Raw genomic sequence first — 48,424 nt, forward strand, 5'->3', positions numbered from 1 at the left:
TCCTTTGCAGCCTTAGTACCGCTGCGTGATTATCCGAGCGGAAGCGTCCCCTGCAAGGTTCCTTGCAGGGCAGCTGGCCGCACGGGGAAGCAGGGCCGGGGGACGCCAAACTTTTTATCTGCCCCCCGATTCGTTCCCGGCCTTGTATCCCGTGAACGGATATGTTACAATTTGTAAAACGTTTTACAGGAAAGCCGGGCGGGGAGGGATAACATGCGGAACAAAATCAAACAACTATCCGATAAGGTTAAGCAGTATCTTCCTCCGGGAAAAACCTTAGATAATCTGCCGTTGTCCCGGAAGCTGATGCTTCTGTATATCTGCTGCGTCCTGCTGCCTTTGATCCTTACGGACAGCATTATTTTTTCCCTGGTAATTAAGGCGGAGCAAAGTTCCAGCCAGCATGAGATGGAGAACATCGCAGAGGCCATTCATTATACTTTAATCAACAGGATGGATAACGCAGCCAATCTTTCCCTGAATATATACAGTAATAAATACATTAATGAGTTTATGGAGGCGGAATATGCTTCCCCCCTTGCTTATTTTGAAAGCTATCGGGATTTTCTGAAGGATTCCCTCTATGAAGCAAGCGTCGGCACCAGTAATTACAATATCACCATGTATGCCGATAATCCGGGAATCATAAACGGCGGCAGCTTCTGGAAGCTGGACAGCGTCAGGGACAAGCAGTGGTATCAGGATTTCACAGCCTCCGGCAATGACATCCTGGCTTATCCCTATTATGAAAACACTTTCACCTCCACCCAGCGGAAAATTTCCATTATCCGCCGGATGGATTATTATCATAAGGGAAGCGGGCCTAATCTTGTGAAAATGGACATGGATTACAGCGGTATGTCGCAGAGCATCCTCCGTGCCAAGTATCGCTTTCTTGTATATATCTGTGATAACAACACGATTCTTTTTTCCAATGACGGACACGGCGGCATGGGTAAGCCTTATGAGACATTTCAGCCATCCATGTATAAACAGGTGGGGTATTCCAGGGACATGAATGTTTACGGAAGGGTCTGGAATATTTACATAATGAAAGAGGAACTGAATGCACTCGCAATCATCCGCAGCAATTCGGGACTGCTGCTTTTTCTGGTTTTTGTTAACCTGCTGCTTCCCGCACTTTTGATGATGGGTATCAACCGCTCCTTCACTTCCCGCCTGAGAGAACTGGGAACCGCTTTTGAAAAAGGGGATGTGGATGAGCTGACCGAGCTTCCCGCAGTCCGGGGGAAGGACGAGATCGGTGTGCTTATGGCCAGCTATAATCATATGGCCGGACGCATAAATGATCTGATCCAGACCGTCTACAAGGACAGGCTGAAGGAGCAGGAAATGGATATTGCAAGGCAGAATGCGGAGCTTCTGGCTCTGCACAGCCAGATTAATCCCCATTTTCTCTTCAATGCCCTGGAAAGCATCCGGATGCACAGCCTGATCAAAAAAGAAGAGGAAACCGCCGGGATGGTGGAGCGTCTGGCCCTGATGGAGCGGCAATATGTTGACTGGGGCACAGACAGCATAAGCATCCGGAAGGAGCTGCAGTTCGTGGAAGCCTATCTGGAGCTGCAGAAATACAGGTTCGGTGACAGGCTGTCCTACAAAATCGAAGCCGAAGAAGACTGCCTTTGCTGCTATGTGCCCAAACTGACCCTGGTAACCTTCGTTGAGAACGCCTGTGTGCACGGGCTGGAAAATAAAACGGCCCCCGGCTGGATTTTCGTCAGGTGCAGCAGCCGGGACGGCTTCCTTTCTATGGAAATCGAAGATACCGGACACGGGATGAGCGCCGTTCTGCTTGCTGATCTTCAGCAGAAAATGGAAAATGCAAGCATGCAGCTTCTGAAGGAAAAGAGCAGTGTCGGAATCCTCAATGCCTGTCTCCGTCTGCGCATGGCAACGGAAAATACGGTAAAATTCCAGTTGGAAAGCGAGGAAGCTTCCGGAACCATTGTGACAATCATTATTCCGGAAGAGAAACTGCGGACCGGCACCTGAAAACAGAGGCGTTTAAAAATACAGCACCGGCAGAGGGGGAATCCCCCTGCCTGAATGGCTGTAAAAGGGAGGGAACATATATGCTTCAGGTTTTATTGGTAGATGACGAACCTTTCATTCTGCAGGGTCTTTCCATGCTGATTGATTGGGAAAAAGAGGGCTTTGTAATCGCAGGCACCGCTGCAAACGGCCGGGAAGCCCTCGCATTTCTGGAAAAAACAAAGGTGGATCTGATTATAGCAGATATCAAAATGCCGTCAATGACAGGCATAGAGCTTCTGGAAAAAATAAGGACGCAGCATATATCCGATGCCTATTTTATTATTCTCAGCGGGTACAGTGATTTTGAATACGCCAGAAAAGCAATTCAGTACAGCTGTATGGATTATATCCTGAAGCCGGTGCGCCAGACGGAACTGCAGCATGTGCTGGACAAGGTAAAGGCCGACAGCACAAAGTCCCGGCAGCGCCGGGAGGAAGTGGCTTTACAGGAAAAAGCCTACTTTGCCAGAAATCTTATCGCCCTGATCTGCGGGAAATATGATCAGCTGAATCTGGAGCAGGTAAAAAGTAAAATGCGCACGGAAGGCGGTATCCGCTATATTGACATTGAAATCGACGATCGAGGGGAGGAAGAAACGGGGCGGCTTCCTTTGCATACGGCGGAAGATAAAAGACAGCTGCAGCGCCTTGTATACCAGTACTGTCTTGACCTTCTGGATGAGGACGGCTGGCACTGTATTTTTGATGTATCAAGCAATGAAAAGGATTATGATATCGGCCTCATATACTGTGATTATATGGCCCGGGAAGCAGGCATGGATGAACAGGAATATCTGGATCATTTCCTGGAAAGCATCCAGCGTACGACAAAATACCCCGTAGTCATGTTTGTGGGCAACAAGGTGGAGGACATCAGCCTTTTGTCGGAATCGTACCGGACAGCCAACATTGCCCGCTCCTTCCAGAATTTCCATGTGGAAGGCATGGGGCAGCGTATTTCCTGGTACGAAGAACAGGAACACGCAGAGGAAAGGACTTTGCTGTGTAAATCCAGTCTGGACGAGCTGATCCAGGCGGTGGAACAGAATGACAAAGAACGTATCCCTGCGCTTGTGGAGCAGCTATACGAGGATATCAACCGGAACAGCCTGGATGCCAAACTGGTCAGCCTGAATATAGATTATCTTCTGTTTCAGCTTGTACACATGGCGCAGGCCCAGGATACCAACGTAAACCAGGAGGAAATTCTGGAATTTATCAACGGGAACGCCTTTGATTCCGGCACGATGCGTGGCAGCCGTATGCATCTGAAACGTTTTGCCGAGGAATATGCGGATTATCTCTCCCAGCTTCGCGGCAAAAATATCCGGGGAAGCGTCATGGGCGACGTGGAACAGTATATCAAGGAGCATTATGCGGAAAATCTGACCCTGAAGGATCTGGGGCAGAAATATTTTATCAACAGCGCCTACCTGGGACAGCTGTTCCGGAAAACCTGCGGCGTATCCTTCAAGGACTATCTGAACAATTACAGGATTGATATGGCGGCCTCCCTTCTTCTTCATACGGATTTGAAAAATTATGAAATCATGGAAAAGGTGGGGTATCATGACCTGGATTATTTCATCAATAAATTTATCGCCTTAAAAGGCTGCACGCCCTCCAGATTCCGCAGGAAGAGCCGGGAGTAAATCCCCCGTAGAAGCATCGGAATATCCGGCCGTCAAGGCTGTGACAGGGCTGTTCTTTTAAAAAATCCGGACAAATTACCGTTCTTTTGTGCAACTATAATTTGCCCGGGTTTTTTATGCATTTTATCCGGTTGTTCTTTTGTTCATTTGGTATAGAATTAATATATAAGCAGTTACCCGGGTATACATATTAACAACTGCAATACGCAACAGGAATTAAAAATAACAGGAGGATTATATATGAAGAAGAATCAACTGACAGCGCTCCTTTTAACTGCTGCCCTGTCCGTTTCCCTTTTGGCAGGCTGCGGGAACAGCGCGGATACCGGCACATCACCCGCTGGTACCGCTTCCGGGACCGAAGGATCTGCGGCAGATGACGGGACCGTAAAGGAATTTACCGCATTTTTTGCAGTACCGGGCACGGAAATCAATGATGATAATGAAATACAGGCTGAAATAGCAAAAATCACCGGTGCCAGGGTAAAAGAAACCTGGCTGACAGGCCAGACCGCTCAGGAAGCCGTGGGAACCATGATTGCCGGCGGCGAATATCCCGATTTCATAGACGGCAGCGACGGACAGATTCAGCTGTACGAAGCGGGCGCCCTGGTTGCCCTGGATGATTACCTGGACAAATACCCCAATATCAAGAATTTCTATTCCGATGCAGAATGGGATAAGGTACGCCAGGATGACGGCAAAATTTACTGGATTCCCCAGTTCGGCAATATCTGGGAAAAGGACATGAGCGCCGTACACAGTGATGAGGCCTTCTGGATCCAGACCCGCGTTCTTAAATGGGCGGAATATCCTGAAATCAAAACCATGGATCAGTACTTTGACCTGATTGAACGTTACAATGAAGCCAATCCCACCATGGAGGACGGCACTGACAACATCCCCTATACCATCCTCTGTGATGACTGGAGATACTTCTGTCTGGAAAATGCACCGCAGTTCCTTGATGGCCATCCCAATGACGGCTCCGTTATCGTGGATACGGAAACCCTGAAAATTGTGGACTACAACACCACTCCCACTGCAAAAAGATATTTCCAGAAGCTGAACGAAGAATTCCAGAAGGGCATTGTGGATCCGGAATCCTTCACACAGACCTATGATGAATATATCGCCAAACTTTCCACCGGCCGCGTGCTGGGAATGATTGACCAGTGGTGGAATTTCGCTTATAGCGTCAACGATTCCTTGAAGCAGCAGGGTCTTGACAAACAGGGCTGTGACTATGTTCCGCTGCCCATCACAATCTCGGAAGATATCAAAAACATGTGGCATACCTCTGACGGCGCCCTGAATGTATCCAACGGACTTGGCATTACCACAAGCTGCAAGGATGTGGAAGGTGCACTGCAGTTCATCAATGACCTTTTAAGCCCTGAAGTGCTTACCCTGCGCAACTGGGGTATGGAAGGCGTGGATTATAATGCGGACGAAAACGGCCTGTTTTCCAAAACAGAAGAAATGCGTGTCAACGCGTCCGATCCCGCTTACAAAGCGTCCCACTTATGTACGTATTCCTACTTCCCCAACTACAGCGGCATGAGCCAGGACGGCATTAACGCCGCCACCCCTGCCGAACAGCCCCAGGAGTTCCTGGACGGCTTACAGGAGGATGTAAGAGAATGTCTGCAAGCATACGGCTGCTCTACTTATGTGGAAATGCTTGGAACCAATACCCCTCCCGGCCCCTGGTATCCTATGTACTCCTACAGCAATACCATGACCACCTCCACTCCCGGCGGCACAGCCTGGACGAAGATGGGCGAAATCAAGCACGAATATCTCCCCAAGGTAGTTATGGCTTCCGATTTTGAAAGCGCATGGGAAGAATACCTGAAGGTTTACTCCGACTGCAAGCCGGAAGATTTCCTTTCAGAAATGCAGACCGAGCTGGACAGAAGAATCCAGCTGGCAAAGGATAACGGAGAATATTAATTATCAGGCAACTGCCTGCAGGCAGCGGCGGTTACGTCAAGTGATTGCAGCTGCCTGCTGCATGTAAAGGAGTAAAGAGGTGTAAAAATGGCAGCAAAGGGAACAAGAAAAAACAAAAATAAAACACAGATTACATGGAAAGAAATAAGACGGCAAAAGGTCCTGATTTTCTGGGGTGCCGTTTTTGTAATATATGGCTTCATCTTCTGCTACCTGCCTCTGGGCGGCTGGCTGATGGCTTTTCAGAATTATAAACCAAAGGACGGTCTTCTGCATTCCCAGTTTGTAGGACTTGCAAAGTTCCAGCAGCTGTTTTCAGATGCCACCTTCCTGCGGGTTATCCGGAACACCCTGGCCATGGGAATCATTAACCTGGTCTTTACCTTTGTTATGGCAATTGCCTTTGCCATTTTACTGAACGAGGTCAAATCCCGTTCCGGCAAAAAGGTGGTGCAGACAATCTCTTATCTGCCCCATTTCCTCTCCTGGATCATCGTTACGGGCATTCTCCACGATGCCCTTTCAGGAACCGGCATTATTAATGAACTGCTGTTAAAATTCAATATTCTGGATCAGCCGCTGAACTTCTTTGCCTATCCCAAATATTTCTGGTGGATCGTTGCTTTTGCCAATGTCTGGAAGGAAACCGGCTGGAACGCTATTATCTATTTATCCGCCATTACCGCCATCGACCCTTCGCTTTATGAAGCAGCATCCATTGACGGCGCCGGACGCTGGGCCAAAATCAGGCACATCACCTTCCCCGGAATCAAGCCGACCATCATGATACTGCTTCTGATGAATGTGGGAAATGTGCTCAATGCCGGATTTGAAGTACAGTACCTGCTGGGCAACGGCCTGGTGCAAAGTGTATCCCAGACCATTGATATCTATGTACTCAAATGGGGCATCAGCCAGGGTGACTACGCGATTGGTACCGCCGCCGGCATTTTCAAAAGCGTGGTCAGCATCATACTGATTGTAGTTGCAAACCAGATGGCGAAGCATACCGGCGAAGAGCGGCTGTTCTAAGGAGGTGAACGGAAAATGGCAAAACAAAAAGAAATAGAATCCAAAAGTGTAAACTATAATACTTCGGTATCCGATAAGATTTTTACCATAATCAATACCCTGTTCCTGATCGCCTTTGTAGTCATCACCCTGTATCCGGTGCTGAACACCCTGGCAATCTCCTTAAACGACGGTATCGATTCCCTGCGCGGCGGCATTTATCTGATCCCCAGGAAATGGACCCTGCAGAATTACAAAACGGTAATCCATAAAAACAACCTGATAAACGGCGCCGTTGTTTCCGTGGCCCGTACCATTATCGGTACGCTGACGGCTCTGGCCGCCAACGCTCTCCTGGCTTTTATCGTCAGCCGGAAACGCTTCCTCTTCAAAAGCCAGCTTTCCCTGTTCTGGGTGGTTACTATGTATGTGAACGGCGGCCTGATCCCCGTGTTCCTTCTTTATAAAGGTCTGGGCCTGACCAACAGCTTCTGGGTATATATCGTGCCCGGTATGCTCAGCGCTTTCAACATGCTTGTCATCCGTACCTATATGACAGGAATTCCCGACAGCCTGGAGGAATCCGCCCAGCTGGACGGCGCGGGTTATATGACGATATTCCTTAAAATTGTTTCACCGCTGTGCAAACCGGTATACGCCACGGTTGCGCTGTTTGTGGCGGTAGGCCAGTGGAATTCCTGGTTCGACGCCATGCTGTACAACAGAATGAGTGACCAGTACACCACCCTTCAATACGAGCTGATGAAGCTGCTCTCTTCGGTAACCAACCAGGGGGCAAGTGCTGAATCCATGAAAAACGCCACAGCGGCAAGCGCCGTAACCCCTACCTCGGTACGTGCGGCGGCCACCATATTAACCATGCTTCCTATCGTCTGCCTGTATCCCTTTTTACAAAGATACTTTATTACAGGGCTTACAATCGGGGGCGTGAAGGAGTAAAATAATTATATTAACTCCGAGGAACAGCATTTCGCTACATAAATCAAAGAAAAAGAGTAACTGTGAGGGTACTGAACAGTTACGAGAAAGAAAGGAAAGAGGAAGGGATAATTATGTCAGGCGCATTTGAAACAGGAATTTACAGAAATGTATTTGCAGAATACGGGCTGCCGGAAGAAGAAATCGGAAAAAGGGTTACGGCCGCTTTCCAGACCATGTTCTATGGCAGTGAGGAAGAGCGGATTTACCACGAAGCCGGTACGGATATGGGTTATCTTACCGATACCGGAAATAATGACGTCCGCACCGAGGGCATGTCCTACGGTATGATGATGTGTGTCCAGCTGGATAAAAAAGAGGAATTCGACCGGATTTGGAAATGGTCGAAAACATATATGTATATGGATGCTGAGGCTTTAACAAATGAGCCTCACGGCAGCCGGCAAAACGAAGGGTATTTTGCCTGGTCCTGCGCCCTGGACGGAACCAAAAACGCCTGGGGACCTGCTCCTGACGGCGAGGAATTTTTTGCCATGGCACTCTTCTTCGCTTCCCACCGCTGGGGCGACGGGGAAGGGATTTTCAATTACTCCGCCCAGGCGCGCCGCCTTCTGCATGACTGCATCCACAAGGGCGAGCAGCCGGACACCGGAAAGCCCATGTGGGATCCGCAGAACCATCTGATTAAATTCATTACGGAATGTGATTTTTCCGATCCTTCCTACCATCTGCCCCATTTTTATGAGCTGTTCGCGTTGTGGGCGGACGAAGAGGATCGGGCGTTCTGGAAACAGGCAGCAACAGCAAGCCGGGAGTATCTGAAGAAGGCCTGCCATCCGGTAACCGGGCTATGTGCCGAGTACGCGGAATATGATGGAACCCCTGTAAAAAGCCAGCCGGGACAGAGCGACCGTCATGACTGGTATTACAGTGACGCGTACCGTACCATTGCCAATATCGGCCTGGATTACCTGTGGTTCGCCTGTGACCCCTGGGAAAAGGAAAATGCGGACAGGCTCCAGACCTTTTATTATGAGTCCGCACGGGATAACCAGGACGGTGTATTTCTCATAGACGGCACGCCGGCGGATAAAAAGGCGCTTCACCCTGTCGCCGTCATCGCAACCAACGCCCAGGCTTCCCTGGCTTCGGACGGGAAGTATGCGAAAGACTGCGTTATGAAGCTCTGGAATACGCCTCTGCGCACAGGAAACAGACGGTATTATGACAATTGTCTGTATCTGTTCGCACTGCTGGCACTGAGCGGGAAATACAGGATCTGGTAACAGAGGCCCTTCCGTGCATAGTCAAATCTGCCGTCCTGGCAATTTTTATCTGTCAGGGCGGCAGTCAGCCTTTGTTTCTTTCACGTGGCCGAATTCACCTGCCAGCTCAAAGCCTTTTTTAGCCGCCACCACGGCAATCACCTCGTTAATCACGGCGGCAGCGGCAATGGTTCCCTGAATGATGCCCGCATTTTCCGGCGCTGCCGCGGAAAGCACGGATACGGCTATCCCTGTAAATACCAGGGATACGCCGGAATGGGGTAACAGGGTAAGCCCCAGATACTTCCTTACGGTATCCGGCGATTTCGTTATCCTGCCGCCAAGCCTTGCGCCGAAATATTTCCCGCACGCTCTGGCGGCAATATAAACCGCAGTATATACGCCCGCCCCCAGAATCAGATGATAGTCCAAAGGGGCTCCCAGATTCAGGATAACAAGCACCATGGAAAGGCTGAGGATCGGATTGAAAGCTTCCATGATCTGTGCCAGGCGTTCCTGGGAGACCATGTTGGAAAACACGGCGGAAAACGCCATGCCCATCAGCATAAAATTCAGGATCGGTTTCGGCATCAGGAAGGTGTTGCACAAATACCCCGCCGCTGCCGTTGCCCCGATCAGGCAGATGAGAAGGATCAGAGTGACCGGTTCCGGCCGTTCCCTGCGAAGAAGAAAGCCGGCCGGAACTCCCACCGCTGCGCCGATTACCAGAGGAAGCACCACCACCACTGCGATCATATAAACAGGCAGCTTTTGCTCAGACACGTTTCCTGCCACAATCGCTATGGTGGTAAAGAATACCACTACCCCCACCATATCATCCAGGGCGGCCATAGGAATCAGGGTTCTGGTCACCGGCCCGTCGGTTCTGAATTCCTTTACGATGGAAAGGGCAGGTGCCGGAGCTGTAGCCAGCGCAATTCCACCAAATACAAAAGCCAGATATACCGATATGCCGTTTAGGGAAAACAGCACGGCAAATACGGCGGAAACCAGAAGGAAGGTTCCCAGCGACTGGGTCAGCGTGGTTATTATAATAGCCTTCCCGGATTTCCGGATACGGCTCCAGACCAGCTCCGTGCCGATCATCAGGCCGACGGCGCATTCCAGCACATGGATGGTATTCTGATACCACAGGGCGTCAAGGATCCCGCTGTCCATCCATTTCAGGCCATGAGGCCCCAGCAGCATGCCCGCAAGCAGCCAGCCCAGGATTGAGGGCAGCTTCAGCCGTGAAACCAGCTTCCCTATCAGCAGGGCGGCCGCAACCACAGCTGTTATTTTCACCAACGAAAGCATCATTCTCTTTTCCCCCTTTCTGCAATACCATAAAGCATATAGTCCAGGAAGCCGGAGAGCTTGGTCTCATGTGCCCTGACGATATCGGAAAAAGGCAGGCCATTGCAGGCCGGACTGCTGAAATAACCGTTAAACATCGTCTGCATCAGTGTAAAATATTCCATCGCCTCCTCTTCGGTCACATCCTTGCGCAGATTCAGCCCGGAAAGCAGCTGTCGGTACAGCATCCGGTTCCATTCATCAAATTCCCTTCTGCATTCCCCTATCTGTTCAGACAGCGCTGCAGGCGGCTGTAAAAGAGCCTCAAAAAACAGGCGGGCCTCCTTTTCCTTTTCCTGAAAGAAAAGCAGCCGGGCTTCCATATATTCCTGCGGCCCCATATCGCTGCCCTTTTCCTTCAGATATTTCAGGAGATCCGAAAAGCTTCGTTTTACGCAGGCAAGATAAAGAGCGTCTTTATTTTCATAATTGTGGTAAAGCAGCCCTTTCGGGATCCCTGCTGCGCATATATTGTTCAAAGCGGCGGCAGCATACCCTTTTTCCCCGAATTCCTCCATCGCGGCCGTCAGGATCCGTTCCTTTGTCAGCTCGGTTTTTTCTTCTTTTTTCATTTCATCCTCCTATTACGGACTGTTCAGTCTATAATAATGTAAACAGACCAGGCAGTCAATCATCAAAGGACACTTTATAATTATTTTATAATTTTGCTCCTATAGGCCGGACCGGCAGCCCCATCTTCTCCCGGTACCGAAAAAGGCGCTCTGACGAGCGCCCATGAATCCGGTATTCCTATTTCCTATCCCTGCTTTCCAGTATCCGTATATAGTGGTTGGCTTCACGGAGTACATGATCCGCAAGCAACGGCAGAATAATCGATGCAATTTTACATTCCAGTATTCCTTCCGTCCCGGCGGCTTTAAACTTTCTGTATTTCAAGGTCTCTTCCAATGATTTCTCCGTCAGCTCCCCGGTTGCCCTGCAATCCTGTTTCTTTGCCATCTCAAGCAATTTCTTATACTGCATCGCAAAATCATCCGCGGTCCCGATCAATTTCTCTTCACAAGGATCCAGCAGTCCGCGGATAAACAGCGCATGCTCCATCATAATACAATTCCAGAATTCTTCTTTTTCCCGGATGCAGTCACAACTAATCTCTCCGTCCGCTTTCAAATCCTCCAGAATCGAACAGTAAAGCTTCGCTTCCCGGATAATATGTTCCAGCAAAAGAGGATAATTCGCGGTAAACAGATTCCCCGCCCTGACTTCCTCGAGGATATTTTCTTTAAAATCAATGAAACCGCATAACAGCCATATCGCCTTTTTGTTAATACGCTCCACTATCCTTACTGTTTTTTCGTCTTCCTCCATGCCGCATCCCGGCCGCAGTTTCCCCTCCAAAGCCGTCAGGCCGCAGTTAATGGGGATACCGGTCAGATGCTGCGTTACCTTTTCTGCAGGAATCGTAAATTCCGTCACCAGTTCCCGGGATTTTAAAACCATACGGTCAACCCTCCCATCACTGATTTCCAGCACCTGTTTAAGGATTTCCCCGAACTCTTCCTGGTAATACTCCGCCCTCTTTATCCATTCCTTATTCTTGCACGGGAAGCCTGCCTGAAGAAATATAGCATGTTCTTTCATGATTCTTGCAAAGAAAAGATGGGTTTCCAGTGCTATTTCCACAAAATCTTTCATATTTACCGTATCCTTATATTTTGGACTTTTTACATAATATGACAATATTTATAAAAGGTTAACGCAAACTTCGCCGTTGCCGAATGGCCTTCCGCCGGCTGTCTGCACGGCGTTTCCTGCCGTCATTCCATAAAAAATACCCCGCCTTTCGGCAGGGTATTTTTTATACTTGCTCCATCAGAATTTATAGTTGTCGTAATTACCGTACTCCCGCCAGATATCCAGCATCATCTCGTACCGTTCCAGGGCCATTCCGGTGTATACACAGTTGGAGGTGGCAAACACATAGCCCTTTCCGGCCTCCATTCCCTGACGCAGGGCGCGCAGCACATCCTGCCGGCATTCCTCGTCCGTTCCGGTCTGGAGCAGGCCGCAGTTCACATTTCCGATCAGGGCGATGTTGTCGCCCACGATCCTGCGGACCTCCGTCAGATCCACGCCGCCCTGGGGATCCAGGGAATGGATGGCATCCGGCTTACAGTCGGCCATCTGTTTTACTATAGGCATGATATTACCGTCGGTATGTTTTATTGTATAATATCCCAGCTTCCGGTACTCCGCAATCACTTCTTTCAGATAAGGGATAATCAGCTCATCAAACTGCTCCGTGTTGAAAAAGGGGTTTACATTAAAGCAGTAATCCGAGCACAGGGCGAAGCCGTCCAGAAGATGGCCCCGTTCATGCAGCCTGGCGGCAAATTCCACGCTGGCATCCAGTCTTTTTTTACTTTCTTCATTCAGGACTTCCGGCTCTTCATACATCTGTGCGGCAAAATCCATCATGGAATCGCCGTCCGGGATAGCCCAGGTGGGATCCCCATGCATCATAATATAATATTCATCCCCTGTTTTTTCCCGGATTGTCTCCAGAAGCCATTGGGTGCTGTCCAAATCGCCGGGGTTAGGATGGATGAAAATGGCGCTGTGTCCGAAACGCCTGGCCGTATCGATATAGATATCCGCCATATCTTTTATATGCAGTCCTCTTTCCGTGCTGCTCATCTGATTCCACTGTTCGTAAAAACGATGGGAAGGATGCACCTTGCCGAAGGCTTCCATCGTCAGAAAAAAGACCAGTTCAAAGGTGGGCACCTGTCCTCCGATCTTCTCGCACTTCAGCGTGCGGATAAAACGTTCTCTGTTTGTCATATATTCTTTCCTCCTAGTTTTGTGAAGCAAAGCTTTTATGCCTGCTTCTCTTTATTCCTTATTTTTCATGCTTTCTGCACCCATAGGTGCAGGTTTCTTCATAAAGAGCCTCCAGGCTCTCTTTTTTCCAGTCCGGTGTGGTACCGTTTCCCATCGTAAGCATAAACCTCCCTTGCCCCCGGGAAAAGGTGTCGATGAGATGGCGTACTTCTTTACGTACCTCTTCCGGCGTGCCGAAGGGAATGGCCTGCTGGACATCAAAGCCGGCCAGAATGCAAATCCGATCCCCATAGGTATCCGCTATTTTCATTTCGTCCATTGTCCCCTTCTGGATAGGGTGGATCACATCCAGCCCGATTTCTATGAAATCCTCCAGGAACAGCTCCACATTGCCGCAGGTATGAAGCCAGAAATGCATGCCCAGTTCATGGGCCTTATCGCACAGCCGCTTGTAATAGGGTTTGAAGAACTCCCTGAAAATTTCCAGAGAAAAGAACGGGCTGTTCTGTGTCCCGATATCATCGGAAGCAAAAAAACCGTCCGCGTCCAGTTCTTCCTTTGCCCTCTCCATAGCCCTTACATAAAAGTCCGTCAGTTTTCCGAACAGCCTGTGGACTTCCTCCGGATACAGGTAAAAATCCGTGAGGGCGTTTTCCATCCCCCGCAGGGACCATAACCGTTCAAAATACAGATACCACCACCGGGCCAGCAGATATCGTTTTCCATCCTTATGAAACTCCGGTATCAGCCCCGGATAGTCCGGCGAAGGGAACCTTTCGAAAAATTCCTCCGCATCCTCCCAGTCCTCAATGACCACATCCGCATCCAGGCCCACGCCCTCGCGGTGTTTTCCCCCTGCCGCCGCCCACCGGTAATCTCCGTCCTTATCCGGGGCATCATACATATCCGGGAATTGCAGAAAAACCTCCTGCACATCCCTGGGGTACTTCTCCAGCAAAGCTTCCACCTGCGCCGTTTCCTTTTCCATAACGGACGGATAAATCCACAGGTCATACAATACCGGGATCCGAATACATCCCCGGCCCTCAATCACTTCCCTCACCTGTCTGGCTGTCAGATTCTCTATCATAGATTCCTTTTCCCCGCTTACTTCCGGTTCCAGGCCCGGAATACCGCTTCTACATTTTCCGGCTTCGCACCCGGTCCGAATTCACACTGGGCGATACAGCCTCCGTCTGCCCAGAGACTCTCTTTCACCGCTTTTACCGCCTCTTCCACCTGTGCGGGTGTTCCTTCCGGCAGGATATGCTGCCTGTCGATTTCTCCCCAGAAGGTAATCCGCCCCCGGTATTGCGCCAGTTTATCAATTCCCATACAGAAAATCTGGGAATTCAGGGCATCCAGGCCGAGCGCAATCATGGAAGGATAAATATCCAGGATGCAGCCGTCGGAATGCATAAATGTCTTTTTCCCATACTTCTTCGCTATGGCGATATAATCCCGGTACATGGGCTTGAAATAGGCTTCCCACAGTTTGGGAGAGATCAGCAGGCTTTTCTGGCTCCCCCAGTCATCCATAAAATTCAGGGCATCCACCTCCGTCTGCGCCCATTTTTCCAGAAGGGCACAGTAAAAACGGTGCATCCTTTCCATAAAATCGAGCATCCCCTGAGGCGGATCCATCAGATCCATATACAGCTCCTGTGTGGAACGCAGAAACTGCAGCTGCTCAAACGGCCTGGGACAGCAGCCTGCAATCACAAACCGGTCCGTCTCCCGGCAGAAACGGTTTACCGCATCCGTATCAAAGGTGAGCAGTTCCTCCGGAATATGTACCTTTCCCGCATCCGACCAGTCCTCCTCACGAATCACCGGCTCCTTGACCTCTCCGATCACTCCTTCATGGATATTGGTGAAGCGACAGCCCCATTCATCCACATACTCGCCCACCGCATAAGGATCCCCCATAACCGGCGGCTGCTTATCCAGAATAACCGGCGGCCCTGCAAAATCATCCGGATACAGCGCCCGGATCCGTTCCAGCTCCTTTCCGTAATTTTTCTCCGCCCAGGGCAGAACCCACAGCTGCCTGGGCACGATCCCTGTTTCATTACGGAATTCCAGTGTGGCTTTAACCAGTTCCCTTGGTGTCATAATCCTCTCCTATCCCTTTCTTTTCCGGCTCACATCGCTTTTCCGGCCCCGATTCCCTGACAAAGCCTGCGCATGCCGGAAGGAGATATCCCCGTTACCTTCCCATATACACGGTTCATTGCCTGAGGCCCGTTAAAGCCGCAGCGTATGGAGATCTCCGTTATGCTTTTCCTTCCCTCCGCCAGCAGGCGGTTGGCCTCCGATACCCGGATAAAATCCAGATACTCCTTAAAATTCCGTCCTGTCGTTTTCTTGAAATACCGGGAAGTATACGAATAATTCATATGCAGGCTGTCCGCCACCTCCCGAAGGCTGATATCCTGATCATAGTTTTCTTCCATAAAATGCAGGATCCTCTCCATGTCGCAAGGGCCTTCCTGCTGCCATCCGCCCCGGTACGGTTCCAGGATTTTCTCCCGCTGCAGATATCCCATAAGCAGGAAAATCTCCCCCTTTATCATCAGCTCATACCCATCCTGTTTTTCTTCCATTTCCCGTGCAATCCCGCAAAATAACGTATCCAGATATTCCCGCTGTACCTGTGTCAGCTCCGGCACCACCTCCCGCTTACTTAAAAAAGAATATAAATACCTGCCATACTTTTCCGCGCCTCCGTCTTTTTTCCCGCCGCTTCCCCGCTCAAACAAAGAAGGCATAAACTTTAAAACAAGTATCCGGATCCGCTGTCCCCTTCTGCCTCTGGTGGCATGAATATCCCCTCCGAGGATCACTGTCAGATCTCCTTCTTTTGTCATATATCGTTTCCCATTGACTATCTGCTCCGCCTTCCCCTCCAGAACAAACTGAAACTCCAGGCAATCATGCCAATGCTCCTGCACGTTCAAATCTCCTCCCGGCGCATCCTGTACGAAAACCTCCACCGGTACCTCCATGCCTTCATGCAGCTCTTTCTCAAAATCAGCCATAGGAATCTCTCCTTCTCAATACACCTTTTATCCTCAAACTATATCTTTTTTTCTCTCCTGACACTGGTAAAAATTTAAGAATTTTGGTAATTTTATATTCCCTGTCCATTCCTGTTCCGCTTCTCTGTCCGCATGTAAAAAAGAAGGAACAATCCGGCAAAAAAGCTATCGCCTTTCCCTTCCCATTCTGCTATGGTAAAGCCAGATAAAGACAGGAGGTAATTCGTATGAACTTTCAACCGGACTACAGACATATCGTGGATGCAGCCTATAACAGGGAAGCGGCCCGCCTTCCCCTGTACGAGCACATCGTTTCCGCCGATAAAATCGGGGAGATCACCGGAAGGGATTTTTCCGCACTCTATGACGGCAGCGAGGCGGATATCAGGGAATATTTCCATCATTACTGCCGGTTCTTCCGGGACTACGGCTATGACGTGATCCCGTTTGAATGCTGCATCGGGCAGGTTCTGCCCGGCGGCGGCGCCCTGGGGAACTGCCGCATCCCCCCGGCAATCCGCACACGGGCGGACTTTGACGCCTATCCCTGGGAAGATATCCCGGCCCTGTACTTTAAAAACAACAGCCGGTATTTTAAAGCCCTGGCCCAGGCCTTGCCGGAAGGCATGAAAGCGGTGGGCGGCGTGGGGAACGGCGTTTTTGAGATTGTCCAGGATCTTACCGGCTACCAGAATCTGTGTTATATTTCCGCCGACGATGAAGAACTCTATGCACAGCTTTTCCAAAAAGCCGGGCAGGTGAGCCGTCTTATCTGGGCGCGTTTCCTGGAGGAATTCGGGGATGCCTTCTGCCTGCTGCGCTTTGGGGATGATCTGGGGTATAAAAGCAATACCCTGCTGTCCGGGGAGGATATCCGCACCCACATTCTCCCGCAGTACCGGCCGGTTATTCAACAGGTCCACGCTAAGGGCAAGCCCTTCCTGCTGCATTCCTGCGGCTGTATTTTCAGCGTGATGGAAGATTTGATAGCCTGCGGCATCAACGCCAAGCATTCCAATGAAGATCAGATCGCGCCTTTTCCCTATTGGGTGGAATCCTACGGGGATCGTATCGGTAATTTCGGCGGCATCGATCTGGATGTGGTCTGCAGCGCTTCCCGGGAGGAAATGAAGGAATATATCGACGATGTTATCCGTGTCTGCAGCGGCCACGGCGGCTTTGCTTTCGGGAGCGGCAATTCCATTCCGGATTATGTTCCTGCCGAAGGCTATATAAATATGATTGAAATCGTACGGGAAATCCGGGGCGACTACCGGCCCTGAGTTGATTTCCCTCTTCCGCCCGGGCGGAGCATGCGCACACGTCCCGGGCGGTTTCTTATGGAACAACAGATATTGAACAACGGATAACCCGCGCAGCGTGCCATCCGTTGTTTCTCATGGACGCGAAAAAAGCGTTGTGCATTTTTCCTGCGGCTTAAGGCATATTCTTTGCATGATGGAAAAATAAGTATGTTTTACCCGTTCCCTCTGCCTGATGTCATCGCTGAGAACCGTCACCACAGCCGTATAGGCCGTGGGATTCACCAGTTCCAGGCGGACGGCCTTTTCCCCTGCTTCCAGGATCCGGCACCGGATATGATCACAGCAGCGTACCAGCCCGCAGGAAAAATCAATATATATGCCGGGAACCTCCGCATAGGTCAGCAGGCAGGCCACCTCCGGCCAGTTGGAGCCGTCCAGAAAGCCGCCCACCGTTTCTTTCCCTTCCCAGTCGCTGGTCTGCACCCGCTCATTCATATACCCCTCCGGCAGATCCGTACCCGCCAGCGTATGGACGGGCCGATCCGGCAGCGACACAAACTGCTGCAGGCTGTGGGATATCTCCGCCAGCCAGTCCAGGTACCGGGCCTGCCCCGTAAACCGGTACAGCTTCAGGAGGCTGTTCCCGGACAGCGTGCAGATCCCCGGTGCGGAATGCTTGTTCTGGGCATTGGCAAACACCGTTCCCAGGGTATGTACCTTCCTGGCAGCCGCCGCACTTTCCTCCGGAAAAACAAAATCATAGCTGACCACCCAGGTAACTGCAATTTCAAATGCCGCTTCGGCACAGGCCAGCCAGGTTTCTTCTCCCGTCGTTTCATACAGCTGCACAAAGCCCTCCAACATGCCGAAGGCCGACTCACTGTCCGGGGCCTGGCAGATTTCTCCCGGACCGCCGTTGAGGATTCCCTTTTCCACATAATTTACGGCATAGTATTCTCCCAGCGCCAGGGCGGTATCCAGATATTCCTTTTTGCCGAAAATCTCCCATGCCAGGGCCAGCGCTCCCACGGCGATTGCCGGCCCTGCGGAATTGCCAATTATCATCTCTTCCGTTTCTATGTTAATAAACTGGCCTATCTGACCGTATCTGTCAAACAGCCGTACAAAAGCATCCGCCTGGGCCGCAATCTTTTCCTTGTCTTTTGGCCGCAAAAGCCCTTTTCCGTCCAAAATCAAAAGTTCCTTTAAAAGAAAATACAGCAGATCCGCATCCTTCCTCACCAGAAGCGTACTTCCCGGCCGATCCAGCACAAAAGCATCCCCATAGCATATGCCGTCTGCATAGATGCCGCTTATCCATCCCTTCTCATTTTGCAGATGATCCAGGATAAACCGGAAAGTTGCAAGCCCTTTGGAAAATCCTTCTTCTTCCCGAAGGAACAAAAACGGCAGATTGCTGATGCCGCCTCCCACCCAGCCGGCCTGCCAGTGCTGCTGGATTACGGATCGATCCGTGCCCACGGTGAAATAGCCTTCTCCGTTTTCCCCCTCTTCCAGGAAATTATCCCGCAGATATTTTTCCCTCACTGCCCGAAAGCCCTCCGAAAAAGGCACGACATTCTCCCTGCTTCCTGTTTCCCTGCAAAAACGGAGGCTGTTGAAGCAGCGGAAATAAGCCGTTAAAGTGTCTGCGGCAAACACATGTACCTGAAAATCCAGCTCCGCCTCCTCCCCTGCCAAAAAGAGCCTTCCCTCATCCTCCGATTTCCGCCCGGAATCCGGGAAAAAGCCGGATCCGTCCTCTTTTTCTCCAAAGAAATATACCGTTTCTTCCCGCACACCGGGCGTCTGGAAGGTAAAACTGCAGGTTCTTTGTTCCGGATCCTCCCGGATGGAAAAGCCGGTATAACGGTCTGCCGCCCGGTGCTTTCCGAATAACAGGAAGCCTTCCTTTTTCAGCCTGTTATAAAACCCGATGGCCGGTACGGACATATCGCCGGACAAAAGCTGTATCCGTGACTTTTCATTGCCCATGGAAAGATGGGGGATATCCGTAATGACAGGAGGGGCGCCAAATATCTCCCCGGGGCCTGCCCGGTGGAAAGGCGGGTAAGGCAGAGGTCTGCTGTCAAACCGGTTCCCGTCATAGACAGCTGCCGGGGCGAATACGTAATTCTGCCTGTTCCAGTCCTCCTCCACCCATTCCAGACCTATGGAAACCGGCCTGGGGCAATCCTCGTCAAAACGGCAGGAAAGGGTTCCTTCCAGGCCCCCCTTCCCGGCTTTCCATTCCAGGCTTCCCTTACAATTTCCCCCACGGAACGCAAAAACACTGTTTTTCCCAGGCTGTATGCCCCTTCTCTCCAAAGTGACGGCACAGCTGCCCTCGTAAGTCCTATATACAATATTACATATCATAATTGTCTGCTCCTTTGTTTTCCCTCCACGATAGATAAAAGGAAAAAAGAATAGCTGCATTTCCTTTCAGACGTTTCGAAAAACTTCCTCTTCCGAGGATTCTTTTGCCGCCAGGCAGACACGCACACTTGAAATTCCCGCTTCCAGCGGGGCAACGGATCTTTGCACGTTTCCCCGGATCAGATCCAGGAAATTTCCGCACAATGCGCTGTCACCGCCGCCATGGCCTGCCGGAGGCGTATTCACTTTGACAGTAGTCACCTGATCACTCATATGATCATAAAGCGTAATTACATCCGAGACAAAATCAAATTCCACCGTTCCTTTATAGCCATAAAGTCTGGCCCCTCTGCGCGCCGCGCCCTTCCTGGCAAAGAAATTCTGGGAATAGACGGCGTGCATACCGGACGCATACCGCAGTATCAGGCTGCCGCTGTCTTCGTTTCCCGTATCCACGGCAAAGGAACAGTAGTCACTGCGCGGTATGTCATTTCTGGTTTTTTCAATATGATAGGTGCTGTCCATGCAGCTTTCCCATCTGTCACATTCGCTGCAGCGCAGCCCTGCCGGCATATCCCCCTTGTAAATCTGCTTGGATTTCATGGCACAGACCCGCAGCGGTTTCTCCCCGGTAAGGTAATTAATGACATCGATATCGTGTGTGGCCTTCTGCAGAAACAGTCCGTGGGAAACAGACTCATCCCGGTACCAGTCATGGAAATAAACGAAACCGTAGGATACATCGTTGAAGGCCTGCACCTGCTCCACCTTTCCGATGGCACCGGAATCTATGATTTTCCTGACTTCCTGTACAATCCGGGTAACCCGCAGGGGGAAGGAAACCACTACAGGGGCCTTCGCCTCATCCGCCAGCCGTTCCAGGAGCGCTACCTCTTTTCTGCTGACCGCTACCGGCTTTTCCAGAAACAGCGGTATCCCCCGCTCAAGGACAAGCTGTGCAAAATGCGTATGGGTGTTACAATTCGTCCCCACCAGCACACCATCCAGTTCCTCTGCATCCAGCATTTCTTCCGCCGTCCGGTAAAACCTGATGCTCTCCGGGTCTATGGGACACTTGCGCAGCATCCCGTCAATCTTATCAATTTCCATGGCATGGAGGAATTCTTTACTGCCTTTTTTGGTCATAAGCGCCTTTACCCGTTCCGGGTTTTGGTCCGCCACCGCACAAAGACATGCCTCTCCCGGAAGCGTCAGCAATTCATCCATCAGCATATCCGCCCGCACGCCGTAACCTATCACTCCTAAACGTATCATTTTTATACCTCCTGCCTATCGCGGATTCATCCGCGATACAGCATCCATACCTTCCTTTGTTTCTCTCCGGGAACCGGCAGGCCGGGGATACGGTTTACGTTTCCCCGGCCCGCAGCGGTTCTTATTTCCGCAGAATGTATGACTAAACATGCGGATGGCTCTCAGAGCGTCCGCTGTTGATTTTTAGTTGGCCGCTTTCCAGGCATCCAGCTGTTTCTGTTTTTCAGCAATAATATCCTTCACTCCTGCCGTCTCCAGCCGCTGCAGGAATTCCGGAAGAGCCTTTGCGGGATCCACGGAACCGGAGCTGAGGGCGGGAACCATCTCTGTGGTTATGGATGCACAATTGGCAAGCTGTGTCTTTACAGGCGTGGGATCAAAGGTGAATCCGGTTACCGGTGAGATTTCGGCCTCCTTATCCGCAGCAAATACTACGGACTGGGATTCCTTCTGCTTTTCACCGGCTTCGTTGCGGTTATAAAGGGCCCTGGTGAAATCCGGGCTGTAGGACTGGCCGATCTGCCATTCATTGTAGTTAAAGTTATATTTCCCATCCTGCAGGGCGAAGACGCCTTCTTCGTCATAGATATAATCCACGCCTTCTTCCCCCTGGGTGATGAGCAGATACAGTTCATCATTGGTGTTCAGAAGTTCAACCAGCTCCAGGGCCTTTTCGATATTAGGGGACTGGGCGTTGATTGCCACAGCTGCGGTGGAGCCTGCTGCTGCGGGGATTACGGTCCTGGTGGTGGAAACGGTATAAGAGGGCGCGTTTTCCACCGTACACATGGACATATGCTCCGCATCCTCGTTTCCTTCAAAATCAATGCTGTCCGGCCAGCCATAGGTCACTTCGGCAACGAATTTGGCCGCTTTTCTGTCCGGGGAGGTATCCTTTACGGTAGCGCCGTCTTTTCTCACATAGCCCTTTTCGTACCATTCCCGCATGATTTCACAATACCGGGCGAATTCTTCTGTCTCAAACTGGTTGATAACCGTGTCGGGATCTTCAAAACGTACCCAGCCGGGAGTGGTCATGTCGCCTACATTTTCCATATCCCACATCAGCGGCTCGTTGGCAAAAAGGCTGTAACCGGAGGAGGTTTCAAAGCCGATCATATCCGGATGGGCCTCCAGGGCTTCTCCCAGGAAGGGTCCCATCATTTCCAGGACTTCCAGGGTCGGTTTTCCCTTCACCGCTTTCCAGTCAAACCCCAGCTCATCCACGATATCGCTGCGGAATTTAAAACCTTTTCTGGAAGCAACGCCCCACTGCTGGTAATTTACCAGCCCATATATCCGTCCGTTCACCTTAACCCCGTCCCAAAGTCCCTCGGGAATCCTGGCATAGGTTTCCGGCGCATATACCGGTATCAGGTCGGTAAGATCCGCATAAGCGCCTTTTGCCGCATTTTCAAAGAAATTAATCCCGCCCCAGCTGGCGGTAAAGCACAGATCCCAGGCATCGCCGGAATTAATCATGAGGTTCATTTTGTCCGCATAGGTCGCCCCGTCCACCAGAATCAGGTTCAGGTGCGCATTGATTTCTTCCTCTATGATTGCATTGGCTTTTTCCATAATCCGTTCCTGGTCAATCACCGGGCCGTTGCTCATATAAAAACTAAGCTCCACCACCTCAGCGTCGTCCTTTTTCTCCGCGGCCGGAGTCTCCCCGGTCTCTGCCGTTGATTTTTCCGCAGCCTGCTCAGAGGCGGGCGCTTCCGGCGCTGCGGTTTCCTTGCTCCCGCAGCCTGCAAGTGTACCCAGCACCATGGCTCCTGCAAGCAGGATCGCCGTCATTCTTTTCTTTCTCATGTTTCTTCCTCCTATAATTTTATAATAACATATGGCACCGCTTCCGGTTCCATTTGTTTCCCGGTAACCGTTCAGAGACTGCCGTTATTCCTTGACAGCCCCGATGGTAAGCCCTTTTTCAAAATACTTTTGAAGCAGGGGATACAGCAGGATGATTGGCCCTATGGCAAGCACGCAGGTTGCCATCCGCGCACCCTCGCTCGGCAGTGTGCCAAGCGACTGTTCAATGGATCGGGATGCCTGGGCATTGGACTGTAAATACCCGATGTTATTCATCAGCGACTGCAGAAGGTACTGCAGCGTATGCAGCTTCGGCGTCTCGATATACAGGGAACAGGTCATCCAGTCATTCCAGTAGGCAATCGCCACAAACAGGCCGATAGCCGCCAGGGAAGGCGTGGATAAGGGCAGGACAATGGTAAAAAAAGTACGGATTTCACCGGAACCGTCAATCCTTGCGGATTCGATCAGGGAATTCGGTATCGTCCGGAAAAAGTTCTTCATAATCAGAACATTCACCGCGGAAACCAGGCTTGCAAGTATCAGTACCCATATGGTGTTTTTCAGGTGCAGGAAACGGGTCATCAGCATATAATAAGGAACCAGTCCGCCGTTAAACAGCACGGGGATGTAGACAAACAGGGATATTTTTTCCCGTGCCGTCACTTCTTCCCTCGTAAGGGAGTAGGCAAGCATGGAGGTCACCAGAAGATGAAGCCCTGTTCCCAGGACCGTAACTGCAATGGTCACCACATAGGCCTGTAAGACCGATCCCGCCCCGCTGAACACATATTTGTACGCGTCCGTGCTGAATACCCTGGGAATAAAATGATAGCCGTCCACCATCAGCGATGTTTCGTCTGTGAAGGAAATCCCCACTACCAGCAGAAGAGGGATCACACAAATCAGACACAGCAGGATAAAAACCAGGTGGAGCAAGAGCCTGGAAGGCCCGAATTTTTTTCTGTTGCTCATAAAGTATCTCCTTCCTCAGAACAGCGCGCTGTCCGGATCGATTTTTTTGATGACCATATTTGACAGCAGCACCAGCGCAAAGCCTATGGCGGACTGATAAAGGCCCACGGCCGCGGACATACCGTAATCATTGATTTTCTTAAGGGAACGGAACACATAGGTGTCAATAACATCCGTCGCCTTATACAAGGCCCCCGCATCATTGGGCAGGGTATAAAAAGCATTCCAGTCGCCCAGGCCGCCGTTGAACAGCTTTCCTACCCATAATAAGGAAAGGACAATCACCGTGGGACGGATCAGAGGCAGCGTCACATATTTGACCTGCTGCCATTTGGATGCACCGTCCAACTGGGCCGCCTCATAATAATCCGTATTGATTCCCGCTATGGCCGCCACATAGAGGACAGAGTAATAGCCCACATTTTTCCACAGGTAGGCCAGCGGCATAATCACCCGCCAATAGGCCGGTTCACTGTACCAGTAAATCTCCTCTCCCCCCAGACCGGTTATGGCATGGTTCACGATCCCCCTGTCCACACTGAGCAGACCGAATAATATGTACTGGATCACCACCCAGGAAAGGAAGGTGGGCAGAAGGATGGCCCCTTTATAGGTTGCCGCCAGATATTTATTTCCCACCTCATTCAGAAGAACGGCAAGTGCCACGGCGCATACTGTGACCAGCACGGCCTCCAGCATATTATAGACAAGCGTGTTTACCGTAACCGTGCGGGCTGTCTCCGATTTAAAGAAAAACTCGAAATTTTTAAACAGCGGATCCACCCATTTGCTTCCGAACAGACCGTCTACGGGGCTGTAATCCTTAAATGCGAGTATTACACCCGGCATGGGCAGATAAAATAGCAACCCTATGAAAAACAACCCCGGCGCCATCATCAGATAAAACGGCAGCTGTCTTTTCAGGGAACGTCTTCCGGCGCCTTTTTTCTTTTTCCTGTTCACTCCCATGTATCCTCCTCCTTTTTTTATAGGAAAGGTATCTTCCGGGAACTCTCCCGGCGTCTTTCCCGTCTGTCATCATTATGGGCAGCCCGCCCGGTTTTCTCAACAAACAAAAATGACACCCGTCCTTATTTTTAACACTTCCGCTCTCTGATTTTTAACAATTTCTATAAAATCTGAGAAAAGGAGCCGGGAATGATTGAAGATTTTTCCAAAAATTTATATAATGGTTGTAGAAAAATCCGATAGAAAGGCGAGGGGATTATGAAGAAAAAACAACGGATGCCGCGCTCAGTGAGCCATCCTGATGTTCACAAAGAAGAGCGGCAGCTTTCCGCCCCGGTAAAGGATAAAAGTTTTTTTCGAACGCTTCTTTTTTCACTGCTCGGCCTGTCCGTCAGCATTACGCTTCTGCTCACCCTGTTTCTTACCGCCAATTATTTCAGGACCTCCCTGTCCATCACCACCGCATTTAACAGGAACCTGCTTTCCCAGACCAATTACACCATCACCCAGATGGACGACAACGCACAGCGCCTGACACAGGCCCTGTACGGGGACAAGGATATTATTTCCTTTTTAAATATGAAGGAACACGATTCCATGATTCCTATCCTCGCCAGCCGCACACTGGACAAGCAGCTTATGACTCTGCCTTTTGTAGACAGCATTTATCTGTACAACGCCTCCCTGGATTTGTTTTTTTCCTCCAAGAGCGGGGAACAGCTGCACAGCGGAGAATTTAAAGACGAACAGATAGCCGCACTCATCACGGATCCGGCTTTTGCTGCTTCCTATTCGGGAATCCCCATTCCCGGTACGATAAGCGGCACCTCCCATGTGGCAAAAACCCTTTCCTACCTTGTATTTGACAGCACGCAAGAAGAAAACGGGCTTAAGAATGCCATTATTATTAATGTAAACCCATCCTTACTCACGGACTCCATGCAGACCATGAACCAGTTTGAGGACGGGATGCATATGGATTTTGTGATTATGGATAAAGACGGCAGCGTCATAAGCACGGCGCTGAGCCCACAGCTGGAACAAAATTCCCAGCTGTATGAACAGCTTTACGCGCATCTGCATGACCGCTCCAAAGAGACAGGGACAAAAGGCTCCTTTTTAACCATCGGGGATATCCGGTATTTCCAGTCCGTCACCGCAGGAAATAAGTACCAATGGTATCTGATGAGCCTGATCCCTGCCAGTGTGATTTTCAAGGATATCCTCACCTCTTCCCTTGCCGGGGCCGGCATTATGCTCGGGGTACTTCTGCTGGGAAGCCTTATCTGTCTTTCCTTTGCCAGAAGGCTGAATTCCCCCATCCAGGCCATCACCCACATGATAAAGGGCGAACCGGTGGAGAAGCTGCCGTCCGCCCTGGAAGGGACCCAGGAATTCCGTCTCATCCTCGATACGTATAAAGATATGAAAAAACAAAACCGGCAGTTTGAGCAGATAAAGCGGGAAACCGCCTATTCCATCCGCCAGGACTGTCTGAATAACCTGCTCACCGGAAACAATACGGATTCCATGGAACGCATCTCCCATAAGCTCCAGGGGCTGAACCTGAGCCGCCTGCTCACCGATACCCTCTGTATGGCAGTGCTGAAAATCGACAGCTATGACCGCTTTCTTGCCGAAAATAACCCGAAGGAGCTGTGGGTGCTGCGTTTTGCCATCGTAAATATCACGGAGGAGATAGCCTCCGGCTATTTCCCCTGCCAGGTATTCAGCCGCGACAATGATAAATTCGTGGTGCTGATTTCCTGCGAAGAGGGTTCCGTATACCGGATTTTCCAGAATTCGGTGGATAAAATGCTGCTGGATGTGCAGGAAAATGTAAAACGCTGCATGGATTTATCCCTTTCTGCGGCTTACAGCACCTTTTTCAAAGGGATCGAGCATTTTCCCAGCATGTATCATAACATGAAGGATTCCCTGCTCCTGAAAATGAAATACGGACATGGATGTATCATCTCTCCCTATATGGTGGATGAACTGGAGACCGGAAGCTTCCAGTTTCCTTCCCAGAAAGCAGATCAGCTCTCCTGGTCCATCGCCGGCGCCAAGACGGAACAGGCCCTGGAGCTGTACCGGCAGATAACGGAACAGCTTTTTACCTATGACTATAATGAAATCATATCCGGAAGCATCCATCTGGCCTATACGGTATATACGGAAATTCTGCAGAAGTTTCCCGGGCTGAAGGAGGAAGGGACCTCCCTTCTGCGAAGGTTTCTGGCAGCCCTGCAGGATTCGGAAATTTCCGGGGACATCGTCAGTCACATGGAAGCGTTTATCAGGGATATGTGCGGGGAAACCCGGGCGGCAAAAGAGGATACTTCCAGGCAGAATACCAATCAGATCACACAGAACGTCTGCCGGATTATTGACCGGGATTATTCCGATCCCGCCTTGTGCTTAAGCTCCATAGCAGAGGAAATCGGATTATCCCCCAATTATATCGGTCAGATTTTTAAAACCTCCATGCAGAAATCCGTAGCCCAGTACATCCTGGATTTGCGGATGGATACGCTTTCGTACTATTTGGAACATACCAGCCTGTCTCTTTCCCGGATCCTGGAAAAGGTGGGGATTGAAAAGAATAATTATTTTTATACTCAGTTTAAAAAACATTTCGGGATGTCTCTTGGGGATTACCGGAAGAATAAAAATCAGATGGGACAGGAAAAGGATATGACAGAATGAACCAGGCCGCACGGGAACATCCCGTGCGGCCTGATGGCCGGACTACTTTATCGATGACAGGTCACGCACCTGCTGTACCTGTGCGCACATCAGCAGGAAAGCGCCTACCCCATGAAGATCATTCACCGACACGGGACGTTCACAATAATGCTTATAATCTCCCACGCCCGTACCGATACAAACGCTGCCTACCAGCAGATCCTCTCCCTCCCACTGCAGGGAATCAATCACACCTTCAAAGCCTCTTCTGGCCGGAGTCAGGTATCCTTTGTCCAAAATCCCTTTCCGTACCGCCTTGCACAGCGCCGCCGTGAAAAGACAGCTGCAGGAGGTTTCCGGCCAGTTGCCTTCTTCTCCCTCTTTATCCACTACCTGATACCATAAGCCGCTTTCCGACTGATACCGGCACACTGCCTCCATGAGGTTTCGTACCAGTTCGCAGAGGCTGTCATATCCGGGATCGCTTTCTTCCATAAAATCCAGATCATCCAATATGGCTACCGGTACCCAGCCTATGGACCGGCCCCAGAATTCCGGGGATCGGCCGGTCACCGGATCGGCCCAGCCCTCCCTTCCGGCGCTGTCCCATGCATGATAGAACAGGCCGGTCTTATCATCCCTGGTTTTTTCCTGCATCAGAAGAGCCTGCTGTACTACTATTTCCCGGTATTCGGGTTTATTAAAGCGTCTGGCATATTCCGCACAGACAGGTCCTGCCATATACAGCCCGTCCAGCCACATCTGTTCCGCAAATTCCTTCTTATGCCAGAAACCGCCCTCCTTGTTCCTGGGAAAACCCTTAACGATAGGAAGCAGGGTGTCCAGAGCCTTACGGTAACGCGGATCCCCTGTTCGGTCCATAAGCGGATACAGAAGAATTCCCGGCTGGATATCATCCAGCTGGCCCGGATCAAAGGTATGGATATCCCCGTTTTCATCTAAAATGGAATCCACCCAGTCCTTTATGTAAGTAAAATAGGCTTCCTCCCCGCATAGGCGGTATGTCTGGTACACGCCGGACAGAAATACACCCTGATGATAATGAAAATGGCCTTTGGGCGGCAGATCCTCCGCCCTGAACTTTCGCATCATGGTATCACAGGATTGCTTTGCATACGCAACTGGTTCTTTGTAACTGCTCATGATTCCTCTCCTTTTTGCTTTATTAAAATAAGAAACCGGTGACCATACCTTAGTAATTCATTGCTTCTTGAAAAAGAATAGCACATTCTTCATTCAAAAACTTCCTGAAATCACGCGCTTTCTGATAGATATCGACCTTATGCAAACGGTCACCTGCATTCCGCTTTGTTTCCCGCAGACCGCACCTCAGGGCCGTTGCTGCGCATGAATTCCACCATGGCATCCGCCGTCATGGGTTTCGCATAATAATAACCCTGGATCTGATCCACGCCGAATTCCTCCACCCGCTTTCTTTGTTCCTCGGTTTCCACGCCCTCCGCAACCACCTTCATCCCCAGCTGCTGAAAGGTATGGGAAAGATTCTTTACCGCCAGTGCCGACTTTTCATTATCCATGGAAACCCACACCAGGCTCTTATCCAGTTTGACGGTACCGAAAGGGATATTAATTACCGTTGCAATATTGGAGTACCCCGTACCGAAATCGTCCAGTCCCATCTTAATTCCATGCTGCAGCATGTGGAGGGCAAACTCCGTAACGGCCTTTGTGCTTTCCGCCAGCGTGCTTTCCGTGAATTCGATTTTAACGGCGGACATGGGGGTATGGTTCCTTCGGATGATCTCCAGCACACGTTCCTCCAGATCCTGCTGGGAAAACTGCATGGCTGAGAAATTCACATGGACGGATTCTATAGGAATGTTTTGTTCCGTCAGACGGTTGATGAACCGGCAGACCTTGTCCAGTACCACATAAGTGATATCCACAATAAGCCCCGTTTCCTCCGCGACGGGGATGAATTCATCGGGATATATGGGCCCTATCGGTGAATGCGGGATCCGCATCAGGGACTCCGCATGGGCAAAGTACCCTTTTTTCACCCCATAAATAGGCTGGTAATACATTTCAAAGCTCTGCTTCTCCAGCTGCTCCTTCAGGATATGGATGACCTGGCTGCGCCGCTCCAGCTTATCCAGCATGTCCTTGTCACAATAGCAAAGGGAACCGCATTTCCCGGCTTTAGCCTGGGATACCGCATATTCAATGGCATTTATCGTTTTTTCCAGCGTTTCTTCTTCCCCGTTATGGTTGATAGCCCCCATAGCTGCGGACATCCGGAAGCAATAATCCCCTATCTGCCAGGGTTGGGTCATACGGTTTTGTATTTCGTCCACACACCGCCTGATCCGCCCCTCATCGGGCTGCGGATATAGCAGGGCGAATTCATCACCGCTGAAGCGGTACACATTTCCCTGCGGTCCGATCCCACACAGGAACCGGCATACTTCCTTCAGGAATTCATCCCCCTTCTGCTGCCCGCATGTATTATTTACCTGACGGAAATCCCGCAGGGATACCACAATGAGGACAAATTTACGGGAAGGTGCCTTTTTTATCATGATTTTGAGCATATTCAGAAGCTCCTGCCGGTTGGGCACACCGGTCAGATAATCCAGGGAAATCTGCTTGTTCTGCAGATGCAGATAGATGATCAGAAGGGCACATGTCGCCGCAGAGCCGGACAGAATGACCTCCGGATACATCTCCTGTACGATAATGACCAGAACAGCCAGAATAGGGAAAGCGGCAAGAATATGATATATATTACGGTCAATTTTCTTATGATTCGCAAGGGTGAGCACGATACTGGCCAGACAATAGGCATAAAAAATAAGATAGGTAACCGAAACCAGGCTTCCCCTCGTATACCCTTCCCTGCTGTTAATATCAAACAGCAGCTTGTTAAAAGGATTGGCCAGAACCATAACCGCATAAAGCGCGCCGGGAATCATCCCCACCGCCATAATTTTCTTCACCTGTAAACTTTCCGTATAAATAACGGAAACGGCATAGAGAAAATAGGCCAGCCCCATAAGCGGAGTCAGGATATAATACACCGTGGTCACCGTCCAGGTCAGCCCCATCGGCACCCGCCGGTACTGATGAATCAGGATCGTAGACAGGATATTCGTCAGCATAGCGCTGAAGGTGACCAGCAGGCACCACTGGAAGATCCTGTTTTTTAAGGTTGGCAGATGGCTTCCTTTCCGGGCATATACCCATATAATCCCCATCATTACCAATGAAATCGCTTCCGCCGCAATATTCCATTCCATTCTTATCCCCCGCCAGTCCTCTCCCTTTATATTTTATATTAAGAACTATCTGTTACGCATTTATGCATGGCATACCGTTTTTACAGTTCATGTAACATTATACCTAATTACCGGCGAATCCACAATGGGAACCTACAGAAAAGAAGGGACGGCTGAACGGTTACTAAAAGAAACTGCTGCAAAAGCAGAAGGTTCTCCGCGTTTGCAGCAGTCAGTTTTAGCACCCTGTCATGGAATCAACAATTCTATTTAATGGAATTTCCCTGCATCAAAGGCAGCCTGTTTCTCATCCAGGATTTCCTGATAACCGGCATCCAGATACTGCTGGCTCATCTCTTCATACATGGATTCGAATTCTTCGTCTGTCGCAGCCTTGGTTACCAGCTGTACATAGGATTCCTTCCACAGTTCGGCCAGGTCGGAGGAATATTCTGACAGCGTTTCAACCGGTACGGTAAAGCAGGTATCCGGTGTGAAATACTCATCATATTTCTCGTTATAGGCCAGGATATCTTCGATCAGGTATTCATATCCTACAGGCGCATTGGAGAAGATAATGGATTTTCTCCATTCTTCTTCGGTTTCATACTGCTTGTTGGCATTTACCAGACACCAGTAGTCGCCGTTATCGTTGTTGGACAGCTTCTCTTCTCCGGTATAACCGGTGGGAGCTTTGATTCCGTCTTCCGTTACTTCGTAATTCTTTCCTTCAAACCCGTTCTGAAGGGCATCGATTACATCGGGCTGGCTCATCCATTCGATATACATCCATGCTGCGATCCGTTCTTCATCGGTCGCATCTGCGTTGATGCCGTAAATCATACCGAAAGGCCAGTATTCACGTCCCTGGGGAGCTTCTCCGTCAGGAGATTTGGCTGCGGGATCCAGGATTGCAAGTTCTGCATCCGGGTTCTGTGCCAATAAGGGATCGATTACGTTTTCCTGTGTTCCTGCATTGATATAGCAGGCGTAGGTAGCTGCTTTTCCAGCCACAAAGTTAGATTTGGACTGGTTTCCGTCCGTATCCAGGTAGAAGTCGGGGTCAATTAATCCGTTCTGGTATTCATAGTTCAGGTTCTTCAGATATGCCTTGGTAGGTTCCCAGGTAAAGGATGCTACGGCCAGATCGGAATTCAGAGCCCTTCCTTCCTCGTCATTGGGCCATCCTCTGAAGTTGTAATCAAAGTTAAAGGATTTGGCAAGCAGAGGTTCGGAAGCAAAGCCATAGCCGGCTTCCTTGAATTTCATCAGCATATCGTTATACTCGGTAAGGTTTTCAGGCATTTCAATTCCCAGTTCATCCATCCAATCTTTTCTTACCAAGGTACCGAAGTTGGAGGATACCAGCTCGGTCCGGTTGCCCATAACTACCATCAGCTTATCATCAATTACGCCGTAATCTTTGATGGTTTCCCCCATGGTTCCCCAGAAGGAGGGGGCATAGTATGCGATTTCATCCGCATTCAGCTCCTGATAGGCGCCCTGGGCATAGTATGCCAGGATGTTGGGATAGTCATAGTGGAAAATGAAGGTAGGGGCGCTTCCTGCGGACAGAAGCTGTGTAAAATCCTGCACCTCTGTGGAACGTCCAATGGAAACAAATTCAACGTTTACATTATATTTGTCGCCGAAGTTTTCCTGAATCCATTTGGTCCAATAGTTATCCGTGGGATTCCAGCCTTCCCAGCCTCTTTCATATACAGGCACCTGTAAAGTTACCTGCTCCGGGAATCCGCCGGAATAATCGGTAAAATCTGCGGCTGCTGCTTCTGAGCCCGCTTCTGTGCCTGCCTCGGAAGCAGCTTCCGTCTTTGCCTCCGACTGGGGTTCTGAGGATGCTGTGGTGGTTTCGCTGGATCCGCACCCTGCAAGAGTGCCCAGCGCCATTGCTGATATAAGACCTGCAGCAAGGACTTTTTGTAACGCTTTTTTCATGTTGGTTCCTCCTTGAATGATTTATAATCGTCCGCATATGCGGGTACTGCCATGACAAGTTACGTAAATACCGTCAGCCCTTTACGGCGCCGATCATGGTGCCCTGTACAAAATATTTCTGTACGAAAGGATACACACAGATAATCGGGATGGTTGCAAATACGATACAGGCTGCCTTTATGATTTCCGGATCCGTTATGGTTGACATCGCCGTATCGTTGACGGATCCCTGGATGCTCTCTGTTGCGGCCACTATCAGATAATACAGCTTCAGCTGCAGAGGCCTTAAGGATACGTTCTGTTTTATGTAGAACATGGCATCGCTGTAGGTATTCCAGCGCCCCACCGCGTAAAACAGGGTCAGGGTCGCCATAATAGGCTTGGAAAGCGGAAGGACAATCTTTCCCAGAATCGTGTAATGATTGGCCCCGTCTATGACGGCCGATTCAATCAGGCTGTCCGGGATGCCGGATTCCAGGGAATTTTTCATGATGACCATATTATAGGCGCTGAACGCCAGGGGCAGGACAAGGGAGGACATCCGTTCCAACATACCCAGCTTGTTTATCAGTATGTAATCCGGAATCATGCCGCCTGCAAAATACATGGTAAAGATGAATAAAAGGTTGATGAGCTTTCTGCCGCGCAACTCCTTCCTGGACAGCGGATAGGCTGCACATATGGTAATAACCATTCCGAGGGCGGTAAACAGGATAGTCATCAATACCGTTACGCCGAAGGATATGATAAAGGAGCTGTCATTAAAAATCTTGATATAAGCTTCCGGGGTAAACCCTTTGGGAAGCAGGAACACTTTTTTTGCAATAACAAAGCTTTCAGAGCTGAAGGACTTCGCTATTACATGGATATAGGGAAGCACACAGCTTAAACTGATAATGGTTACAAATGCATATATCAGGATGTCTGCCGCCAGATTCCGGCCTGTGGATTTTTTCCTGCCGGCCTTACGTATTTTTGCTTGTTCCGCCATTGTTCACTCCTCCTTATACCAGACCGGTTTCGCCGAGACGCTTTGCAACGAAATCGGCGCCAAGCACCAGAATCAATCCGATTATGGACTGGAAAAGGCCCAGGGCCGTTGACTGGCTGAATTTCATATCCTGGATACCCCATTGGTATACGAGAACCGGTATGGTTGTGGTATACTCGGTTGCCGCATAATTCATCAGCGCCATAATACGTTCAAAGGAACCTCCCATAATCTTGCCCAACTGCATGATTAACAGGATAACAATCGTGCTTCGGATACAGGGTAGTGTTACGCTCCACATCTGCTGCCACCGGTTTGCCCCGTCCACACGGGCCGCTTCATACAGCTCCGGGCTGACCGAGGTGATGGATGCCAGATATATAATGGTTCCCCATCCCATGGACTGCCATGCCCCGATAACAATATAGGTTATCAGCCAGCTGGTATCCTCCTGCAGGAAGTTCACCGCGTTTCCTCCCAGATTCTGAATCAGCGCGTTCACAACGCCGGTATTCACGGACAGCAGCTGATAAGCGAGGCCGCCGATGATTACCCAGGAGAGAAAGTGAGGCAGGTATAATAAGGTCTGCGTCACTTTTTTAAATTTGATGCTTCTGATCTCATTCAGCAGCAGGGCCAGGATAATCGGCATCGGAAAGCTGACCAGCAAATCCAGCACATTTAACAGCAATGTGTTTCTTAATGATTTCATGAAGTTCCTGTGGCCGAATACTTTGGCAAAGATTTCAAAGCCGACCCATTCCCCTCCGAAAAATCCATCCTTAATCTTCCAGTCCTTAAAAGCAATCTGGAGCCAGCTCATAGGAACATATTTGAACAGGAAGCAAAATGCAAGTGGTATCAGTAATAAGGAATATAACTGCCAATCTCTCTTGAAACAGGAAGCAAAGCTCCTCTGTTGTTTTTTCGCCTGCTTTACTGCAAGCTTGTTATCAGCTGTCACAGCTGATTTTTTACTACTCATAAAATTTCCCCTTCCTTCCGCCATGACGTTTTCCGTTTTCTTGCTTCCCAGTATAGCTTTCGCTCGATATTTTGTAAATTATCATTTTTGATAGGCAGAATCATTTTTGAGTGTGTATGCAAACCCTTGAAAACAGGGAGTTTTTTTGTAATCATTTTTTTGTATCTATAAAAATACACGCAGCTCACTCCTGAATTTACATTTAATTCTGCTATAAAAAGTGGCATTTCCGAAAGTAAAAATCAAAATTGATGCGTCATTTTGTATAGAAATCAATAAAAAAGCCCTTCTTTCGCTATCGTTTTGACGAAAGAAGGGCTTTATGCTATTATTTCCATCTACTTTTTGCCAAGGTCCCTTACCCCGTTAGGTGTTGTTCCCTCATATTTCTTGAAAAAACGGTTCAGGCTTTGTACATTATGGTAGCCGACCATCCCGGCAATATCGGGTATTTTAAGGTCCGTTGTCAGTAAAAGCTTCTTGGCTTCCCGTATCCGCAGGCGGTTCACATAGTCCACCATGCTGATATCCCCGCCTTCCTTGACTACCCGGCGCATATAGGAATAGCTGATCCCTATGTTCTCCGCCGCTTCTTCATAGTCAATATCCTCCTTATAATGCTCCTCCAGATATGCGATGATGCGGTCATACAGCTTCACATCCTCTTTTTCCTCCGTCACTTCCCCCAGGTATTCCTGAATCCGGCGGATAAACTCCTTCATGAAAAGCTCGATTTCTTCAATGGTATCCATTTCCGCTATAGCTGTGTAGGCCTGCCTTCCGTTACCCAGGAATTTGGATATCTGGATTTTCTCCTCCATCAGGGCTTTGATAATGGCCCCTATCATCTGCTGATAGATAAGCACCACATTATCATAGGAAATATCCTCTATGGCAACGATTTGTTCCCTTACCAGCTCCAGTTCTTCATAAACGGCATCCATTTTCTGCAGCTTCAGATAGTTGATTATCTTATTTTCGCTGTCATAGGGATAAAAATACCGTTTGCTTTCGTTCATCCGGGGATTCCAGAAGATAATCTGGTTTTTTCCGGCTATAATGCGGTGCTTTACCGCCGCCGTCGCTTCGGCCATCCCTTCATTCAAATCATCGATGTCCGCATGTACGGCGCTTATCCCGATTGTCAGGCTATAATCAAAGATCTGTCTTGTCTGCTGCTTGACCAGATCGATTTTATCCCTGATATAAGCCGCCGTTTTCTTCTGATCATAGGCTTTTATGTTCAGGATAACCGCACAGGTAGTGGAGCGGAAGCGGATAGCTTTGGCCACGTACCCCTCCTGGCTGAGACAGTCGGTGAACAGGTCCTCTATCTGAAGGAAGTAAAACATCCGCTCATCCGAATTGTATTTCCGCAGCATTTCGCTGCCGCCGTCCACACTGGCAAGCAGCACCATAAAATGCTCATACGGGAAGCTCTTGGCCAGGTTTTCCTTTTTCTCACGGGATTCCAGCGTTCCCGTCAGCATTTCCCGGAGATGAAGCCGCTGGGCATCTGAATTTTTCTTCTCCAGAATTTCATGGATCTGGCTTTCCTCCGACTTCATTTTCTTGAAAACTTCATTTAAATAGTATACTTCATTTTTGGAGGGGGCTTTTTCCGTCATTCCTTCTGTCATATTTTCTTTCACATTGTTAAAAAGCATACGGAAGGGCTTGAAAATCCAATAGGATATGAGGAGGACCAGAATCATTTCCACGGCAATGGCGAGCATAATGATGAGCATGGCGGTAGAAGAAACCGTCTTTACCTGCCGCATGATATCGTCCATGCTGTAGTTTACCACGTAGATCCAGTTATTGAAGCTTGATTTCTTATAGGCACACAGGTAGCGTACCCCTGCCTCCTCGTAGTCAAAATAACCTGTTTTTTGTTTGGATCCGGTAATGTTGTCGATAATCACCTGGTTCTCTTCCCCGGCGAGGAAACGGTCATTATCCGGATGGCATATTATATTTTTGTCTTCATCGAGAATATAGCAGGTTCCGGATGCCTGGTTGGTGGGATTGATGAATTCGCTTAATCTGGAATTATAGACGTTGCAGACAATATAGCCTCCCTTGGCCGTTATCAGGGGACTGATGGAATAAACATAGGAAAGGACCGGAATGCTGTTCCGGCTTGCTTTTTCATATTCCGCCCCTCCGTCATGGGAAGTATCCAGCTCTCTTGCGATCCATTTCCCCCGGATCCCGTTCTCATTGATATCTTCCTCTTCCATCCAATCCATGGATACATAATTTTCCAAACGGCAGATATTCTTGTCGGAGGAAATCACATAATCGCTGCCCTTCCCCATATAAAAACAGGAGTGTACCATTTTCTCCGTACCAAAAACGCGGCTCAGATAGGACTGGGCGTCCCAGGCTGTCCTGACCATCTCAAAATCAATATTCAGCTCCTGGTACGAAGTGACCTGTCCCAGGTTTCTGTAAGCCGTGCTGTTGGCAAACTGGATCACATTTCTTGTATAGCTGCTTAGTATAAGCTCCGTGGCATTGCTGACGGATTCCAGATTATCCAGCTTGGACACCGCAATATTTTCCTCCGCATATTTGGCCACATCCTGCATGGCATAATAGGCGATTAAGGAAGTCGGAATGATCAGCACACAAAAAATCATAAGAAATATCTGCCAGAAAAAAGAAAATCGCCTCATGCTTCCCCCTGTAATCGGTTCTTCTTCTCGTGTTATCTTTTTACAGAAATCCCGCTGCTTTCCTCCAGGATTTCCTCCCTGTCCACATATGCCTCAAGAGAGGGATCGATTTCATAGCGGCCCTCTACGGCAAGGCCTTTTACATAGCGGGCATAAAGCCAGGGAATCCGGTGCTCGTACACATCCCTTACGGAAGGCTGTTCGTCAAACACGCCCGGGTTATGCCCGCCCTGTTTTTTCCAGGTGATCCGGCTGTCGCTAATCCGGATATCTTCTATGACCGCATCCTCCTCCCCCGCTATGAACAGCGCGGATTCCGCATAAAGCCTGATGTGGTCGAAGGTTATCCCTCTGATCTTTCCCGGATACTTCTTTTCCCCTTTTCGATAGGAGGCAGAAAGGAACAGAGGTTCTCCCTTGCCCCACCACCTGGGGGCAAAGGTCCGGTTCACGCCGTCTGCATATCTTCTGGTATTCCCCGTAATATGATGAACCTGGATATCCTCCACCGTGCCGCCGTCGCGCACCCAGATCCCCACCGCCCGGGAACAGTCCCGCACAATGCAGTCAGCAAATATCACATTCCGGATATCCCCATAGGTTTCCGTCCCGATTTTAAGCGCCGAATCCCGGGAATGGAGAATGCAGTCTGTTATGACCACATTTTCACAGCTGCCGTATTTTTCCCATACCGGCCTGGTCGCCTTTAAAACAATGGAATCATCCCCGCTTTCGATCAGGCAGTTACGGATGATCACATTCCGGCAGCCGTCCGGGTCAATGCCGTCGTTATTCGGCCCTCTGTCATTATTCAGGATACGGATGCCGTCCACAAGCACATTTTTACAGCCCGCCATATGTAAGGTCCAGAAACAGGCATCATAAAACGTGATCCCTTTGACCTGTAATCCGTCCACATCCTCCAGATAGGAGGTCCGGGTACGGAAACCGGCTATCGCCAGCGGGCATTCATGAAAACCTTCGTCGGCATCGTCATCCACATACACGTTCCTGCCCTGTCCGTCAATGGTCCCTTCCCCGTCTATGGTGATATTCCGGGCATGGCAGGCATACAGAAAACAGCCGTTTTCAATACCGTCCATCGAATCCTTGTCATGGGAAAAATTGATGATATCCTCCGGTTTATTGCTGGCAATCAGGACGCTTCCTTTTTCCAGGTACAGCTCCACATCGGATTGCAGCCGGAGCGTCCCCGACAAAAAACGGCCCGGCGGGACCACCACTCTCCCGCCGGTTTTGGCACAGTCCTCTATGGCTGCCTGGATCTGCTTCTGATTGTTTGTCGTTCCGTCGGCCAGCGCGCCGTAGTCCAGAATATTATACTGCATCTCGTATCCTCCCCTGTCTGCCGTCATTCGTTTTCCTCTTACATATCCCTGGATTTTTTCACACAGGCCTTTACAGCCTCAAATACGGCGCTGCGCAGTCCCTTTTCCTCCAGTACCCGCACCGCCTCTATGGTGGTTCCGCCGGGCGAGCATACCATATCCTTTAATTCACCGGGATGCTTACCGGTTTCCAGCACCATTTTCGCACTTCCCAGCACCGCCTGGGCGGCAAAGGTATAAGCCTGGGCACGGGGCATGCCGTCCGCAACGGCGGCGTCCGCCATGGCTTCAATAAACAGGAACACATAAGCAGGGGAACTGCCGCTCACCGCCGTAACCACATCCATGAGGTGCTCCGCGATGATTTCCGTCCTGCCGAAACCGCTGCAGATATCCCGGACGGTTTCCAGATCCCCGGCCGTCACCTGTTCATTGGGGCACATGCCCATCATTCCCTCTTTTACCATAGCGGGGGTATTGGGCATGGTGCGTATGATTTTTAAAGGCTTTCCGAACTGCGAAGCAAGCCATTCCAGCGTTTTTCCCGGCGCTATGGTGACAACGATCTGCCCCATCCCTACCGTATCCCGAATCTCCTCTATCACGCTTGCGTAATACTGGGGCTTCACCGCCAGGAACAGCACATCGGCAAAGGCCGCCACTTCCTTATTGTCCTTTGTGGTAAGGATCCCCATCTCTTCTTTTCTTGCTGCCAGCGCCTTTTCCAGCGCATCGGAAGCCATCAGTTCCCGGGGAGTGCATTTTCCGGAATCCAGGATCCCTTGCATCATAGCGCCTCCCATGTTCCCGCATCCGATAAATCCGATTTTCATACTCTTTCTTCCTTTCCGTATATGTTCGTAACGCAGACTCCGCAGGTGCCAAATGGCCTTCCGCCCGCCGGCAGAGCGGTGCCCCCGGGACGGAAGGCCATTTGGCACCTGCGGAGTCTGCGTTCGTAAATGATACATTACCAGGTAACTATTTTAAGGAAACAACGTGTCAGGAAAAACTCTGCTCGGTACGTTCGATGATTTCATCCTGGAGCGCTTTGCTCAGATTCCGGAAATGGTCGCTGTAGCCGGCCACCCTGACGATCAGATCTTTATATTCCTCCGGACTGCGCTGGGCATTTATCAATGTCTGTTTATCGATCACATTGAACTGGATATGGTGGCCGTCCAGGTTAAAATAGGTCCGTATGAGATTAGCCATCTGGTTCAGGCCCTCTTCCCCGGCTACGACAGAAGGTGTAAATTTCTGGTTAAGAAGCGTACCTCCCGTACAAAGATGATCCATTTTGGAACAGGATTTGATAACCGCTGTAGGTCCGTTGGTATCCGCCCCTTTTTCCGGGGATATTCCTTCGGACAGAGGCTTATGCGCATGCCGCCCATTGGCACTTGCCAGGCAGACATCCCCGAAATATACATGGCAGGTGGTAGGCAGCATATTTATGCGGTACGTGCCTCCCCGGTTATTCCGTCTCCCTGTAACACTCTTATAATAGAAGGAAAATACCTCTTCCATAATGGAATCTGCATAATCGTCATCGTTCCCGTATTTAGGGGTCCTGCCGGAAACCAGGTTATGGATCCTGTCATACCCTTCATAATCCGCCAGCAGGGCATCCATCAGCTCCTTCATAGAGAACCTGGCTCTGTCGAATACCTGGTATTTGATGGCCGCCAGGCAGTCCGTGATGGTTCCGATCCCCACGCCCTGGATATAGCTGGTATTGTATCTGGCACCTCCCGCATTGTAGTCCATGCCCCGGCTGATACAGTCGTTGGTAAGGACAGACAGGAAAGGAACCGGCATTTCCCGGGCATAAATGGATTCAATGACCAGGCTTCCCCGTATCTTAATATCCAGGAAGTATCGGACCTGGGCACAGTAGGCTTCCCAAAGCTCCTCATAGTTTGTAAAATCATACCCATATCCGGTTTCAGGCCCCAGCTGGGTTCCTGTCATATAGTCATACCCGTTATACAACGCCAGCTCCAGAAGCTTGGGAAGGTTAAAATAACCGGTGAGGATATAAGCCTCATTCCCGAAAGCCCCCGTTTCCACACAGCCGCTGGTGCCGCCTTTTCTGGCATCCGCAATACTCTTTCCCGCATTCAGCAGCTCCTGCACTATGGCCTCCGTATTATAAAAAGCAGGCTGTCCCCAGCCTTTTCTGGATATCTCACAGGCTTTCTTCAGGAAGTCCAGGGGGGTTTTCCGGCTGATCTGTACATTGGAGCTGGGCTGCAGGAGCTTCATTTCATCCATACATTCCAGAATCAGGTAGCTGACCTCATTGACGCCGTCCTTCCCGTCCGGCGTGATTCCTCCCGTATTGATATTGGCAAAGTCGGTGTAGGTGCTGCTTTCCTTCAGGGTAATCCCCACCTTGGGCGGCGCCGGCTGGTTATTGAACTTGACCCACAGGCATTCCAGAAGCTCCTTGGCCCTGTAGTCATCCAGCCTTCCTTCTTCCACATCCTTCCGGTAAAAACGGATCAGATGCTGATCCAGCCTGCCGGGGCTGTAGGCATCCCAGGGATTCAGCTCCGTGGTTACCCCAAGGTGGACAAACCAGTACATCTGGATCGCCTGCCAATAGGTTTCCGGGCGGCGGGCAGGAACCCGGCGGCAGTTCCGGGCAATCTGCAGCAGCTCCGCCTTCCGCTCTTCCTCCCGGCAGCCGCAGGCCATATCCTCCGCCAGCTGCGCATACCGGGAGGCCAGGAGAATCACGGCATCACAGGCGATATCCATTCCTTTTAACTGTGCTTCCTTTTCCAGCGCCTGCGGGTCATGCAGGTAATCCAGCCGCTCCCGTTCCCGCCCGATATCCTCTTTATATTCCAGGAGGCCTTTCCGGTATATATTTTCCGAACCCACCGTATGCCCCGGGCCTCTCTGCTCCATGAATTCGGTAAAAATCCCCGCCTGATACGCCGCCTTCCACTCCGGCGTCATGTGAGACAGTATTTTGTGCCGGATGGAACGCTTTTCCCAATAGGGGATTATCTCCTTTTGCTGGAATTCATAATCCTCTTCCTTTACCCGGAAGCTGATCAATTCCCGGTCATTCATAACCTTTAAATCCTCCGCCGTATGGCAGCAGAGATCCGGAAAGGTGGGCGAAGCCTGCGGACCGCAGCCCTTTTCTCCCACAATCAGCTCTCCTTCCCCGATATACAGGGTCTTTTTGGCAAAATAGTTTTTTAAGGCCAGTGCCCGTAATTCCGGCACGCTGACCTCCCCCTCATACTGCCGGTAACTCTCGGTAAAGTACCTGGCACGCTCCATATCGATATGCGGCGGGGTATCAAGGCTCTCCCGCCTCAGCCTCCGTATCCTCTCATTCATTCCCCGTTCTTCCATTTCCGACGTTTCCTTTCTCTGTATTCTCTCATGGAACTGCCGCAAGATACCTTCATCCTCCGAGGAAAACCGGTATCCCGCTCCTTTGCCCCAACAGCTCCCGCAGCTGCTGCATCCGTTCCTCCGACGGCACATAAAAAGCGCTGTCCTGATAATCCCGGCCCAATTGCCGGTATTTTCCGCTCCCCGTCTTATGATAAGGAATCAGATTCACCTGCCCGGCATGTATCTGTTCTTCCCTCAGGAAATCCGCCATCCGCCCTATCTGCGTTTCCCCGTCGTTCACACCGCCGATTACAGGTATCCGGATCCATATGCGGGCCCCCTGCCCGGACAGACGCTTCAGGTTTTCCAGTATCTGCCGGTTATCCCTGCCGGTGTATTCCTTGTGTTTATCTTCCTCCATGAGCTTCAGATCATAAAGGAACGTATCCGTATAGGGCAGCACCCGTTCAAAAACCGGAAAAGGAACCGCGCCGCAGGTATCGATATTAATAGAAATTCCCCGCCGGAAGAGGCCGCGCATCAACGGTTCCAGATAATCCGGATCCTGGGCCAGCGCCTCCCCTCCCGACAAGGTAACCCCGCCGTCCGAGGTTTCATAAAAGGCCCTGTCCTTCAGAAGCTCTTCCGTCAGCTCCCGGACGGTATAGGTTCTTCCGCACACCTGCCTGGCATTTCTTACACAGCTGTCCGCACAGTCCCCGCAGGCACTGCAGAGCTGCCTTTTGGTATACGCCTTCCCGGATACCGGCATGACAGCTCCATTCGGGCATTCCTGCACACAAGCACCGCAGCCGGTGCAGCGTTCCTCATAAAAAAGAAGCTCTTTTCCATAATCCTGGGTTTCCGGGTTATGACACCATCTGCAGGACAATGGACAGCCCTTGAAAAAAACGGTGGTGCGGATGCCCTTCCCATCATGGATGGAATATTTCTGGATATTGGTAATCAATGGTAACTTCATTTTTCCTTCCCTTACTCAAATTTCGCATCTACCAACCGGGTGGTCCCCTGTCCCATAGGGAAATTATAATCCCGGTCCGGCATAATGCCAAGTATTTTTTAACACAAGGCGGATGCCGTGCAGCCATTCGGTTACGGTTCACGCCCCCTGTGCCGCAACGAAGCGGGGTGTAGATAAAAAAGTTTGGCGTCACCCGCCTCTGCTTCCCTGTGCGGCCTGCTGTCCTGCAAGGTTCCTTCCAGGGGACGCTTTCGCTCGGATAATCACGCAGCGGTACCAAGGCTGCAAAGGACGCAGCCAAAGGACCGGCGTGCTTATAACGCCCCTTCCAGGAATCCTTGCAGGGCAGCAGGCCGCACAGGGAAACTGGGGCGGGTGATGACCAACTTTTTTATCTACATCCAACGAAGCGCTCCCGGTTGACCCCGCCCCCGGCACATGGTAAACTCCTGTTAAAGAGCTGCTTACATGCCTTTTTTATTACTTACACAGGAGAAAATGCCTTTCGGCAGGCATACAGAAAAACCATGGACTCATATGTTATTGAACGGATTATCAGTATCATCCACAGTGAAATACGGCTGGTAGGTAAAGACGGACATATACGGGAACGGTTCGGCAATCTTCCCGAAAAGGAGGATCCTTTCTGTACGGATCCTTCTTTTTTGCATGCCTGTTTAGCCAGGCCGCCGCTTCCCCTGCCGGATATTTTTACTGAACATACGTATATCTACTACGCCCTGCTGCGCCTTCCCGGCGGCACCTCCCTTCTGGCAGGCCCGGTCCAGGTTATCCGCGGGACTCATGACCCGGCTTCCTGGATGGCGGCAAAGCATGCGGTCCCCGTCCCGCAGCTAAAGCTTCCTTATTGCGATGCCGGCACCTTCCTGAATGGAATCCTGCTTCTCTGCCACTCTCTGACCGGCAAAGAAATCAGCATAAATGATTTATGCGTTTATCACGGTTTTCCTGAAAAGGATTTGGCGCACAAGGAGTTGAACCGTCTCGTTTTTGCTTCCCAGGAATCGGAAATCCCCCACAATCCTTACAGCCACGAAGCCCGGAAACTAAAAAGCATAGAAGAAGGCAGCCTGGAACTCCTGCAAAAATGCCAGGAGGAGGTTTGGGTCGGGGAACTGGGCAGGGTGGCGGACACCCCCTTAAGACAGGAAAAAAATATCGCTATTATTGTGATTGTGCTGGCTTCAAGAGCCGCTATCCGCGGAGGGCTCCTGCCGGAACTGGCTTTTTCCATGGCGGACAGCTTTATTATCCGTACCGAACGGATGACCGATATCCTGCAGATCCGTTCCGCCTCCCGCCAATTCGAAGAAGAATTTGCCGTGAGCGTACACAATCTGCATAAATCCATCAGCAAAAACAAATATGTGGATCTGGCAAAAGAATATGTCTACCGCCACCTCCACTCCGCCATAAGCATTGGGGAAATAAGCCGGTATGCAGGCCTGAATAAAGATTATCTCTCCCTGCTTTTCAGCCGCTGTGAAGGTATTACCCTGCAGCATTACATCCGCCGGGAAAAAATACGCCAGGCGGAATATATGCTGAAATACTCCGACGAAAAAATGGATGAAATCGCCGCCCACCTCGCTTTTTGCTCCCAAAGCCATTTCAGCCACTGCTTTAAAGAGGAAACAGGCATGACCCCCAGCCAATACAAAAATCAATTTTACAAAACCTAATATTTACGACAAAAATACCATATTTTTAATATACTATTTTTTTATTTCATGTTATTTATTAGATAACTCAAACTTTGCAGGCGCCAAATGGCCTTCCGGCAGCGCCCCGAAGGCAGCGGGCGGAAGGCCATTTGGCACCTGCTAAGTTTGAGTAAGATAACAGCAAAATACGATTGTTCAAGGAGGATAACAGGACATGGGAATATCTGTTCAGGTAAACGAAAAAAGAATCAGGGGCCTGCGAAGCCCTATGCTTTACGGCCATTTTATCGAGCATTTCCACAGACAGATCTATGACGGCATTTATGATCCCGCCAACCCTTTATCGGATGAGGACGGTATGCGAACGGATATCATAGAAGCCATGCGCCGGATAAAGGTTCCCATACTCCGCTGGCCCGGAGGCTGCTTTGTCTCCTCCTACCACTGGAAGGACGGCGTGGGAAAAAACAGACAGCCTTTTTTTGATAAAGCCTGGCGTGTGGAGGATCCCAATACCTTCGGTACGGATGAATACATGAAAATGTGCCGCAAAATCGGCTGTGAACCCTACATCTGTACCAATGCAGGAACCGGAACCGCAGAAGAAATGAGCGACTGGGTGGAATACTGCAACCTGGAAACTGAAGGGAAATATGCCAAATGGCGTATTGAAAACGGCAGCCCCCGGCCTTATCAGGTAAAATACTGGAGCATCGGCAATGAAAACTACGGTTTCTGGGAAATCGGCGCCAAATCCGCTGAAGAGTGGGGCCGGCTGGTGAAGGAAGCGGCCAAAATGATGAAGCATGTGGATCCGCAGGCCCAGCTATCCGCCGCGGCCCTCTCGGATTTGGACTGGAACATCAATCTGCTGAAAAACTGCGGACCGTTCCTGGACTGGATTTCCATCCACGAATACTGGGATATGATGCCGGAAAAGAACGAGCCGGCCACCTACGAACAATGCATGGCTTACACAGACCATATCGGCCACGCGGTGGATGAGGTGAGAGGTATGCTGGCGGCTATGAAGCTGGACAAAAAAATCCGGATTGCCTTTGATGAATGGAACCTGCGCAGCTGGCACCATCCCAACGTCCACACCGTCCGGCAGGGTATCTGCAAAGAAGAGTATATCACTCCCAGGGATAAAAATGACGACAACAGCATCTATACGATGGCGGATGCCGTATTCACCGCCTGCTTTTTAAGTGAAATGAACCGGAACTGCGACATCGTGGGCATGGCTAATTTTGCGCCAATCCTGAATACCCGGGGATGTATTTACAGCTATCCGGAAGGAATCGTCCTGCGCAGCACCTATCATGTATTTGATTTGTATGTGAATTACATGGGAGATACCGTAGTGGATGTATGGGCGCAGGATGCGATCCCCTCTATGCAGGCCGCCGGCAAAAACGGGCAGGAACTCACCGTGGATACCTTGGATCTTCTCGCCACTACCTGGTCGGATCGCCCCGGAGCGGCTGTTGCCGCCGTCAACAAGCATCCTTCGGAAGCCGCCTCCATCCAATTATCCCTGGCCTGTGAAGGGATGAATGCCGTTATATACCGGCTGAATGGAGAAAGTACGGATTCTTACAACGATATTGGCCGGACCGGGGTTTCCATACGGAGAGAGGAACTGGGGAAATACCATGCTTCTATGGAAATCCGTCTGGAACCCCATTCGGTAAATGTAATTCAATTCCTGCCCTGAGACGTTCCCAAAATGAAATGCACTACGCCGCAGTCATACTGGGCCCAGATTCCATGGCGGGCCTCATCACCGGAGCGTATCCGATCCGTGACAAATGCGCCTTCTTCGAAGTGCCCTTCCTCCAGACAGAGGAATTCCATTCCATGAGCCAGGTGCTGCCCGTTCATCCAGCCTGCAGGCAGGGATCCGTCCTCCGGCACCTGCTCTGTAAAAAACAGCCTTACCTTATGGCCCACCAGGAAAAACTCATCCTCTCCCATACAGAACAGCAGCCCTCTCGCCGTTTCCTCCGTAAGGCTTACCGGCACCCTGCGGGGCTCCCCTTCACTATCCCTGCCATGATGGTAATCAAACGGTACCCAGCCCGCATAATCCATAGCCACTCCGGCAAAAGAAACCCTGCATCTGCGGTTTCCCACTTCCAGGAAACAGGAATCCTGTCCCACGCTCTGGCAGAAGGCATGGATCGCCTGCGCCCCGCCGCCCGGCAGCAGCAGTCCTGCTGCTGCCGTAAGCATCGTAAACGAATGCATCACCGGCTCTGCGGACTCCTTCAGCCTCCCCTCCGGATCCAGACAGCTTTCTATTCCAAATACATGATATCCAATCGCCTGACGGCTCCCCACCGCCTCAAACATACAGGTGGCATTCACGGCGGTCAGGCCGGATTCGGGCACATACAGCGGCCATCCCTGCTCTCCCTTTCCGTATATGCCATAGGCTTTCCGCACCGCCTCCGGATTCTGTTCATAGATATCCGGGCAAATGGCATCCAGATGCCCGCAGGCGCAATGCCACAGCGGAAGGCATTTGGAAACCGCGCCGCCGCAGGGATATTCCAGCCCCGCCAGATTCCATCCGTAATCGCTGTTGCGGTCCATCCAGACATTAGTATACATAAAAATATCGTAAATATCTTTTCCCCTTGCGGCAATTTCATCAATATATCCGGCAATAGCCCATGCCGTACACAGCTCGGCCCCGAACGGACCGAACATCTCCCGCCAGTTCCCCTGCTTCCTCCTGCCGTTCTTTACCCAGCTGTCGTGCATCGCCCCTTCTGCTGTTTCAGCGGTCCGTCTGACCTCTTCCGGCACGTCTTCCTCAAAAGCTTTTGTTCCCGCCTCGCCAAAATCCCGTCTTGTGGCCGCGTAAATACCCGGTTCGTTCTCTACCTGTACGGCGAGGATGGTCTCCTGCTTTTCATCATAGTCCCTGATGATTTCCATAAGCGCACAAAAAGCCTTTGCATCCTGTTCCAGATTGCTGCGGCTGTGGGGTGAAAGAACGGTGGTTTCCGTCCCATCCTTGCACAAAACGCGCGGGAACCGCTTCCGATCCTTTTTTACCCAGGCAGGCGTATATTCCATCTGCCCGTTTTTCCAGGTCCCGAACCAGAGCAGAATTCCATGCAGCCCATGGCACCGGATATTGTCTATCACCGTATGTACATAGCTGACATCATAGGCGCCTTCTTCCGGCTCGAAAGCATCCCAGCAGACAGGCACCGCAATGGTATTGGCACCGATTGCCTTCAGACTTTGAAAGGATCGTTCACAATCCTCTTCATACTGCCTGTTCCCTTTCCTTCCTATGGGATAACCCGATGAATTATGCACCTGCCCGCCGACAGAAAAAAATGGTTGCCCTAAAACCGAAAAGTACGTATGACGCATTTGCATCCCTCCCCTTCTTCATTCTTTCTTACTTTTCCACCAATACCCGGCAAAGCTTCTTAAAAAAAGATATCCCATAGTACGTAAAGGTATGATATCCCTCCAGCTTCAGCTCCGCATCGTACTGCTTCTGTTTTATCTGTTCCAAAGCCTCCCTTGCACTGCTGTCCAGCTGTGCAAAGGTATCTGCCACTTTCAATTCCATAATGACCGCTGTTCCGTCATAGGGCGCCGACAATAACAGCAGGTCACTCCTGCCCAGACCACTTTCCCGGTTCGATTTCAGGGTATAGCCATCCAGCATTTTCA

At 50.4% G+C, this 48,424-nt stretch carries 34 protein-coding genes; 10 read left to right on the top strand and 24 right to left on the bottom strand.

Annotated elements, in window-relative coordinates:
• Positions 1–213: 213 nt before the first annotated feature.
• The 6 genes from DXA36_RS29175 (at position 214) to DXA36_RS29200 (ending at position 8,923) form a co-directional block, all read left to right on the top strand.
• Positions 214–2,016 (top strand): sensor histidine kinase, encoded by a 1,803-nt coding sequence (locus DXA36_RS29175; protein WP_118682779.1) that lies wholly within the window; start codon positions 214–216, stop codon positions 2,014–2,016.
• An 80-nt stretch (positions 2,017–2,096) separates the two neighbouring features.
• Positions 2,097–3,710, top strand: coding sequence for a response regulator transcription factor (locus tag DXA36_RS29180; protein ID WP_118682780.1), 1,614 nt, complete (start codon positions 2,097–2,099; stop codon positions 3,708–3,710).
• 240 nt (positions 3,711–3,950) lie between these two features.
• Complete coding sequence (locus DXA36_RS29185) at positions 3,951–5,666, top strand: sugar ABC transporter substrate-binding protein (protein ID WP_118682781.1); 1,716 nt, start codon at positions 3,951–3,953, stop codon at positions 5,664–5,666.
• Between the two features lie 87 nt (positions 5,667–5,753).
• Positions 5,754–6,698: an ABC transporter permease gene (locus tag DXA36_RS29190; RefSeq protein WP_118682782.1), complete on the top strand. Its 945-nt coding sequence runs from the start codon at positions 5,754–5,756 to the stop codon at positions 6,696–6,698.
• Positions 6,699–6,713: 15 nt separating this feature from the next.
• Entirely contained in the window at positions 6,714–7,637 is a 924-nt protein-coding gene (locus tag DXA36_RS29195; protein WP_243114773.1) for a carbohydrate ABC transporter permease, read from the top strand.
• 113 nt (positions 7,638–7,750) lie between these two features.
• On the top strand, positions 7,751–8,923 hold the full coding sequence (locus DXA36_RS29200) for a glycosyl hydrolase family 8 (RefSeq protein ID WP_118682783.1): 1,173 nt from the start codon (positions 7,751–7,753) through the stop codon (positions 8,921–8,923).
• Between the two features lie 45 nt (positions 8,924–8,968).
• Here the strand turns inward: DXA36_RS29200 and DXA36_RS29205 are convergent, their stop codons facing one another.
• The 7 genes from DXA36_RS29205 to DXA36_RS29235 all read right to left on the bottom strand — a co-directional run bounded on the left by DXA36_RS29205 (position 8,969) and on the right by DXA36_RS29235 (position 16,104).
• The gene (locus DXA36_RS29205; RefSeq protein WP_118682784.1) at positions 8,969–10,222 is read right to left on the bottom strand and encodes a cation:proton antiporter; all 1,254 of its coding nucleotides are present in this window, start codon (positions 10,220–10,222) and stop codon (positions 8,969–8,971) included.
• Complete coding sequence (locus DXA36_RS29210) at positions 10,219–10,830, bottom strand: TetR/AcrR family transcriptional regulator (protein ID WP_118682785.1); 612 nt, start codon at positions 10,828–10,830, stop codon at positions 10,219–10,221. The genes DXA36_RS29205 and DXA36_RS29210 overlap by 4 nt, the downstream gene beginning before the upstream one ends.
• Positions 10,831–11,008: 178 nt before the next feature.
• Entirely contained in the window at positions 11,009–11,914 is a 906-nt protein-coding gene (locus tag DXA36_RS29215; protein WP_118682786.1) for a DUF2935 domain-containing protein, read from the bottom strand.
• 177 nt (positions 11,915–12,091) lie between these two features.
• A complete protein-coding gene (locus DXA36_RS29220) occupies positions 12,092–13,063 on the bottom strand; it encodes a uroporphyrinogen decarboxylase family protein (RefSeq protein ID WP_118682787.1) in 972 nt (323 codons plus the stop codon).
• Between the two features lie 58 nt (positions 13,064–13,121).
• Positions 13,122–14,153: a uroporphyrinogen decarboxylase family protein gene (locus tag DXA36_RS29225; RefSeq protein ID WP_118682788.1), complete on the bottom strand. Its 1,032-nt coding sequence runs from the start codon at positions 14,151–14,153 to the stop codon at positions 13,122–13,124.
• 17 nt (positions 14,154–14,170) lie between these two features.
• Complete coding sequence (locus DXA36_RS29230; RefSeq protein WP_118682789.1) at positions 14,171–15,178, bottom strand: uroporphyrinogen decarboxylase family protein; 1,008 nt, start codon at positions 15,176–15,178, stop codon at positions 14,171–14,173.
• A gap of 29 nt (positions 15,179–15,207) precedes the next feature.
• Positions 15,208–16,104, bottom strand: coding sequence for an AraC family transcriptional regulator (locus DXA36_RS29235; protein WP_118682790.1), 897 nt, complete (start codon positions 16,102–16,104; stop codon positions 15,208–15,210).
• A gap of 227 nt (positions 16,105–16,331) precedes the next feature.
• On the opposite strand from DXA36_RS29235, the gene DXA36_RS29240 reads away from it, so the two are divergent.
• Entirely contained in the window at positions 16,332–17,387 is a 1,056-nt protein-coding gene (locus DXA36_RS29240) for a uroporphyrinogen decarboxylase family protein (RefSeq protein ID WP_118682791.1), read from the top strand.
• A gap of 114 nt (positions 17,388–17,501) precedes the next feature.
• Here DXA36_RS29240 and DXA36_RS29245 read toward each other — a convergent pair whose 3' ends face one another.
• From DXA36_RS29245 to DXA36_RS29265, 5 genes are all read right to left on the bottom strand, one after another.
• Entirely contained in the window at positions 17,502–19,748 is a 2,247-nt protein-coding gene (locus DXA36_RS29245) for a hypothetical protein (RefSeq protein WP_147366658.1), read from the bottom strand.
• Positions 19,749–19,814: 66 nt separating this feature from the next.
• The gene (locus DXA36_RS29250) at positions 19,815–21,023 is read right to left on the bottom strand and encodes a Gfo/Idh/MocA family protein (protein ID WP_118682793.1); all 1,209 of its coding nucleotides are present in this window, start codon (positions 21,021–21,023) and stop codon (positions 19,815–19,817) included.
• Positions 21,024–21,206: 183 nt separating this feature from the next.
• Positions 21,207–22,838, bottom strand: coding sequence for a DUF3502 domain-containing protein (locus tag DXA36_RS29255; RefSeq protein WP_118682794.1), 1,632 nt, complete (start codon positions 22,836–22,838; stop codon positions 21,207–21,209).
• Between the two features lie 84 nt (positions 22,839–22,922).
• On the bottom strand, positions 22,923–23,813 hold the full coding sequence (locus DXA36_RS29260; RefSeq protein WP_118682795.1) for a carbohydrate ABC transporter permease: 891 nt from the start codon (positions 23,811–23,813) through the stop codon (positions 22,923–22,925).
• 15 nt (positions 23,814–23,828) lie between these two features.
• A complete protein-coding gene (locus tag DXA36_RS29265) occupies positions 23,829–24,782 on the bottom strand; it encodes an ABC transporter permease (protein ID WP_118682796.1) in 954 nt (317 codons plus the stop codon).
• 258 nt (positions 24,783–25,040) lie between these two features.
• Between DXA36_RS29265 and DXA36_RS29270 the strand changes: the two genes are divergently transcribed.
• Positions 25,041–27,491: an AraC family transcriptional regulator gene (locus DXA36_RS29270; RefSeq protein ID WP_118682797.1), complete on the top strand. Its 2,451-nt coding sequence runs from the start codon at positions 25,041–25,043 to the stop codon at positions 27,489–27,491.
• A 42-nt stretch (positions 27,492–27,533) separates the two neighbouring features.
• On the opposite strand, the gene DXA36_RS29275 is transcribed toward DXA36_RS29270, so the two are convergent.
• The 10 genes from DXA36_RS29275 to DXA36_RS29320 all read right to left on the bottom strand — a co-directional run bounded on the left by DXA36_RS29275 (position 27,534) and on the right by DXA36_RS29320 (position 43,034).
• Positions 27,534–28,634, bottom strand: a complete 1,101-nt coding sequence (locus DXA36_RS29275) for a glycoside hydrolase family 88/105 protein (RefSeq protein ID WP_118682798.1) — start codon at positions 28,632–28,634, stop codon at positions 27,534–27,536.
• A gap of 149 nt (positions 28,635–28,783) precedes the next feature.
• Positions 28,784–30,748 (bottom strand): EAL domain-containing protein, encoded by a 1,965-nt coding sequence (locus tag DXA36_RS29280; protein WP_118682799.1) that lies wholly within the window; start codon positions 30,746–30,748, stop codon positions 28,784–28,786.
• 249 nt (positions 30,749–30,997) lie between these two features.
• Positions 30,998–32,683, bottom strand: coding sequence for an extracellular solute-binding protein (locus DXA36_RS29285; protein ID WP_118682800.1), 1,686 nt, complete (start codon positions 32,681–32,683; stop codon positions 30,998–31,000).
• 73 nt (positions 32,684–32,756) lie between these two features.
• Positions 32,757–33,674 (bottom strand): carbohydrate ABC transporter permease, encoded by a 918-nt coding sequence (locus DXA36_RS29290; protein WP_207666387.1) that lies wholly within the window; start codon positions 33,672–33,674, stop codon positions 32,757–32,759.
• 13 nt (positions 33,675–33,687) lie between these two features.
• A complete protein-coding gene (locus DXA36_RS29295; RefSeq protein ID WP_118682810.1) occupies positions 33,688–34,659 on the bottom strand; it encodes an ABC transporter permease in 972 nt (323 codons plus the stop codon).
• 338 nt (positions 34,660–34,997) lie between these two features.
• Positions 34,998–37,340 (bottom strand): helix-turn-helix domain-containing protein, encoded by a 2,343-nt coding sequence (locus DXA36_RS29300; RefSeq protein WP_118682801.1) that lies wholly within the window; start codon positions 37,338–37,340, stop codon positions 34,998–35,000.
• Between the two features lie 32 nt (positions 37,341–37,372).
• Positions 37,373–38,716 carry a glycoside hydrolase family 28 protein gene (locus DXA36_RS29305; RefSeq protein WP_243114774.1) on the bottom strand — a complete coding sequence of 448 codons (1,344 nt, stop codon included), beginning with the start codon at positions 38,714–38,716 and terminating at the stop codon, positions 37,373–37,375.
• Between the two features lie 11 nt (positions 38,717–38,727).
• Positions 38,728–39,522: a pyrroline-5-carboxylate reductase gene (gene proC, locus DXA36_RS29310; RefSeq protein ID WP_118682802.1), complete on the bottom strand. Its 795-nt coding sequence runs from the start codon at positions 39,520–39,522 to the stop codon at positions 38,728–38,730.
• Between the two features lie 169 nt (positions 39,523–39,691).
• The gene (hypD, locus tag DXA36_RS29315) at positions 39,692–42,067 is read right to left on the bottom strand and encodes a trans-4-hydroxy-L-proline dehydratase (protein ID WP_118682812.1); all 2,376 of its coding nucleotides are present in this window, start codon (positions 42,065–42,067) and stop codon (positions 39,692–39,694) included.
• A 52-nt stretch (positions 42,068–42,119) separates the two neighbouring features.
• Positions 42,120–43,034 (bottom strand): glycyl-radical enzyme activating protein, encoded by a 915-nt coding sequence (locus DXA36_RS29320; protein ID WP_118682803.1) that lies wholly within the window; start codon positions 43,032–43,034, stop codon positions 42,120–42,122.
• Between the two features lie 527 nt (positions 43,035–43,561).
• Here DXA36_RS29320 and DXA36_RS29330 point away from each other — a divergent pair.
• Together DXA36_RS29330 and DXA36_RS29335 are read left to right on the top strand one after the other, a co-directional pair.
• On the top strand, positions 43,562–44,737 hold the full coding sequence (locus tag DXA36_RS29330; RefSeq protein WP_118682805.1) for a helix-turn-helix domain-containing protein: 1,176 nt from the start codon (positions 43,562–43,564) through the stop codon (positions 44,735–44,737).
• A 196-nt stretch (positions 44,738–44,933) separates the two neighbouring features.
• Positions 44,934–46,439: an alpha-L-arabinofuranosidase C-terminal domain-containing protein gene (locus DXA36_RS29335; RefSeq protein ID WP_118682806.1), complete on the top strand. Its 1,506-nt coding sequence runs from the start codon at positions 44,934–44,936 to the stop codon at positions 46,437–46,439.
• Here the strand turns inward: DXA36_RS29335 and DXA36_RS29340 are convergent.
• Positions 46,424–48,115 carry a DUF5597 domain-containing protein gene (locus DXA36_RS29340; protein WP_182479313.1) on the bottom strand — a complete coding sequence of 564 codons (1,692 nt, stop codon included), beginning with the start codon at positions 48,113–48,115 and terminating at the stop codon, positions 46,424–46,426. The genes DXA36_RS29335 and DXA36_RS29340 overlap by 16 nt on opposite strands.
• A gap of 28 nt (positions 48,116–48,143) precedes the next feature.
• A partial coding sequence (locus DXA36_RS29345) for a PD-(D/E)XK nuclease domain-containing protein (RefSeq protein ID WP_182479314.1) occupies positions 48,144–48,424 on the bottom strand: 281 nt, incomplete at its 5' end.

The organism is Eisenbergiella sp. OF01-20 (genome assembly GCF_003478085.1).
In the GTDB taxonomy this organism is placed as follows: domain Bacteria; phylum Bacillota; class Clostridia; order Lachnospirales; family Lachnospiraceae; genus Eisenbergiella.

Excerpts from the sequence above, each read along its gene's own strand:
- DXA36_RS29275 (WP_118682798.1), bottom strand. The coding sequence starts at position 28,634 with ATGAGCAGTTACAAAGAACCAGTTGCGTATGCAAAGCAATCCTGTGAT.
- DXA36_RS29235 (WP_118682790.1), bottom strand. The coding sequence starts at position 16,104 with ATGGCTGATTTTGAGAAAGAGCTGCATGAAGGCATGGAGGTACCGGTG.
- DXA36_RS29305 (WP_243114774.1), bottom strand. The coding sequence starts at position 38,716 with ATGACGGCAGACAGGGGAGGATACGAGATGCAGTATAATATTCTGGAC.
- DXA36_RS29185 (WP_118682781.1), top strand. The coding sequence starts at position 3,951 with ATGAAGAAGAATCAACTGACAGCGCTCCTTTTAACTGCTGCCCTGTCC.
- DXA36_RS29340 (WP_182479313.1), bottom strand. The coding sequence starts at position 48,115 with ATGCGTCATACGTACTTTTCGGTTTTAGGGCAACCATTTTTTTCTGTC.
- DXA36_RS29270 (WP_118682797.1), top strand. The coding sequence starts at position 25,041 with ATGAAGAAAAAACAACGGATGCCGCGCTCAGTGAGCCATCCTGATGTT.
- DXA36_RS29200 (WP_118682783.1), top strand. The coding sequence starts at position 7,751 with ATGTCAGGCGCATTTGAAACAGGAATTTACAGAAATGTATTTGCAGAA.
- DXA36_RS29195 (WP_243114773.1), top strand. The coding sequence starts at position 6,714 with ATGGCAAAACAAAAAGAAATAGAATCCAAAAGTGTAAACTATAATACT.
- DXA36_RS29330 (WP_118682805.1), top strand. The coding sequence starts at position 43,562 with ATGGACTCATATGTTATTGAACGGATTATCAGTATCATCCACAGTGAA.
- DXA36_RS29175 (WP_118682779.1), top strand. The coding sequence starts at position 214 with ATGCGGAACAAAATCAAACAACTATCCGATAAGGTTAAGCAGTATCTT.
- hypD (WP_118682812.1), bottom strand. The coding sequence starts at position 42,067 with ATGGAAGAACGGGGAATGAATGAGAGGATACGGAGGCTGAGGCGGGAG.
- DXA36_RS29300 (WP_118682801.1), bottom strand. The coding sequence starts at position 37,340 with ATGAGGCGATTTTCTTTTTTCTGGCAGATATTTCTTATGATTTTTTGT.
- DXA36_RS29245 (WP_147366658.1), bottom strand. The coding sequence starts at position 19,748 with ATGATATGTAATATTGTATATAGGACTTACGAGGGCAGCTGTGCCGTC.
- DXA36_RS29320 (WP_118682803.1), bottom strand. The coding sequence starts at position 43,034 with ATGAAGTTACCATTGATTACCAATATCCAGAAATATTCCATCCATGAT.
- DXA36_RS29230 (WP_118682789.1), bottom strand. The coding sequence starts at position 15,178 with ATGACACCAAGGGAACTGGTTAAAGCCACACTGGAATTCCGTAATGAA.
- DXA36_RS29220 (WP_118682787.1), bottom strand. The coding sequence starts at position 13,063 with ATGACAAACAGAGAACGTTTTATCCGCACGCTGAAGTGCGAGAAGATC.
- DXA36_RS29180 (WP_118682780.1), top strand. The coding sequence starts at position 2,097 with ATGCTTCAGGTTTTATTGGTAGATGACGAACCTTTCATTCTGCAGGGT.
- DXA36_RS29280 (WP_118682799.1), bottom strand. The coding sequence starts at position 30,748 with ATGGAATGGAATATTGCGGCGGAAGCGATTTCATTGGTAATGATGGGG.
- DXA36_RS29335 (WP_118682806.1), top strand. The coding sequence starts at position 44,934 with ATGGGAATATCTGTTCAGGTAAACGAAAAAAGAATCAGGGGCCTGCGA.
- DXA36_RS29295 (WP_118682810.1), bottom strand. The coding sequence starts at position 34,659 with ATGAGTAGTAAAAAATCAGCTGTGACAGCTGATAACAAGCTTGCAGTA.
- DXA36_RS29255 (WP_118682794.1), bottom strand. The coding sequence starts at position 22,838 with ATGAGAAAGAAAAGAATGACGGCGATCCTGCTTGCAGGAGCCATGGTG.
- DXA36_RS29215 (WP_118682786.1), bottom strand. The coding sequence starts at position 11,914 with ATGAAAGATTTTGTGGAAATAGCACTGGAAACCCATCTTTTCTTTGCA.
- DXA36_RS29250 (WP_118682793.1), bottom strand. The coding sequence starts at position 21,023 with ATGATACGTTTAGGAGTGATAGGTTACGGCGTGCGGGCGGATATGCTG.
- DXA36_RS29290 (WP_207666387.1), bottom strand. The coding sequence starts at position 33,674 with ATGGCGGAACAAGCAAAAATACGTAAGGCCGGCAGGAAAAAATCCACA.
- DXA36_RS29205 (WP_118682784.1), bottom strand. The coding sequence starts at position 10,222 with ATGATGCTTTCGTTGGTGAAAATAACAGCTGTGGTTGCGGCCGCCCTG.
- proC (WP_118682802.1), bottom strand. The coding sequence starts at position 39,522 with ATGAAAATCGGATTTATCGGATGCGGGAACATGGGAGGCGCTATGATG.
- DXA36_RS29240 (WP_118682791.1), top strand. The coding sequence starts at position 16,332 with ATGAACTTTCAACCGGACTACAGACATATCGTGGATGCAGCCTATAAC.
- DXA36_RS29225 (WP_118682788.1), bottom strand. The coding sequence starts at position 14,153 with ATGATAGAGAATCTGACAGCCAGACAGGTGAGGGAAGTGATTGAGGGC.
- DXA36_RS29260 (WP_118682795.1), bottom strand. The coding sequence starts at position 23,813 with ATGAGCAACAGAAAAAAATTCGGGCCTTCCAGGCTCTTGCTCCACCTG.
- DXA36_RS29285 (WP_118682800.1), bottom strand. The coding sequence starts at position 32,683 with ATGAAAAAAGCGTTACAAAAAGTCCTTGCTGCAGGTCTTATATCAGCA.
- DXA36_RS29265 (WP_118682796.1), bottom strand. The coding sequence starts at position 24,782 with ATGGGAGTGAACAGGAAAAAGAAAAAAGGCGCCGGAAGACGTTCCCTG.
- DXA36_RS29190 (WP_118682782.1), top strand. The coding sequence starts at position 5,754 with ATGGCAGCAAAGGGAACAAGAAAAAACAAAAATAAAACACAGATTACA.
- DXA36_RS29210 (WP_118682785.1), bottom strand. The coding sequence starts at position 10,830 with ATGAAAAAAGAAGAAAAAACCGAGCTGACAAAGGAACGGATCCTGACG.